Origin of the sequence: Streptomyces sp. NPDC059371 (assembly GCF_042751995.1) — a bacterium.
In the GTDB taxonomy this organism is placed as follows: domain Bacteria; phylum Actinomycetota; class Actinomycetes; order Streptomycetales; family Streptomycetaceae; genus Streptomyces.
Genome location: NZ_JBHYXD010000042.1, coordinates 21806 through 73486, shown reverse-complemented (window position 1 = coordinate 73486; position 51681 = coordinate 21806). Strand labels below are relative to the sequence as shown.

The 51681-nt window shown below is 72.3% G+C and carries 43 protein-coding genes; 23 read left to right on the top strand and 20 right to left on the bottom strand.

Annotation, left to right across the window (positions count from 1 at the left end; all coding sequences use genetic code 11):
• Window positions 1-90 precede the first annotated feature (90 nt).
• Window positions 91-1290: a flavin-containing monooxygenase gene (locus tag ACFXGX_RS23365; protein ID WP_384794495.1), complete on the bottom strand. Its 1200-nt coding sequence runs from the start codon at window positions 1288-1290 to the stop codon at window positions 91-93.
• 364 nt (window positions 1291-1654) lie between these two features.
• Here ACFXGX_RS23365 and ACFXGX_RS23360 point away from each other — a divergent pair, with 364 nt between their 5' ends.
• Entirely contained in the window at window positions 1655-2107 is a 453-nt protein-coding gene (locus tag ACFXGX_RS23360; RefSeq protein WP_384794493.1) for a DoxX family protein, read from the top strand.
• 62 nt (window positions 2108-2169) lie between these two features.
• A complete protein-coding gene (locus ACFXGX_RS23355) occupies window positions 2170-2547 on the top strand; it encodes a Zn-ribbon domain-containing OB-fold protein (protein WP_384794491.1) in 378 nt (125 codons plus the stop codon).
• On the opposite strand, the gene ACFXGX_RS23350 is transcribed toward ACFXGX_RS23355, so the two are convergent.
• Window positions 2530-3156, bottom strand: coding sequence for a GNAT family N-acetyltransferase (locus ACFXGX_RS23350; protein WP_384794489.1), 627 nt, complete (start codon window positions 3154-3156; stop codon window positions 2530-2532). The two genes, ACFXGX_RS23355 and ACFXGX_RS23350, sit on opposite strands and share 18 nt — an antisense overlap.
• An 88-nt stretch (window positions 3157-3244) precedes the next feature.
• On the opposite strand from ACFXGX_RS23350, the gene ACFXGX_RS23345 reads away from it, so the two are divergent.
• Entirely contained in the window at window positions 3245-4117 is an 873-nt protein-coding gene (locus ACFXGX_RS23345) for a GNAT family N-acetyltransferase (protein ID WP_384794486.1), read from the top strand.
• A gap of 45 nt (window positions 4118-4162) precedes the next feature.
• Here the strand turns inward: ACFXGX_RS23345 and ACFXGX_RS23340 are convergent, their stop codons facing one another.
• Both ACFXGX_RS23340 and ACFXGX_RS23335 read right to left on the bottom strand, forming a co-directional pair.
• The gene (locus ACFXGX_RS23340; RefSeq protein WP_384794484.1) at window positions 4163-4825 is read right to left on the bottom strand and encodes a pyridoxal 5'-phosphate synthase; all 663 of its coding nucleotides are present in this window, start codon (window positions 4823-4825) and stop codon (window positions 4163-4165) included.
• A 116-nt stretch (window positions 4826-4941) separates the two neighbouring features.
• A complete protein-coding gene (locus ACFXGX_RS23335; protein ID WP_384794482.1) occupies window positions 4942-6135 on the bottom strand; it encodes an acetyl-CoA acetyltransferase in 1194 nt (397 codons plus the stop codon).
• Window positions 6136-6271: 136 nt separating this feature from the next.
• On the opposite strand from ACFXGX_RS23335, the gene ACFXGX_RS23330 reads away from it, so the two are divergent.
• Both ACFXGX_RS23330 and ACFXGX_RS23325 read left to right on the top strand, forming a co-directional pair.
• The gene (locus tag ACFXGX_RS23330) at window positions 6272-7459 is read left to right on the top strand and encodes an acyl-CoA dehydrogenase family protein (protein WP_384794480.1); all 1188 of its coding nucleotides are present in this window, start codon (window positions 6272-6274) and stop codon (window positions 7457-7459) included.
• A gap of 98 nt (window positions 7460-7557) precedes the next feature.
• Complete coding sequence (locus tag ACFXGX_RS23325; protein ID WP_384794478.1) at window positions 7558-8151, top strand: nitroreductase family deazaflavin-dependent oxidoreductase; 594 nt, start codon at window positions 7558-7560, stop codon at window positions 8149-8151.
• Window positions 8152-8340: 189 nt separating this feature from the next.
• Here ACFXGX_RS23325 and ACFXGX_RS23320 read toward each other — a convergent pair whose 3' ends face one another.
• Complete coding sequence (locus ACFXGX_RS23320) at window positions 8341-8988, bottom strand: TetR family transcriptional regulator (protein WP_384794476.1); 648 nt, start codon at window positions 8986-8988, stop codon at window positions 8341-8343.
• A gap of 403 nt (window positions 8989-9391) precedes the next feature.
• Here ACFXGX_RS23320 and ACFXGX_RS23315 point away from each other — a divergent pair, with 403 nt between their 5' ends.
• Together ACFXGX_RS23315 and ACFXGX_RS23310 are read left to right on the top strand one after the other, a co-directional pair.
• The gene (locus tag ACFXGX_RS23315) at window positions 9392-10126 is read left to right on the top strand and encodes a VOC family protein (RefSeq protein WP_384794474.1); all 735 of its coding nucleotides are present in this window, start codon (window positions 9392-9394) and stop codon (window positions 10124-10126) included.
• Between the two features lie 392 nt (window positions 10127-10518).
• Window positions 10519-12846 carry a PQQ-binding-like beta-propeller repeat protein gene (locus ACFXGX_RS23310; RefSeq protein WP_384794472.1) on the top strand — a complete coding sequence of 776 codons (2328 nt, stop codon included), beginning with the start codon at window positions 10519-10521 and terminating at the stop codon, window positions 12844-12846.
• A gap of 350 nt (window positions 12847-13196) precedes the next feature.
• Here the strand turns inward: ACFXGX_RS23310 and ACFXGX_RS23305 are convergent, their stop codons facing one another.
• The 3 genes from ACFXGX_RS23305 to ACFXGX_RS23295 all read right to left on the bottom strand — a co-directional run bounded on the left by ACFXGX_RS23305 (window position 13197) and on the right by ACFXGX_RS23295 (window position 15694).
• Complete coding sequence (locus tag ACFXGX_RS23305) at window positions 13197-13988, bottom strand: enoyl-CoA hydratase/isomerase family protein (protein ID WP_384794470.1); 792 nt, start codon at window positions 13986-13988, stop codon at window positions 13197-13199.
• Window positions 13985-14410: a Zn-ribbon domain-containing OB-fold protein gene (locus ACFXGX_RS23300; protein WP_384794499.1), complete on the bottom strand. Its 426-nt coding sequence runs from the start codon at window positions 14408-14410 to the stop codon at window positions 13985-13987. Before ACFXGX_RS23300 ends, ACFXGX_RS23305 begins: the two co-directional genes overlap by 4 nt.
• A gap of 135 nt (window positions 14411-14545) precedes the next feature.
• The gene (locus ACFXGX_RS23295; RefSeq protein WP_384794468.1) at window positions 14546-15694 is read right to left on the bottom strand and encodes a lipid-transfer protein; all 1149 of its coding nucleotides are present in this window, start codon (window positions 15692-15694) and stop codon (window positions 14546-14548) included.
• Window positions 15695-15792: 98 nt separating this feature from the next.
• Between ACFXGX_RS23295 and ACFXGX_RS23290 the strand changes: the two genes are divergently transcribed.
• Window positions 15793-17421, top strand: a complete 1629-nt coding sequence (locus ACFXGX_RS23290; protein ID WP_384794466.1) for a fatty acid--CoA ligase family protein — start codon at window positions 15793-15795, stop codon at window positions 17419-17421.
• A gap of 102 nt (window positions 17422-17523) precedes the next feature.
• Here ACFXGX_RS23290 and ACFXGX_RS23285 read toward each other — a convergent pair whose 3' ends face one another.
• Together ACFXGX_RS23285 and ACFXGX_RS23280 are read right to left on the bottom strand one after the other, a co-directional pair.
• A complete protein-coding gene (locus ACFXGX_RS23285) occupies window positions 17524-17703 on the bottom strand; it encodes a hypothetical protein (protein WP_384794464.1) in 180 nt (59 codons plus the stop codon).
• A 217-nt stretch (window positions 17704-17920) separates the two neighbouring features.
• Window positions 17921-20875, bottom strand: coding sequence for a BTAD domain-containing putative transcriptional regulator (locus ACFXGX_RS23280; protein WP_384794462.1), 2955 nt, complete (start codon window positions 20873-20875; stop codon window positions 17921-17923).
• Between the two features lie 304 nt (window positions 20876-21179).
• Here ACFXGX_RS23280 and ACFXGX_RS23275 point away from each other — a divergent pair, with 304 nt between their 5' ends.
• The 8 genes from ACFXGX_RS23275 to ACFXGX_RS23240 all read left to right on the top strand — a co-directional run bounded on the left by ACFXGX_RS23275 (window position 21180) and on the right by ACFXGX_RS23240 (window position 30440).
• Entirely contained in the window at window positions 21180-22439 is a 1260-nt protein-coding gene (locus ACFXGX_RS23275; protein ID WP_384794460.1) for an amidohydrolase family protein, read from the top strand.
• 146 nt (window positions 22440-22585) lie between these two features.
• Window positions 22586-23527: an LLM class F420-dependent oxidoreductase gene (locus ACFXGX_RS23270; RefSeq protein WP_384794458.1), complete on the top strand. Its 942-nt coding sequence runs from the start codon at window positions 22586-22588 to the stop codon at window positions 23525-23527.
• 11 nt (window positions 23528-23538) lie between these two features.
• Window positions 23539-24315: an SDR family NAD(P)-dependent oxidoreductase gene (locus ACFXGX_RS23265; RefSeq protein ID WP_384794456.1), complete on the top strand. Its 777-nt coding sequence runs from the start codon at window positions 23539-23541 to the stop codon at window positions 24313-24315.
• A 98-nt stretch (window positions 24316-24413) separates the two neighbouring features.
• Window positions 24414-25532 carry an LLM class flavin-dependent oxidoreductase gene (locus ACFXGX_RS23260; RefSeq protein WP_384794454.1) on the top strand — a complete coding sequence of 373 codons (1119 nt, stop codon included), beginning with the start codon at window positions 24414-24416 and terminating at the stop codon, window positions 25530-25532.
• A gap of 14 nt (window positions 25533-25546) precedes the next feature.
• Window positions 25547-27277: an amidohydrolase family protein gene (locus ACFXGX_RS23255; protein ID WP_384794452.1), complete on the top strand. Its 1731-nt coding sequence runs from the start codon at window positions 25547-25549 to the stop codon at window positions 27275-27277.
• The gene (locus ACFXGX_RS23250; protein WP_384794450.1) at window positions 27274-28737 is read left to right on the top strand and encodes an aldehyde dehydrogenase family protein; all 1464 of its coding nucleotides are present in this window, start codon (window positions 27274-27276) and stop codon (window positions 28735-28737) included. The genes ACFXGX_RS23255 and ACFXGX_RS23250 overlap by 4 nt, the downstream gene beginning before the upstream one ends.
• 166 nt (window positions 28738-28903) lie before the next feature.
• Window positions 28904-29653: an SDR family oxidoreductase gene (locus ACFXGX_RS23245; RefSeq protein ID WP_384794448.1), complete on the top strand. Its 750-nt coding sequence runs from the start codon at window positions 28904-28906 to the stop codon at window positions 29651-29653.
• Window positions 29654-29699: 46 nt separating this feature from the next.
• Entirely contained in the window at window positions 29700-30440 is a 741-nt protein-coding gene (locus tag ACFXGX_RS23240; protein ID WP_384794446.1) for a TetR/AcrR family transcriptional regulator, read from the top strand.
• A 24-nt stretch (window positions 30441-30464) separates the two neighbouring features.
• Here ACFXGX_RS23240 and ACFXGX_RS23235 read toward each other — a convergent pair whose 3' ends face one another.
• Both ACFXGX_RS23235 and ACFXGX_RS23230 read right to left on the bottom strand, forming a co-directional pair.
• Entirely contained in the window at window positions 30465-31292 is an 828-nt protein-coding gene (locus ACFXGX_RS23235) for a DUF4232 domain-containing protein (protein WP_384794444.1), read from the bottom strand.
• A gap of 339 nt (window positions 31293-31631) precedes the next feature.
• A complete protein-coding gene (locus ACFXGX_RS23230) occupies window positions 31632-32027 on the bottom strand; it encodes a nitroreductase/quinone reductase family protein (RefSeq protein ID WP_384794442.1) in 396 nt (131 codons plus the stop codon).
• 92 nt (window positions 32028-32119) lie between these two features.
• On the opposite strand from ACFXGX_RS23230, the gene ACFXGX_RS23225 reads away from it, so the two are divergent.
• Complete coding sequence (locus ACFXGX_RS23225) at window positions 32120-32956, top strand: endonuclease/exonuclease/phosphatase family protein (RefSeq protein ID WP_384794440.1); 837 nt, start codon at window positions 32120-32122, stop codon at window positions 32954-32956.
• A 20-nt stretch (window positions 32957-32976) separates the two neighbouring features.
• On the opposite strand, the gene ACFXGX_RS23220 is transcribed toward ACFXGX_RS23225, so the two are convergent.
• On the bottom strand, window positions 32977-33297 hold the full coding sequence (locus ACFXGX_RS23220) for a DUF397 domain-containing protein (protein WP_384794439.1): 321 nt from the start codon (window positions 33295-33297) through the stop codon (window positions 32977-32979).
• Window positions 33294-34145 carry a helix-turn-helix domain-containing protein gene (locus ACFXGX_RS23215; protein WP_384794437.1) on the bottom strand — a complete coding sequence of 284 codons (852 nt, stop codon included), beginning with the start codon at window positions 34143-34145 and terminating at the stop codon, window positions 33294-33296. Before ACFXGX_RS23215 ends, ACFXGX_RS23220 begins: the two co-directional genes overlap by 4 nt.
• 213 nt (window positions 34146-34358) lie before the next feature.
• Between ACFXGX_RS23215 and ACFXGX_RS23210 the strand changes: the two genes are divergently transcribed.
• Together ACFXGX_RS23210 and ACFXGX_RS23205 are read left to right on the top strand one after the other, a co-directional pair.
• Window positions 34359-34799 (top strand): ATP-binding protein, encoded by a 441-nt coding sequence (locus ACFXGX_RS23210; protein ID WP_384794435.1) that lies wholly within the window; start codon window positions 34359-34361, stop codon window positions 34797-34799.
• Window positions 34800-35080: 281 nt separating this feature from the next.
• Window positions 35081-35917, top strand: coding sequence for a calcium-binding protein (locus ACFXGX_RS23205; RefSeq protein WP_384794433.1), 837 nt, complete (start codon window positions 35081-35083; stop codon window positions 35915-35917).
• Window positions 35918-35997: 80 nt separating this feature from the next.
• Here ACFXGX_RS23205 and ACFXGX_RS23200 read toward each other — a convergent pair whose 3' ends face one another.
• Entirely contained in the window at window positions 35998-37512 is a 1515-nt protein-coding gene (locus tag ACFXGX_RS23200) for a CehA/McbA family metallohydrolase (protein WP_384794431.1), read from the bottom strand.
• A 195-nt stretch (window positions 37513-37707) separates the two neighbouring features.
• On the opposite strand from ACFXGX_RS23200, the gene ACFXGX_RS23195 reads away from it, so the two are divergent.
• From ACFXGX_RS23195 to ACFXGX_RS23185, 3 genes are all read left to right on the top strand, one after another.
• On the top strand, window positions 37708-40302 hold the full coding sequence (locus tag ACFXGX_RS23195) for a bifunctional FO biosynthesis protein CofGH (RefSeq protein ID WP_384794428.1): 2595 nt from the start codon (window positions 37708-37710) through the stop codon (window positions 40300-40302).
• Between the two features lie 106 nt (window positions 40303-40408).
• Window positions 40409-43747: a tetratricopeptide repeat protein gene (locus ACFXGX_RS23190; protein WP_384794426.1), complete on the top strand. Its 3339-nt coding sequence runs from the start codon at window positions 40409-40411 to the stop codon at window positions 43745-43747.
• Window positions 43748-43864: 117 nt separating this feature from the next.
• On the top strand, window positions 43865-44980 hold the full coding sequence (locus ACFXGX_RS23185; protein ID WP_384794425.1) for an ADP-ribosylglycohydrolase family protein: 1116 nt from the start codon (window positions 43865-43867) through the stop codon (window positions 44978-44980).
• Window positions 44981-44986: 6 nt separating this feature from the next.
• Here ACFXGX_RS23185 and ACFXGX_RS23180 read toward each other — a convergent pair whose 3' ends face one another.
• Window positions 44987-46564 (bottom strand): sodium:solute symporter family protein, encoded by a 1578-nt coding sequence (locus tag ACFXGX_RS23180; RefSeq protein WP_384794423.1) that lies wholly within the window; start codon window positions 46562-46564, stop codon window positions 44987-44989.
• A gap of 338 nt (window positions 46565-46902) precedes the next feature.
• The gene (locus ACFXGX_RS23175) at window positions 46903-47688 is read right to left on the bottom strand and encodes an SDR family oxidoreductase (RefSeq protein WP_384794421.1); all 786 of its coding nucleotides are present in this window, start codon (window positions 47686-47688) and stop codon (window positions 46903-46905) included.
• 106 nt (window positions 47689-47794) lie between these two features.
• On the opposite strand from ACFXGX_RS23175, the gene ACFXGX_RS23170 reads away from it, so the two are divergent.
• Window positions 47795-48634 (top strand): hypothetical protein, encoded by an 840-nt coding sequence (locus tag ACFXGX_RS23170; RefSeq protein WP_384794419.1) that lies wholly within the window; start codon window positions 47795-47797, stop codon window positions 48632-48634.
• Between the two features lie 86 nt (window positions 48635-48720).
• Here the strand turns inward: ACFXGX_RS23170 and ACFXGX_RS23165 are convergent, their stop codons facing one another.
• The 3 genes from ACFXGX_RS23165 to ACFXGX_RS23155 all read right to left on the bottom strand — a co-directional run bounded on the left by ACFXGX_RS23165 (window position 48721) and on the right by ACFXGX_RS23155 (window position 51264).
• The gene (locus ACFXGX_RS23165) at window positions 48721-48930 is read right to left on the bottom strand and encodes a DUF397 domain-containing protein (protein WP_384794417.1); all 210 of its coding nucleotides are present in this window, start codon (window positions 48928-48930) and stop codon (window positions 48721-48723) included.
• 281 nt (window positions 48931-49211) lie between these two features.
• Complete coding sequence (locus ACFXGX_RS23160) at window positions 49212-50069, bottom strand: helix-turn-helix domain-containing protein (protein WP_384794415.1); 858 nt, start codon at window positions 50067-50069, stop codon at window positions 49212-49214.
• A gap of 439 nt (window positions 50070-50508) precedes the next feature.
• A complete protein-coding gene (locus tag ACFXGX_RS23155; RefSeq protein ID WP_384794413.1) occupies window positions 50509-51264 on the bottom strand; it encodes a GPP34 family phosphoprotein in 756 nt (251 codons plus the stop codon).
• Between the last annotated feature and the right edge of the window lie 417 nt (window positions 51265-51681).

The following is a 51681-nucleotide window of genomic DNA, read 5'->3' as shown; positions in this document are numbered from 1 at the left end:
GCCCGGGCCGCCCGCGCCGGGGGGGGGGGGCCCCCCCCCCCCCCGGCGGGGGGGGGGGGGGGGGGGGGGGGGCGAAGGGCCGTCGGTGCTTCAGCGGGTGGGCTGGGGGGTCGTCGTGTGGTGGGATACGGCCTTCGCGATCTTCTCCGCGTCCAGGGCGAGTTCGCGGAACATGCCGCTGATGGGGTTGGTGAACCCGGTGAAGTACAGGCCGGGCGCGTTCCGCGGAGCGTGCCCGCCGTGGACGACCGGATGCCCGCGCCCGTCGAGCACGTCGAGATGTCCGACCATGCCCTCCAGCGCCCGCGAGTACCCGGTCGCGGCGATCACCACGTCGGGATCGATCCGGCTCCCGTCGGCGAGGACGGCCTTGTCGTCCTCGAACCCCTCCACCGCGGCCACGATCTCGACCTTCCCCTTGCGGACGGCGTCGATGAGCCCGACGTCCTGGACGGGGATGGAGCCTTCGTTGACGCGGGAGTAGAGCCCGGTGTCGGGGCGGGGCAGGCCCCGGGCCGCCAGGTCGGGCACGCTCAGCTTCGCCATCGGCCCGGCCAGCGCGTCCACGAGCCGCACCGGCAGCCGTCGTACGGCGATGCCCGTGAACTGCGCGGCCCAGCCCGCCGTCGAGCGGCGCACGATGTGCGGCGCGGTGCGGACGGACAGCCGTACGCGCCGGGCGCCGCCCTCGACCAGGTCCACGGCGATCTCGGCGCCGGTGTTGCCGATGCCGACGACGAGGACGTCCCGGCCCGCGTAGGGGGCGGGATTGCGGTACTGGCCGGCGTGCAGGAGCTCGCCGGTGTAGGTGTCGCGGCCGGGCCAGTCGGGAACGCGCGGGGTGTGGTTGTAGCCGGTCGCGACGACCACCGCGCTGCCGGTCAGCTCGCGTCCGCCGGTGGCGTGCAGCAGCCAGCCGTCGCCGCCGGGGGCGGGCTCGACGCGGGAGACCTCGACGCCCGTGACGATCTCCAGACCGTGGTGCTCGGCGTACTTCTCCAGGTAGCGCACCACGTTGTCCCGCGACACCCACCGGCCGAACGAGCGCGGCATCGAGAGCCCCGGCAGCGCGGACAGGCGTCGGGTGGTGTGCAGGTGCAGCCGGTCGTAGTGGCCCCGCCAGGACGCGCCGACCTCGTCCGACCTCTCCAGCACGACAGCTCGTACGCCCCGGGCGCGCAGCGCGTACGCCGCCGCGAGCCCCCCGGGTCCGCCCCCGATCACGTACACGGGGCGGTCCTCGTGGGAGGGCACCGTGCGGGGGGTCGCGGAAGCAGTCGAGTCGGCCATAGCGCGAGCGTAATCACGGCTCAGCTTGATAGGTCTCGGTCAAGACCGGAATCGGTTGCGAAGTGGTCACGACTGTGGGAGGGGTGGGTGGGCTCGGTGGCGTAGGTCACTTCGATGGGGTGGGCGTGTGCGAAAAGTGCGCTGTTGTCGCAGGTGGGCGGTGGGGTGTACGTCTTTCGCCGGAGCGCGGGATCGGCTCCGTGCGCCCCCTGGGAGGGGTGGAGTGGGAAGGGTGGAGCGGGAGGAGTGGGGGCGGGTGGTCGCGCACCTCGCCGGTGGGTGGGTGTCGGGCTCTTGCGCGGGCGTCCGGGGACGTCGAAACTGACGTTCCGTCAGATGTGGTGCCTTCGCGGGAGGTTCGGCCATGGACACGATCTGGCTCGGCGGAGCGGAGTGGCTGGCCGTGCTCCGTATCGGGCTCGGCCTCTGGTGGCTCGAGAGCTGGCGGCACAAGGACAAGAAGGGCTGGTTCGAGCGCGGCACCGGCATCGCGTGGGCCGGGGAGGTGGCGGCCAAGCATCGCTGGAACGTCGTGCGCTCCGGGTTCGACACGATCGTCGCGCCGCGCCCCCGGACGATGGCGTACGTCGTGGTGTACGCGGAGCTGGCTCTCGGTCTCGGGCTGGTGGCCGGGCTGCTGACCCCCGTCGCGCTGGTCGCGGGGCTGCTCCTCAACGTCTTCTACTTCACCCTCATGATCCACGACTGGGCGGAGCAGGGGCAGAACGCGATGATGGCGCTGGTCTCGGCCGTCGGCCTGTTCGCGATGTGCTGGCAGACGTGGTCCCTGGACGACGCCCTGGGACTGTTCCGGTGAGCGGGACGTCGCGGGGGCCTGTGGGGGCGGGGGGCCCCGCGGCCGGGTTCGACGTTCCCGAGGTGGACGCGTTCACCCGGCCGTACTGGGACGCGGCGGCGGAGGGGCGGCTGCTGATCCGGCACTGCGCGGCCTGCGACCGCGTTCACCACTACCCCAGGGAGTTCTGCCCGCACTGCTGGTCCGAGGACGTGAGTTGGCGCCCCGCGAGCGGACGCGCCACGCTCTACACCTGGTCCGTCGTCCACCGCAACGACCTGCCCCCGTTCGGTGAGCGCGTGCCCTATGCGGCCGCCGTCGTCGACCTGGCGGAGGGCCCCCGGATGATGACCGAGGTGATCGGCTGCGAGGAGGCGGCGCTGCGGATCGGGATGGAACTGGAGGTGGCCTTCCGGGCTGGGATCCCCGTGTTCCGGCCCGCCTCACGTGCCGGTGGGTGACGGGTTCCGGGCGGGTGCCGGCTCGGGGTCCGTCGCGAGGCGGCCGTGGAGGTGCACGTCGCGGAACGCGTCATGGCGGCCCGCCTCGAACATCGCGTCGCGCAGCGTCCCCTCGTGCCGGAATCCGCAGCGCTCGGCGACCCGGCAGGACACCTCGTGGCCCACGGCGTGCCCCAGTTCGAGGCGGTGCAGGGCGAGCTCGGTGAAACCGTAGCGGGCCGCGAGGGTGAGGGCACGGGTGGCGACCCGGCCGCCGCGGGCCTCCGGGAGGACCCAGTAGCCGATGCGGGCGCAGCTCATGACGTGGTCGATCTCGTTGACGCCGATGTGGCCCAGCGTCTCGCCGGTCTCGGCCCCGGTGACGCAGAAGGAGATCCCGGTGCCGCCGACCGCCGCCGCCACGCGGGTCCGCAGCGACTCACGGGCGGTGCCGATGTCCCGGACGAACCTGAGCGGGGTGTTCCAGCGCTGGAGTTCGGGATCGGAGAGCCCGCGCAGATACGCGGACACGTCGGCGTCGGACTCCGGGTCCCAGGGGCGCAGCCGCAGACCGAGGCCCGTCAGCTCGGGGGCGGGCTGCACGGAGAACTGCACATGGCCATCGGTCATCCAGCCATTCAAGCCCCTCCGGTCCCACGGGTCACTCCCCGGAGGAAATTCGGAGGCACGGCTCCGTGGCTTCAAGGGACCATCGGACATGACCTCCCTGACGTACGACTGGCAGCTCACCCACGACCTCGACGCGTTTCTCGCGCGGGCCGGAGACTTCCTGCGGTCGCGGCCCGCGCGGCACACCGTCGCGCTTACCGTGACGGAAGCGCTGCGCAGGCAGGGGGTGAGCCGGTACGGCAAGGACGCGCCGGTCTTCGGAGCCCTGGAGCGGGACGGGGCGGTCCAGGCGGCCTTCTTCCGAACGCCGCCGTACCGGCTGAACCTCACCCCGCTGGACGAGCGGGGCGCCGAGACCCTCGCCGCGCTGCTGGCGGACGCGGAGATCGAGGTGCCCGGGGTCTCCTCCGACACGGACACCGTCGCCGCCTTCGCCGGGGCCTGGGAGCGGCGGACCGGGGCGAGGAGGGTGCCGCTCCGGAGCGAGCGGCTCTACCGGCTGGGCGACCTTGCGGTGCCCGAGCCCGCACCGCCCGGCCGTCCCAGGGTCGCGGACGCGGGCGACCGGGACCTGCTCGCCCGCTGGTACTCGGAGTTCGCCGAGGCCATCGGCGAGGGTGCCCACCGCGACGGCGGCGCCTGGGCCGACGACCGGATCTCGTACGGCGGCATCACCCTCTGGGAGGACCCCGAGGGCACCCCCGTCGCCATGGCGGGCGCGACACCGCCCGTCGCCGGACAGCTCCGGGTCGCCCCCGTCTACACCCCGGCGCATCTGCGCGGCCGGGGGTACGCCGGTGCCGTCACCGCCGAGGTGAGCCGCGCCGCGGTCGCCTCCGGGGTCCGGGAGGTGCTGCTCTTCACCGACCTGGCCAACCCGACCAGCAACGGCCTGTACCAGCGCATCGGCTACCGCCCCGTCTCCGACTTCGCGGCGTACGACTTCACCTACGAGGGGTAGGACGGGGAGCGCGGGGCCGGGGCCGGGCGTGCGGGGCCGGGCGGATCACGGCCACAGCAGCTCGGTGGCCCAGCCGGTCTCGGTCTCCGTGCGGCGGTAGGCGAGCCGGGCGTGGCGCCGGCGGGCGTCACCCTGGAAGAACTCGACCTCGTCCGGACGGAGCCGGTAGAGCGTCCAGGTGGGGGCGGGGGACTCCGGGGCGCTCTCGGCCCGTTCCCAGGCCGCGTCCGAGGCCCGGTCCAACTCGGCGCGTGAGGGCAGGACTTCGCTCTGCCGGCCCACCAGGGCCGCGGCCAGTGCTCCCGTGGAACGGGCGTGCAGGTCCGCCTGGCTCTCCTCGGGCGCGGCGGCCGTGACCGGGCCGCGGAGCCGGATCTGGCGGCCCTGCGCGGGCCAGTAGAAGCCGAGGGCCGCGTACGGCCGCGCGGCGAGCTGGCGTCCCTTGCGGCTCGTCACGTGCGAGGCGAACGCCCAGCCGTCGTCGTCCGCGCCGTGCAGCATCACCGTCCGGACGTCGGGCGAACCGTCCTCGTCGGCCGTCGCGAGCGTCATCGTGTGCGGTTCGGCCTGCCCGGCCGCCACCGCTTCCGCGAACCACCGGGTGAACAGGGTCAGCGGGTCCGCCGGAGCGTCCTCCGGGGCGAAGCCGGGCAGCTCCGTGTCCCACACCCGCAGCGATCTCAGCAGCTCATGAAGGTCCGGTTCCATGGCTCCGAGTATCACCCGGGGCGCGCCGATGCCCCACGGCAGCACCCGCGACCCGGGGCGCGCAGGCCGGCAGGCCGGTAGGCCTGGGCCCCCACCCGGGTCCCGCCCCCAGCCCCTCACCCCCGCCCCAGCACCACCGTCCCCGACGAGCAGAACCAGCCCCCCGTCCCGGACGCCACCGCCAGCTCGGGCAGGGAGCCGTCCGGGCGCCGTACCTGGCGCTCCTCCGGAAGGCCGCCGCGCAACTGCCGTACGGCCTCCACGAGCAGGAACAGGCCGCGCATGCCCGGATGCTGGGCCGAAAGACCGCCCCCGTCCGTGTTCACCGGCAGTTCCCCGTCCACCAGCAGCCGCCCCTTCGCCGCGTCCACGAAGGCGCCGCCCTCGCCCTTGGCGCAGAAGCCGAGGTCCTCCAGGGTCACGAGGGTCATGTAGGTGAAGGCGTCGTAGATCTCGGCGAAGTCGATCTCGGCCGGGCGGACTCCGGCGCGCTCGAAGGCGAGCCGGCCGCTCACCGCCGCCGGGGAGACGGTGAAGTCCGCCCACTCGGACATGGTGGTGTGGGAGACGTGTTCGCCGGTTCCGAGCACCCACACCGGCGCCGTACGGCAGTCGCGCACGTACTCCTCGGCCGCCAGCAGCACAGCGGCGCCGCCGTCGGAGCGGATACAACAGTGCAGCTTGGTGAACGGGTCCGCGATCATCGGCCCCGACAGGACGTCGTCGACGGTGACCGGGTCGCGGAACATCGCCTCCGGGTTGCGGGCCGCGTTCGCGCGGGCCTGGACGGCCACCGAGGCGAGCTGTTCGAGCGTGGTGCCGTACGTGTGCATGTGGCGGCGCGCGGCCATCGCGTACTTGGCGATCAGGGTGTGGCCGTACGGGACCTCGAACTGGAGCGGGCCCCGCGCGCCGAACGAGAGGTTGCCGGTGCGGCGGCCCGCCCTGATGTCGGCGCGGGCGGTGGAGCCGTAGACGAGCAGGACGGCGTTCGCGTGGCCCGCCGCGACGGCGTCGGCCGCGTGGGCCGCCATGACCTCCCAGGTGGACCCTCCGACGGAGGTCGAGTCGACCCAGGTGGGGCGCAGTCCCAGGTATTCCGCCACTTCGGCGGGCGCGAGGGTGCCGAGCCCCGCCGACGCGAAACCGTCGATCACCGAGCGGTCCAGGCCGGAGTCCGCCAGTGCGCGGCGCGCGGCCTGCGCGTGCAGCGCGTACGGGGTCGCCTCGTCCACGCGGCCGCAGTCGGACAGGGATATGCCGACGACGGCGACCTTCCGACGGCTTTGGCCCGGGGTGGCATGCGTCATGAATCTGACGGTACATCAGATAAGTGGCTCGCCGGGAGGCGTCGCACCCCTGTGCTTCTGGGACCCTCCGCCCTAACATGACGGCCCGTCAGATCGACGTGCCGGATCAGCCCCCCGACGAGGGAGGAGCCCGCCCATGGACGCCCGTCTCACCGCGGAGCAGGAGGAGATCCGCCGTACCCTGCGGGAGGTGCTGGCGAAGCGGTGCGGACCGCGGGAGCTGCGGGCCGCCGAGCGAACCCCCGCCGGCTACGACCCGGCTCTCTGGGACACCCTCGCGCGCCGGCTCGGGCTGCCGGGACTGGCCCTCCCCGAGGCGTACGGCGGTGCCGGCTGTTCGGCGACCGAACTCGCCCTGGCCTGCGAGGAGTCGGGACGCGCCCTCGCCCCCTCGCCCCTGCTGTCCACCGCCGTCCTCGCCGCCCCGCTGATCCTGGCCCTCGGCACCGAGGCGCAGCGCACCGCCCTGCTGCCGTCGCTGGCCTCGGGCGCGCTGACCGCCGCCCTCGCCGTCCCCGGCGCGGGCCTGGCCGCCGCCCTCGCCCTGACCGGCGACAACCACGGCGAGTGGGCCGGCGGCGGTCGCGCCGGGGGCGTCCAGGCCCGCCGGGCGGACGGAGCGTGGCGGCTCTACGGGCAGGCGGCGCAGGTGCTCGACGGGCACAGCGCCGGGCTGCTGCTGGTCGCCGCGCACACCGGCGGGTTCGCGCGGTCGCGGACGCTGCTGTTCCTGGTGAGGGACGACGCCGACGGGCTCGTACGCGCGCGGCAGACCTCCCTGGACGCGACCCGGCCGCAGGCCAGGCTCGAACTCCGCGACGTCGAGGCCGCGTTGCTGGGTGACGACCAGGCGGACGTGCCCGGGGCGCTGGCCGCCGTCGGGGACACCGCCGCCGCCGTCCTGGCCGTGGAGGCCGTGGGCGCCGCCGACCGCGTCCTGGAACGCACCGTCGAACACGTGGGCAGGCGTGAGCAGTTCGGCCGGGCGATCGGCTCCTTCCAGGCGGTCAAGCACCGGCTCGCGGACGTGTACGTGGGCGTGCAGTCGGCCCGTTCGGCGGCCTACTACGCGGCGTGGGCCGCCGGGACGGGCGGCGAGCGGGTGGGCGGGCTCGCCCTGGCCCAGGCGCTGGAGGCGCTGCGCACCGCCGCCTCCGAGGGCGTCCAGCTCCACGGCGGCATCGGCTTCACCTGGGAGCACGACGTCCATCTCTACTTCAAGCGCGCCTCGGGCGACGAACTGCTCTTCGGCCCCGTCCACCGGCTGCGCGCGCACGCGGCCGACGCGGCGCGGCTCTTCGACGGCGGAGAGGTGACGGTGTGATGGCGGCGGCCGGGCGTTCGCGCAAGGGCAGCGGTACGGGAGACGGAGCGGACGGGAGGACGGGGACGGGGACGGGCACGGGGACCGGGGCGAGAAGGATGCCCGGCGTGCGGCTGGTGCAGAGGGTGTCCTCCACCCGGGTGTTCGCCAAGGCGGCCCCGCACCTCATCCCGGCCCTCGACCGCGCCGTGCACCGGCTCACACGGGGGAAGGTGCTGCTCAGCGCCCAGATGCTGCCGGGGGTCGTCCTGACCGCGCGCGGCGCCAAGAGCGGTCTGGAGCGCCGTACCCCGCTGGCCTGCATGCCGGAGGCGGGGGCGGGAGCGGGAGCGGGAGCGTCGGGTTCGGGTTCGGGTTCGGGTTCGAGTTCGGGCTCGGGTTCGGTGGGCGGTGCGGGTGAGACCGGGTGGATTCTCATCGGGTCCAACTTCGGCCGCACGGACCATCCCGCCTGGACGGCGAACCTGCTCGCCCGGCCCGACGCCGTCATCAACTGGAAGGGCGAGGACATTCCCGTGACCGCCCGGCTCCTCATGGGTGCGGAGAGGGACGCGGTCTGGAAGACCGTGCTGGCGTTCTGGCCGCCGTACGCCACCTATCAGGCCCGGGTGGACCGGGAGATACGGCTCTTCAGGATCGTGCGCCGCGCCGTGCCGGCCGAACCGGCGGAGGGTGAAGGCCGGGCGGACTGAGCGGGCGGCCGGGCCGAGAAGCCGGCCGGGCCGAGAAGCCGGCCGGGCTGAGCGGGCGGTCCGGTGGGGTCGCGGGGCCGGCGGGTCCTCGGTGTCCGCACAGCGCAGCGGGCGGCAGTCCACCGGAGTGTTCCTCCGGAACGAACTGCCGCCCGCATGACAGGAGCTGGGGCGTTCAGACGCGGGAAGCTACTTCGTCGGCTTCTTCCCGGTCACACCCAGATACACCAACAGCGCGAGGTTCGGCTTGAGTTCGGCCTGCTTGACGCCCCAGGTCTGGAAGCCCTTCTGGTGCGAGGCGACCGCCGCGAGCATGGCGACGAGGGAACCGGCCATCGCGGCCGGGTTCACTTCCTTGTCGACCTTGCCCTTGGCCTGGAGCTCGGAGACCGAATCCGTAAGGGAGTTGTTGACGGAGTTCAGGATCTTCATGCGGATCTTGTAGAACCGCTTGTCTCCCTCTGCGGCGCCCAGATCGACGACGCGCAGAATCGCGTCGTTCTTCCGCCAGAACTCCAGGAAGCCGTCGACGAGTTCCTGCGCGGTCTGCCAGCCGGCCTTGCCGACCCAGGAACGGCCTTCGAGCAACTGGGTCAACGCGGCGCCCTCGGCGGCCATTTGCTCGGCGATCTCCAGGACGGCGCCTTCGACGTCCGGGAAGTACTGGTAGAAGGTCGCGGGTGAAGTGCCTGCCTTCCGGGCGACGTCAATGACTTTGACATCCCGGTAGGGCGATGAGCTGAGCATCTCGCTGAGGCAGTCGAGCAGCTTCTGCCGGGTCGCCTGCCCGCGCCGTCCGGCCACGCGGCCGTCGACGGTACGCACTTGTCCTGTCATGCCGTCAGCTTACCGAGGGGTGATCGGAGCGCGATTCGGCCGACTGCAAATGGGGTGCGGCCGTACATCGCCGGGGTTCGGAGAGGGTTCGGAGCGGGTTCGGAGCGGGTTCGGACCGGTTTCGACGAGGGGCTCGGCAGGGCTTCCGCAGATTTACGGACACCTTCGCCGAAGGCGCCCGGGAACGCCCGGAGAACAGCGCCGGGCAGGCGGCGGGGAACGCCCCGGGCAGGCCGCCGGGAACGCGCCGGGAACTGTAAACGGCGGGCTGCCGGGAACGCCCCGGGAACAGCGCCGGGCAGGCCCCCGGATCCCCGCGCGGGGCCCCTGAGCAGGGACGGGGCGTCACCGGGGCAGGTGCGTACGCTCTGCGGGATGCCGGAAGGGCCGTTAGCTTGGCCGCATGGCCGAATCAGCCGCTGTCGCAGGGTTCTCCGAGGGTGTGCCCTGCTGGGTCGACGCCCAGCTCCCCGACGTGGAGGCGGGCAAGCGCTTCTACGGCGAGCTCTTCGGCTGGACGTTCCCCGAGGAGTCAGGCCCGGAGGGCTGGGCGGAGCTGGACGGTGAGCCGGTCGCGGCGCTCACGCCCAAACTCGACGGGCGGATGCCCACCGTGTGGACGGTGTACTTCGCGACGCCGGACGCGGAGGCGCTCACCCGGCGGATCGTGGCGGCGGAGGGCCGGATCATCGCCGTGCCCACGGCGGTGGGCCTGTCCGGCGAGCTGGGCGTCTCCGCCCTCGCCACCGACCCCGAGGGCGCCGTCTTCGGCCTCTGGCAGCCCGGCACGCACGCCGGCTTCGCCAAGCGGCACGAGAGCCGCGCGTTCTGCTGGGCCGAGCTGTACGCGCGCGACACCGCGACGGTCGACCGCTTCTACGGCGCCCTGTTCCACGACGCGCTGTTCGGGCCCGACGCGACCCCCGATTTCGGCCGGGTTCCCGTGACGGGCGTCTTCCCGGCCGAGATGCCGCCCCATTTCCTCGTCCATTTCGGAGTCGAGGACTGCGAGGAGACACTCGGGACGGTGAACAGGCTCGGCGGCCGTGTTCAGGTGACACCCTTCGACACGTCGTACGGGCGGGTCGCCGTCGTCAGCGACAATCAGGGTGCGTCGTTCGCGGTGCTCGAACGGTGAAGGTGCCTCGACCAGCCGTGACGCCGCGTCGGGGGTGAGGGTCCTTCAACGTTGAAGGATTCCGGGGGTACTTCACCCGCAAAGGCCGAAACGCTTCTGCGGGGAGGGGCACGCCTTTTCGACGTGAGGGACGGCACTTCCGGGGCCCGGAGCGGGGTACTTCTGGGGTGAGGGGCGCATTTCGGCCCTGAACCATGGAGCCCTGGCGGCCGTACTTCTGCCGGGGCGGTTGTTTTGTCACAAGACACCCCGATCCGCCCCCGGGTTCGCAACCGGCGGCTCGGCCAGGAAGAATCGGGGTGCGTGCCGCCATGGCGGTGCGGTGGTGAGACGCTGCACTGGGCCGCGTTCATACGTGGATGACGTGACCCGTACGGGGAGGTGGCAGGCAAGTGGTGGATCAGCTGACGCAGCACGATCCGCGCCGGATCGGGCCGTTCGAGGTGCTGGGACGGCTGGGTGCCGGCGGCATGGGGCTGGTCTATCTCGCGCGCTCGGCCTCGGGCCGGCGCGTGGCGATCAAGACGGTCAGGACCGAACTCGCCGAGGACCAGTTGTTCCGGGTCCGCTTCTCGCGCGAGGTCGAGGCGGCCCGTGCCGTGTCGGGCTTCTACACGGCGGCCGTCGTCGACGCCGACGCCCGCGCCGCCGTTCCGTGGCTGGCCACCGCCTATGTGCCCGCTCCCTCGCTCGAAGAGATAGTGAACGAGTGCGGGCCGCTCCCGGCCCAGGCCGTGCGCTGGCTGGCGGCGGGTGTCGCGGAGGCGCTGCAGTCGATCCACGGCGCCGGACTCGTCCACCGCGACCTGAAGCCGTCGAACGTCCTCGTGGTCGAGGACGGGCCGCGCGTGATCGACTTCGGCATCGCGTCCGGCGTCTCGAACACCCGTCTGACCATGACCAACGTCGCCGTCGGCACCCCCGCCTACATGTCTCCCGAGCAGGCGAAGGACTCGCGCAGCGTCACCGGCGCGAGCGACGTCTTCTCGCTCGGCTCGATGCTCGTCTTCGCCGCCACCGGACACGCCCCCTTCCACGGCGCCAACCCCGTCGAGACGGTCTTCATGCTGCTCCGTGAGGGTCCGGACCTCGAAGGCCTGCCCGACGAGCTGCGCCCGCTCATCGAGTCCTGCATGCAGATGGACGCCACGGCCCGCCCCAACCCCGCCGACCTCCAGGCCCAGCTCGCACCCCACCTCTTCGGCTCCGGCTCCGACGACAGCGGTACGGCCTCGGCCTGGCTGCCCGAGCGCGCGGTGGGTCTGATCGAGACGCGCCGCGGCGGCCGTCCGCCGGTCAAGCAGCCGGCCGGGGGAAGCGGTCGCAGCGGCGGGGGGCGTCCCGTGCCCCCGCCTCCGTCGCACGCCCCGGTGCCCGTGGGGGCGCCCGACACCGGTCCCGTGCGCCTCGCGGGCGGCAAGGTGCCCATCGGTCCCGGCCCCCGGGTCCTCGACGCCCGTGCGGCGGCCGTGAAGGCGCCCCCGCCGGAAGCCGGGCTCGCGGCGTCCTGGTCCCGGCCGCGCATCGGCGTGAACGGCGCCGAACCGGCGCCCGTGCCCACGGTCGCACCCCCGGCGCCCGACGCGCCGGCGGGCTGGCGTCCCTGGCGCTTCCGCATGTCGAACGACGTATGGGGCACTCCTTCCGTCGCCGACGACCTCGTCTACGTCACCTCCTTCGAGGTCCACGCCCTCGACGTGGCGACCGGCCGGCGCCGTTTCAAGACGCGTGACGTGGCCTGGTCGATGGCGGTGGCGGACGGCCGCATCCACGCCTCCGACGGGCCGACGCTGTACGCGCTCGAAGCCAGGGAGGGCGCGGACCTGTGGCGCCTGTCCACGGACGCCTGGGTCTACTCCCTCCAGGCCGACCGCGGAACGGTTCTCACCGGCACCCGCGGCGGCGGCGTCCAGGCGTGGGAGGCCGCGAACGGACAGAAGCTCTGGGAGATCAGCGGCGCCCAGACGGACTTCGAGTCCCCGGAGTCCGGTCCGTCGATCCACGACGGCACGGTGTACGTCTGGAAGGACGCCCGGCTGCGCGCCCTGGAGGCCCGTACGGGCGAGGAGCGCTGGTCGTACCCGATCGGCGACGCGGCCTCCTGCAGCGGCGTCCCGGTCCGTATCACCCATGCCCCCGACGGCTACGTCTACATCTCCGCGGGCACCCGCGTCCTCGCCATCGACGTGGCCAGCGGTCACGTCCGCTGGCACTTCGAGGCTCCGGCGGTCTTCCTCTGCCCGCCCACCTTCGCCCCGGGCCCGGCGGTGACGGGCGGCGGCGTCTACCTCGCCGACTACCTCGGCACGGTGTACGCCCTCGACGCGACCGACGGCCGCGACCGCTGGCGCATCGCCACCGAGTCCCGCGCCTCCACCGAGCCGGTCCTGGTGGCCGCCGGACACGTCCATGTGGGCAGCGGCAAGGGCCTGTACACGCTGGACGCCGTCACCGGCACCCCGAAGTGGAGATTCCAGGCCGGGGGCGACCTGGTGGGCGCTCCGGCGGTGGCCGACGGGCGTATCCACTTCGGCTCCACGGACCATCTCCTGTACACGCTGAAGGCCGACGACGGGCGCCTGCGCTGGAAGCTGGCCACCGGCGGCGAGATCACCGGGGCGCCCGTGGTCAAGGACGGTGTCGTGTACGCGTGCAGCAAGGACCGCTGCGTGTACGCGCTGGACGCGGAGAAGGGCACCGGGACCGCTCGCACCACGTGAGGTGCGCTCGCACCACGTGAGGTGCGCTCGCACCACGTGAGGCGCCCGGGCGTCGTGACGGGCTGACACCGTCCGCCGCGGCACCGGGCCCGAACTCCGTGACGCCACCGTGCCCGAGCCTCTGTGACGGCCGCCGTACCGGGCACGGAAGGGTCTCCGGACGGCGGCCGTCGTACACGCGGACGGCCTGCGGAAGCCGTTCCGGCTGCCGAGGCTACGCCCCGCGTGACCGGCCCGCCACAGGGAGCGAGCGCCGGTCCGGCCCGCTCCGGTGCGGTTCGAGGGTTCCTCCGGTCCGGTTCCTCCGGTCCGGCGGGAGCGGCGTTCGGCCGGCCGCCGTCGACGGGCCCTCAGCGCAGCCGGAATCCCGGCCTGCGTGCCGAGAACAGTTCCGCCTGCCGCTCGGCGGGCAGGTTCCCCAGGGAGACGAGCTGCGGAGCGTGCGCCAGGGCCGCCGCCCGGGTCGCCTCCTGCGCCGACCACAGTGCCCGCACCGTCCCCTGGACGGCTTCGGACGGGTAGGACGCGATGACCGCCGCGCACGCGACGGCCGCCGCCAACGCCTCGCCCGGCGCCGTGAGTTCGGACACCAGCCCCACCTCGTACGCACGGCGCGCTGAGACCCGCTCGGCGGTCCCCATCAGCGCCATCCGCGCCACCTCCCCGAACGGCATCCGCTGCGCGAGATAGACCGACTCGTACGCGCTGACCATGCCGTACGTCGTGTGCGGGTCGAAGAAGGTGGCCTCCTCGTCGGCGACGACGAACTCCGCCTCGCCCAGCAGGTAGAAGGCGCCGCCGCAGGCGATCCCGTTCACGGCGGCGATCGCCGGCTTCCACAGCCCGTTGGCCTTCGGCCCGATCGCGGCGAGCGGATCGTCCACCATGTACGGGGAGCCCGGCTGCGGCACCTCGGCGCCGCGGTCGATCCCGGTGCAGAAGGCCCGTCGTCCCGCGCCGGTCACGACGAGCGCCCGTACGGTGTCATCGAACCGGAACTCGTGCCAGGCGGCGACCAGTTCGGCGGCCGTCGGGAGGTCGATGGCGTTGAGCCGGTCCTGCCGGTCGAGCGTGAGGACGGCGACCCCGGCGTCCTTGTCGACGCTCACCACGAGCCCGCCGCCTCCCGCCTCCCCGCTCACGCCCGCTCCAGGACCCAGCGCGGCACGGTCACGCCGTTCACCTCGGTGAACACCGCCTGCACCCGGGCCCCGATCCGGAGCCGCCCCGCCGGAACGGAGCCGATGGGCGCGTCCGGCCCGCTGACCAGATTCCCGGCCAGCCGTATCCGCGGCGCCTCGTCCAGCTCCACCACGATCGCGTTGTACGGGGCCAGCGCGGCGTAGGCGGGCAGGAGCGGCGGATGCGGGACGACGTACGACCAGATCCGGCCCCGCCCGCTCATCCTGCGCCACTCGTCGGCGAAGGAGTGGCAGTGCGGGCAGCAGGGGCGCGGCGGGAAGCGGAGTTCACCGCAGTCGGCGCAGGCCTGGACGCGGAGTTCGCCCCGGGCGGCGTACTCCCAGAAGGGCGCCCCGTCGTCGTCGGGGACGGGGGACAGCAGGGGCTCCTCGGTTCCGTCCCCGCCGTCCCTCCCGTCGGCCCCGGTACGCACGCCTTCGCCGGCCGTGCCGATCGTGCCGGCCCGGATGCTCACGCCTGCCTCGGTCGTCTCTGTCATGTCGGCCATCCCGGCTCCTCAGCTCCTCAGCAGGAGTGCGGAGGTCGGGACCCCTTCCCCCGCTGTGACCAGACAGGTCGCCGCTCCCGGCACCTGTGCCGTGCTCGTGCCCCGCAACTGCTTCACGCCCTCGTTGATGAGATTGAAGCCGTGAACGTAGGCCTCGCTGAGCCCGCCGCCCCCGGTGTTGACCGGCAGCCGTCCGCCGATCTCCAGCGCGCCGCCCTCCGTGAAGGCCGCGCCCTCCCCGCGCCCGCAGAAGCCGTATCCCTCCAGCGAGAGGGGTATCAGGGGCGTGAACGCGTCATAGATCTGTGCCACGTCCACGTCCTCGGGGGTGAGGTCGGCGTGCTTCCACAGATGCCGCGCGGCGGTCCAGGCGGGCCCGGTGAGCGGGTCGTCGTTCCAGTAGTTGACCATCCCGTGGTGCTGGGCGGGCAGGCCCTGCGCGGCGGAGTGGACGTACACAGGCCGCTGCCGGCAGTCGCGGGCCCGCTCGGCTGACACGATCACGCAGGCGAGCGCGCCGTCCGTCTCCAGACAGTTGTCGAAGAGGCAGAGCGGCTCGCTGATCCAGCGGGCGGTCATGTACATCTCGCGGGTCAGCGGGCGTTCGTACATCATCGCGGCCGGGTTCTGGTTGGCGCGGTTGCGGCAGGCCAGGGCCACGTTGAAGAGGTGGTCGCGGGTGGCCCCGTACTCGTGCATGTACCGGCGCGCGAGCATCCCGATCTCGTCGGCGGGCCGCAGCAGTCCGAAGGGCCGGGTCCACTGGGCCGGGGTGGGGAGCTGGACGGCCGTGTTCTTCCAGGGGCGCGGGCCGCTGCCCCGCTTGCGCGAGCGCCAGGCCACCCCCACCGTCGCCTGGCCGGCGGTGATGGCGGCGGCCAGGTGCGCGACGGTGGCGCAGGAACCGCCGCCGCCGTAGCCGACCTTGCTGAAGAAGGTGAGGTCGCCGAGCCCGACGGCCTTGCCGACCTCCACCTCGTCGGTCTCCTCCATGGTGTAGGAGGCGAGGGCGTCGACCTCCGCGGGCGCGATGCCGGCGTCGTCGAGGGCGGCGAGGACCGCCCGGCAGGCCAGCGTCTTCTCGGACTCCGGGAGTCGTTTCGCGAAGGCGGTCTGCCCTATTCCGACGACGGCTGTGGCGTCCTTGAGCCCTGGCATGGGTGACCTCCGCACACGGTCCCGGCTGCTGACAGTCCGTCAGGCTACAGCTAATCTGACGGTCAGTCAGCTAGTGGTGTTCCAGCGGGAGGTACACGATGCGCGGTGACCTGGAGTGGGGCGGCGTCCCCGGTCTCGTTCGGTCGGCGGCGGCCCGCTTCGCGGACCGCGAGGCCGTCGTCGAGGGCCGGACACGCGTCTCCTACGCGGAGTTGGGCGCACGGGTGGAACGCGCCGCGGCCGCCTGCATGGCGAGCGGCGTCCGGGCCGGCGACCGAGTCGCGATCTGGGCCCCGAACACCCTCGACTGGATCGTCTCCGCCCTCGGCGCGGTGTCCGCGGGGGCGGTCCTGGTCCCCCTCAACACCCGCTTCAAGGGCGCCGAGGCGGTGTACGTCCTGGCCAGGAGCCGGGCAAGGCTGCTCTTCGTGACGGGCACGTTCCTCGGCACGTCGTACGTGGCCTCGCTGCGCCGGGCGGCGGGGGAGCCCGGGGAAGCGGCCGGGGGAGCGGTCCCCGGACCCGGCGCCGGCCCGCTCCCCGGCCTTCCGCACCTGGAGCGGGTGGTGGTCCTCGCGGACGACGCCCCCGCCGACTTCCGTACGTTCAAGGACTTCCTCGCGGACGGGGAGGGTGTCGGCCGCGACGAGGTGCGCCGTCGCGGGGAGGCCGTGTCGGGCGGCTCCCCCTCGGACATCGTCTTCACCTCGGGCACCACGGGCCGGCCGAAGGGCGCCCTGATCACGCACGCGCAGACCCTGCGCGGCTACGAGATCTGGAGCGACCTCGCCGGTCTGCGCGAGGGCGACCGCTATCTGATCGTGAACCCCTTCTTCCACACCTTCGGCTACAAGGCGGGGATCATCGCCTGTCTGATGCGCGGGGCGACGATGGTGCCGCTGCCGGTGTTCGACGTGGACACGGTGCTCGCGAACGTGGCCGCGGAACGCATATCCGTCCTTCCCGGCCCGCCCACCCTGCACCAGTCCCTTCTCGACCACCCCGCCCGGGACACGTACGACCTCTCCGCGCTGCGGCTGGTGGTCACCGGCGCCGCCGTGGTCCCGCTGCGGCTGGTCGAGCGCCTGCGCACGGAACTCGGCGTGGACACCGTCCTGACGGCGTACGGCCTCTCCGAGGCGAGCGGCATCGTCACCATGTGCCGCAGGGGGGACCGGCCGGAGGTGATCGCCTCGACCTCGGGCCGGGCGATCCCGGACACCGAGGTGCGGGTCGTGGACGCCTCGGGCGCCCCGGCGGCCCCCGGAGCCCCCGGCGAGGTCCTGGTCCGCGGCTTCAACGTGATGAGCGGCTACTTCGAGGACGCGGCCGCAACGGCGGAGGTCCTGACGCCGGACGGCTGGCTGCGCACCGGCGACGTGGGCGTCCTCGATCCCGGGGGCAACCTCCGCATCACCGACCGGATCAAGGACATGTTCATCGTCGGCGGCTTCAACGCCTACCCCGCGGAGATCGAGCAGCTCCTCGGCCTGCATCCCGATGTCGCCGACGTGGCGGTCGTCGGCGTCCCGGACAGCCGCCTCGGCGAGGTCGGCAGGGCCTACGTCGTCCGCCGCCCGCACTCCACCCTCACGGCGGACGACCTGATCACCTGGTCCCGCCGCGAAATGGCCAACTACAAGGTCCCGCGCACGGTCACCTTCGTCCCCGAACTGCCACGCAACGCGAGCGGGAAGGTGGTGAAGGGGGAGCTGCGAAGGCGGTGAGCCGGGCGCCCGGCCCCGGACACACGGCGACCGCGGGGCCCCCCCCTCCGCGCCGCCGCGGTCGATCCCCGTGTGGTGTAAGTCCGCCCCCCCAGGTGGGACTTAGACCGGCTCGTCCGTCGCGTGGATGTTGTCCGTCGAGGCGTCGCCGGTGCCGTCGTCCTTGGTGATCGGGTTCTTGCCGGTGAGCGGCTCGCTCGTGGCGTGGATGTTGTCTGTGGAGGTCCCGCCGGTCGGCTCGTCCGTGGCGTGGATGTTGTCGGTGCTGTTGGTGTCGCTCATGGTGGCTGTCCCCCTGACAGTCTTGGTGCGTTGTTTGGAGCAGCCCGTCCGGCAGCTCCCCCGTGGGCCGCCGGACGGGCACTCGGGGCCGATTACCTTAGTGCTACGGCCTCAGGTCGTCCCGTCTGCCCCCCGACGCGACGGATCGACAACACAGAGACTGCCGGGTGGCGATAAACGAACGATGAACGCCCCGGTGTGCGAACGCCAATGAGCCCTAGGCAACCGCCATCGGGTTCAGGAGCGCCCTGACCGTGGCGGCCTCCGGAGACCCCAACGCCTGGAAGATGTCGAGGGATTCGCGCCAGCAGACCTGGGCCCGGCCGGAGTGGCCGATCGCGTTCAGCGCCTGGCCGAGCACGATGAGGACATTACCCCTGCGCCACTCGCCGCCGATGCCCCGCAGCACCGTCAGGGCCGTCTCGGCGTTCGTCGCCGCGGCAGCCGGACGCTGGGCGGCGAGATCGGCCTCCGCGAGGCGGAACAGCGACATGCCCTCCCACAGCCGCTGGCGGCTGTTGCGGAACACCGCGAGTGCCTCGCCGAGGACGTCGGTCGCCTCCGCCAGGCGGCCGCTCTGGGTGAGGGCGAGGCCCAGCGCGTAACGGCCGTTGGCGCCCTTCAGGGCGTGACCCATGTCGTCGTACATGTCGGTGCCCTGCTGGGCCAGCGAGACGGCGCTGCCGGTGCGCCCGGTGGCGAGGTGGATGCGCGAGAGGTTGCACAGCGCGCTGGCTTCGCCGGCCCGGTCGTGGCAGGCCCGGAAGCTCTCGATCGCCCGGGTCAGATGCGCCTCGCCGTCCTCGTACTGGTTCTGCAAGAGGGCGATCACCCCCAGGGTGTTGGAGGCCCAGCAGCTCGTCAGGTGGTCCGTCTCGGCGGCCAGTTCGAGGGCCTGCGCGGCGGCCTCGCGGGCGGGTTCGAAGCGTCCGGTGTAGTAGTGGACGTAGGCCAGCGTGACCAGGGCCCGCGCCTCGGCGTGCGCGTCGGCGGCCTCCTGGGCCGCTTCCCGCAGCGCGGCGGCGACCCCCTCGTACGCCTTGGAGTTCGTGCCGGACTCCGCCAGGTCCACGGAGGCCCACAGCGCGTCGACGGAGCGCCGGAGGAATCCGTCCTGGGTGGACTGCCGGACACACGCCAGCAGCGAGATCGCCTCCGAGTACAGCCAGTCCTGCGCCCGGTGCCGGTCCTCGAACGTCAGGCCCGTGTGTGCCGTCGGCTCCAGGTGGTCCACCAGGCGGTCTCCGGGGCGTTCGATCGCGTACACCCCCGCCGCCGTGCTCAGGTAGAAGTCCAGCAACCGCGACATGGCCGCGGCCCGCTCGCTCGGGGGCTGTTCGTCGCGTTCGGCGCACGCACGCGCGTAGAGGCGGACCAGGTCGTGGTAGCGGTAGCGGCCGGGGGCGGCCGACTCCAGGAGGGAGGTGTCGACGAGGGACTCCAAGAGGTCCTCGGTGGCCTCGGCCGGGAGGTCGAGCACCGCCGCCGCGGCCGCGAGCGAGATGTCCGGGCCGTCGGCGAGACCCAGCAGCCGGAAGGCGCGCGCCTGGGCCGGCTCCAGCTGGCCGTAGCCGAGTTCGAAGGTGGCCTTGACGGCCAGGTCGCCGGCCTGGAGCTCGTCCAGCCGCCGGCGCTCGTCGCCGAGCTTCGCCGCGAGCACCGACACCGTCCAGGTGCGGCGGGCGGCGAGCCGGGACGCGGCGATGCGGATGGCCAGGGGCAGGAAGCCGCAGGCGGCGACCACGTCGAGCGCGGCCTCCCGCTCGGAGGCGACCCGCTCCTGCCCCACGATCTTCGTGAAGAGCTGCAGCGCCTCCTCGGGGGACATCACGTCGAGGTCGACGAGATGGGCGCCCGCCAGGTCCACCATCCGGATGCGCGAGGTCACCAGGGCGGCGCAGCCCTCCATGCCGGGCAGCAGCGGCCGCACCTGGGCGGCGTCGCGGGCGTTGTCCAGCAGGACCAGGACGCGGCGGCCGTCGAGGACGGAGCGGTAGAGGGCCGAGCGTTCCTCCAGCGAGTCCGGGATCGCGGAGTCCGCCGTTCCGAGGGCCCGCAGGAAGGCGCCGAGGACCGTCTCGGGTTCGGCCGCCCGTGATCCGGCGCCCTGGAGGTCGACGTAGAGCTGTCCGTCGGGGAAGGCCCCGCGGGCCTGGTGGGCCACATGCACCGCGAGGGTGGTCTTGCCGACGCCGCCGATGCCCGCGAGCGCCGAGACGGCCATGACGCGGCCCTCCTCGGAGGACGCCGCGGCGAGGACGTCGCTCAGTTCCTGAACGAAGGACGCCCGGCCGGTGAAGTCGGTGACGGTCGCCGGCAGCTGGGCCGGGCGGACGAGGGCGACGACGGGTTCCGCCTTCGGGGCGGAGGGTTCCGCGAGGCCCGGGTCCGCCTGGAGTATGCGCTGCTGGAGTTCCTTCAGCCCCTGCCTCGGGTCCACCCCCAGCTCGTCGGCGAGCAGCCGCCGGGTGTCCGCGAACACGGCGAGGGCCTCCGCCTGGCGGCCGGAGCGGTACAGCGCCAGCATCAGCAGTTCCCGCAGGCGTTCGCGCAGCGGGTGCGCGGCGGTGAGCGCGGTGAGCTCGGAGACCGCCTCCGCGTGGAAGCCCTGTTCCAGGTCCATGTCGAGGCAGGATTCGAGGAGTTGCAGGCGCCACTCCTCCAGGCGGGCCCGCTGGGTCTCCGCGTGGGGGCCGGGGATGCTCGCGAGCGGTTCGCCGTCCCACAGGGCGAGGGCGTCCCTGAGCAGGTCGCGGGCGCGGGAGAGGTCGCCCCCCGCGCGCGCCTTCTCGGCGTCGGCGGCGAGTTCCTGGGCGTTCACATGGTCGAGCGCGCCCTCGCGCAGGGAGCGGATGGCGTAGCCGCCGGACTCGCTCACCAGCACCTCGGCGCCGAGCGTCTTGCGCAGGCGGGAGGCGTACGTCCGCAGGGCGGCCAGCGCCTGGGACGGGGGCTCGTCGCCCCACAGGGCGTCGATGAGCTCGGAGGCCGTGGCGGTGCGGCCGTCGCGCAGCAGCAGCGCGGCCAGCAGGGCGCGTTGCTGCGGTGACCCGGCCGGCAGCGGATCGTCGCCGAGCCAGGCGCGCACCGGGCCGAGCACGCTGAAGCGCAACGCCGCGGGCTCCTCGGGGCCCGGATGCCACTGCTTCGGTACGCGCGGCACACCGTCCATCGCTGTCCCCCTGCCGAACTGTCAGTACAACGAGGCCAGTTTGCCTTGTTCATGGCGGATGCGTCAGCCGTGCGAGACAGCGATCACAAGGTGTGGTGCGGCAGTCCACACGGTCCCCACACAGGCTCCCCACAGGGGCTCCCCATGCTTCCGCGCCCATTCATCTCCGCGCCGCTCCCGGCCGCGTCCTTCGGCGGGTGGCGGCACGGGCCGGCGGCGGTGGTCCGACGGGTGCCCGTCGGTGAGTCGACGGGTCTCCACCAGGGAGCTGACGGGCCGTCAGATCAGCGCTACCGTGGCCGGTATGGAGACCACGGAAACCGCGCAGAGCCCCTCGGCGGACGCTCGGGCCGCCTTCCCGAGGATCATCTCGGTGGACGACCACACGGTCGAACCGCCCCACGTCTGGCGGGACCGGCTGCCCGCGAAGTACCAGGACACCGGGCCCCGCATCGTCCGCGCGCCCCTGAAGGAAATGACCTTCCTGGGCGGGAAGTTCGCTCCCGTGATGGGCGCTCCGGGCGACGAGGGTCCCGTCGGCGACTGGTGGGTCTACGAAGATCTGCACCGGCCCCTCACCCGCCTCGACACGGCGGTCGGCTACGACCGCGACGAGATCCGGCTCGAAGTCATCACGTACGAGCAGATGCGCCCCGGCTCGTACGACGTGCCGCGGCGGCTGGCCGACATGGACGTCAACCACGTCCAGTCCGCCCTCTGCTTCCCCACCTTCCCCCGGTTCTGCGGGCAGACGTTCACCGAGGCGGCCGACCGCGAGCTCGGCCTTCTCTCGGTGCGGGCCTACAACGACTGGATGGTGGAGGAGTGGTGCGGGCCGGACGCCCGCGGGCGTCTGATACCGCTGACGCTCGTACCGCTGTGGGACGCCCGTCTCGCGGCGGACGAGGTACGGCGCAACGCCGCCCGCGGGGTGCGCGCGGTGGCCTTCTCCGAGATCCCGCCGCACCTCGGGCTCCCCTCCGTGCACACCGACGACTGGGACCCCTTCCTCGCCGCGTGCGACGAGACGGGCACCGTCATCGCCATGCACATCGGCTCCAGCAGCCGGATGCCGTCGACCTCCGCCGACGCGCCGCCCGCGGTCGGCTCCACGATCACCTTCGCCAACTGCTGCTTCTCGATGGTCGACTGGCTGATGAGCGGCAAGTTCGAGCGCTTCCCGAACCTCAAGGTGATGTACGCGGAGGGCCAGATCGGCTGGATCCCCTACATCCTCGAACGCGCCGACGTGGTGTGGCATGAGAACCGAGGCTGGGGCGGGGTGGCCGACAAGGTCCACCGGCCGCCGTCCGAGCTCTTCACCGAGCACGTGTACGGCTGCTTCTTCGACGACGCCTTCGGGCTGCGGAACCTCGACGCGATCGGTGTCGGCAACGTCCTCTACGAGACCGACTACCCGCACTCCGACTCCACCTGGCCGAAGTCGAAGGAGGTCGGCGAGGCCCAGATGGGGCACCTGGCCCCGGACGTCGTCGAGCGGATCGTACGGGGGAACGCGATCGACCTGCTGGGGCTGACGGCGGAGGGTCTCTGGGCGGGCTGAGGGGCCGTGCGCCCCGCGGGTGCCCCGGCCCCCTGCGGGACCGCGCGCCCGGACATCCGTCCGGCTCCTGCCCGACGACACGTCGGCAACGAACATGGCAGCGCTGCACGAGAAATGACGAACCGTCAGATGAGAGGTGCGAGCCCATGCAGATCCTGCCCGGAGGGCGGCTGGCGTACGGCATCCAGCTCCCCGTCCAGTCGCAGAGCACGATCTACGCGGAACCCTGGGAAGCCGCCGCCGGTCCCGCCGACCTCGTGGAGATCGCCCGCGCCGCCGACCGCGCCGGATTCGCCTACATCGCGAGCTGCGACCACGTCGCCATACCGCGCCGGCTCGCGGACGCCATGAGCACGATCTGGTACGACCCCGTCGCCACCCTCGCCTTCCTCGCGGCCGTGACCGAGCGCGTCCGGCTGCTCAGCCATGTCGCGGTCGTCGGGCTCCGGCACCCGCTCGTCACGGCCAAGCAGTACGCGACCCTCGACCACCTCTCGGGCGGCCGGCTGGTCCTCGGGGTCGGCGCCGGGCACGTACGGGAGGAGTTCGAGGCGGTCGGGGCCGACTTCGAGCGCCGGGGGACGGTCCTCGACGAGACGATCGACGCCCTGCGCGCCGCGCTCGGGCCGGAGGAGTTCCCCGTCCACCACGGCAAGACGTACGACTTCGAAGGCCTCGGCCAGCGGCCCAGGCCCGTCCAGCAGCGGGTGCCCGTGTGGGTGGGCGGCTCCTCGCCCGCCGCCGTACGCCGGGCCGCGCTGCGCGGCGACGGCTGGCTGCCGCAGGGCGATCCGCGCGACCGGCTGCCGGGGCAGATCGCCCGGCTGCGGGAACTGCGTGCCGAGGCCGGGGTCGCGGAGCCCCTGACGATCGGCGCCATCACCGAGCCGCTGTACGTCGGCGAGCCCGGCTGGGAGACCGGGCGGCGCACGCTGAGCGGACCACCCGAGGAGCTGGCGGCGTCGCTGCGGGAGTACGGCGCGATGGGCGTGCACCAGATCCAGGTGCGGTTCCGCAGCAGGAGCCGCGCCGAACTCACGGACCAGATCGCGGCGTTCGGCGCGGACGTCGCACCCCACCTCGGCTAGGGAGTCATGGCATGGGCAAGCTGGACGGACGGGTCGTCCTCATCACCGGCGCGGCGCGCGGGCAGGGCGAACAGGAGGCCCGGCTCTTCGCCGCGGAGGGCGCGCGCGTGGTCGTCGCGGACGTGCTCGACGACCCGGGCCGGGAACTCGCCGAGGAGATCGGCGCGCACTACGTGCACCTGGACGTGGGCCGGGAGGAGGACTGGACGGCGGCGGTCGCCTCCGCGAAGGCCGCGTACGGGCGGATCGACGGGCTGGTGAACAACGCCGGCATTCTGCGCTTCAACGCGCTCGTCGACACCCCGCTGGCCGAGTTCATGCAGATCGTGCAGGTCAACCAGGTCGGGGTGTTCCTCGGGATCAAGGCGCTCGCGCCCGAGATCGCCGAGGCCGGCGGCGGCACGATCGTGAACACGGCGTCCTTCACCGGGCTCACGGGGATGGCGTACGTGGGCGCGTACGCGGCGACCAAGCACGCCATCGTCGGCCTCACCCGCGTGGCCGCGCTCGAACTCGCGGACAAGGGGATCCGGGTCAACGCCGTCTGCCCGGGAGCCGTCGACACCGCCATGAGCAACCCGGCGCAGCTCGCCGGCGGCGCGGCCGGCGAGGAGGCATCGCAGGCGCTCGACGCGTTCTACGGCAAGCTCGTGCCGCTCGGCCGGATCGGGCGCCCCGAGGACGTGGCCAGGCTGGCCCTGTTCCTGACCGGCGAGGACTCCTCGTACATCACCGGGCAGCCCTTCGTGATCGACGGCGGCTGGCTCGCGGGCGTGAGCGTTCTCTGACGACGCGTCAGCTATTGACGGTCCCCGCGCACGGTGGAACAGTCGGCTCAATGAATCTGACGGTATGTCAGATAACTGGATGGGGACGGTGAACCTCCTTGGAATTCGGGCTCTTTGTACAGGGATACGTGGGCAAGCGGGCCGAGACCGACCCGCTCGCGGAGCACAAGGCGCTGATGGAGGAGACCGAGTACGTCATCCAGGCGGACAGGTCCGGCTTCAAGTACGCCTGGGCCTCCGAGCATCACTTCCTGGAGGAGTACTCGCACCTCTCGGCCAACGACGTCTACCTCGGCTACCTCGCGCACGCCACCGACCGCATCCACCTCGGCTCCGGCATCTTCAACCCGCTCGCCCAGGTCAACCACCCGGTCAAGGTCGCCGAGAAGGTCGCCATGCTCGACCATCTCAGTGGCAACCGCTTCGAGTTCGGGTCCGGCCGCGGCGCCGGCTCGCACGAGATCCTCGGCTTCCTCCCCGGCATCACCGACATGAACTTCACCAAGGAGATCTGGGAAGAGACCATCGCCGAGTTCCCGAAGATGTGGCTCCAGGACGAGTACGTCGGCTTCCAGGGCAAGCACTGGTCGCTGCCGCCGCGCAAGATCCTGCCCAAGCCGTACGGGAAGTCCCACCCCGCCATGTGGTACGCCGCCGGGTCGCCGCCCTCGTACGCCATGGCCGCCCGCAAGGGTCTCGGCGTGCTCGGCTTCAGCGTGCAGAAGGTCGCCGACATGGAGTGGGTCCTGGAGCAGTACAAGACCGCCGTCGTGAACGCCGAGCCCATCGGCGACTTCGTCAACGACAACGTGATGGTGACCACCACCGCCATCTGCGCGCCCACCCACGACGAGGCGATCCGGATCGCGGTCGGCGGCGGGCTGCACTACCTGCCCTCCCTCGTCTTCCGCTACCACGACACCTTCCCGCGCCCCGAGGGCTTCCCCGTCTGGCCCGAGACCCTCCCCGAGTACACCCCCGAGTTCGTCGAGCTCCTCATCGAGGAGGAACTGCTGATCTGCGGCGACCCCGACGAGGTGCTCACCCAGTGCAAGCGCTGGGAGCAGGCCGGTGCCGACCAGCTCAGCTTCGGACTGCCCGTCGGCGTCCCCAAGGAGGAGACCCTCCAGACGATCCGGCTGATCGGCGAGCACGTCATTCCGAAGATCGACACGGACCCGGTGCACCGCACGACCCGGTTCCGCCAAGCCGCCTAGGGGGTACTTCCGCGATGCTCGACCATCTGATCAAGGGCGCGACCGTCGTGGACGGGACGGGAGCGCCCGCCCGCACCGCGGACGTGGGCCTGCGCGGCGGCCGGATCGCCGTGATCGGCACGGTCACCGAGCCGGCCCGGACCGGCGAGGACGCGCACGGGCTCGTCCTCGCCCCCGGCTTCGTGGACCCGCACACGCACTACGACGCCCAGCTCTTCTGGGACCCGTACGCGACCCCGTCCCTCAACCACGGCGTCACCACGGTCGCGGGCGGCAACTGCGGGTTCACCCTCGCCCCGCTGAACCCCGACCGCCCCGAGGACGCCGACTACACGCGCCGCATGCTGTCCAGGGTCGAGGGCATGTCCCTGGTCGCCCTGGAGGAGGGCGCACCCTGGAACTGGCACACCTTCGGGGACTACCTCGACGCCCTGGAGGGCCGGATCGCGGTCAACGTGGGCTTCATGGTGGGCCATTGCGCGTTGAGGCGTTACGTCATGGGGCGCGAGGCCGTGGGTGGACAGCCGACGTCGGAGCAACTCGACGCCATGCTGCGGCTGTTCCACGAGGCCATGGACGCCGGGGCCTGGGGCCTGTCCACCACCCAGTCCTCCACCCACTCCGACGGCGACGGCGCTCCGGTCGCCTCCCGGCACGCCCGGCCCGCCGAACTGCTCGCCCTCGCGCGGGCCGTGGGCGAGCACGAGGGCACCCAGATCGAGGCGATCACGGCCGGCTGCCTCGACCAGTTCAGCGACGCCGAGATCGATCTGTTCGTGGAGATGAGCGCGGTCGCGGGCCGCCCGCTCAACTGGAACGTCCTGACGATCGACGCCGCCGTCCCCGAGCGCGTCCCGCGCCAGTTGGAGGCGAGCGAACGCGCCCGCAAGTCCGGCGGCCGGGTCGTCGCGCTCACCATGCCGATCCTCACCCCGATGAACATGTCGCTCGGCACCTTCTGCGCCCTGAACCTGATCCCCGGCTGGGGACCGGTCCTCGCGCTGCCCGTGCCCGAACGCATCGCGAAGCTCCGCGACCCCGGGGTCCGCGCCGAGATGCTCGGGCGCGCGCAGAGCAAGGAGGCGGGCGTCTTCCGGCGGCTCGCCGACTTCGGCCGGTACGTCGTCGGCGACACCTACAGCGCCGCGAACGAGGGCCTGACCGGGCGCGTGGTGCGGGACATCGCCGCCGAGCGAGGCCAGGAGCCGTTCGCGTGCCTGGTGGAGATCTGCGCGGCCGACGAGCTGCGTACGGTCCTGTGGCCCATGCCCACCGACAACGACCCGGACTCCTGGGCCCTGCGCGCCGAGACCTGGCGGCACGAGGACGTCCTGCTCGGCGGCTCCGACGCGGGCGCCCATCTGGACCGCATGTGCGGGGCCCCGTACACCACCCGGTTCCTCGGCGACTGTCTGCGCGGCCGCGGGCTCGCCTCCCTGGAACAGGCCGTGAAGATGCTGACGGACGATCCGGCACGGCTGTTCGGGCTGCGCGGCCGCGGGCGCGTCGAGGTGGGATTCCACGCCGACCTGGTGCTCTTCGACCCGGAGCGGATCGACGCCGGAAAGGCCACCCTGGTGCACGACCTGCCGGGTGACAGCCCGCGTCTCGACTCCCGGGCGATCGGGGTGCGGGCCGTGTGGGTCAACGGGGTCGAGGCGATCCGCGACGACGTGGTGACGGGCGCGGTGCCGGGGAAGGTGCTGCGGTCGGGCCGCGACACCCGGACGGTGGGCACCCGGTGACGGCCTCCGGGAGCACCGGGCAGCGGCTGTTCATCGGCGGGGCGTGGGTGCCGCCCGAGCACGGCTTCTACGAGGTCCTGGACCCGGCGACCGAGCAGGTGGTCGGGCTCGCGCCCGAGGCCTCCCGGGCCCAGGTGCACGAGGCGGCGGCGGCGGCCCGCGAGGCGTTCGGGCCCTGGTCGCGCACGCCCGCCGAGGAGCGGGCCGGCGTTCTCGCGCGGGCGGCGGACGTCATCCAGCGCAACTTCGTGCCGTACGCCGATCTCGCGCAGGCGGAGAGCGGTGCCACCACCGGGACGGCGCGCGGCATGCAGGTCGGGGTCGGAGCGGCCCGGTTCCGGCGCTACGCGCGGCCCGAGCCGGTCGAGAGCGCGCTGCCGCCGCAGATCAACGAGGCGGGACCGTTCGGCGGGGCCGCCGTGATGGGCGCGCTGGCCGTGCGCCAGCCGGTCGGCGTGGTCACCTGCATCACCTCGTACAACAATCCGTGGGCCAACCCGGCGGGCAAGATCGCCCCGGCGCTGGCGATGGGCAACACCGTGGTGGTGAAGCCGGCCCCGCAGGACCCGCTGTCGGTGTACCGGATGGCCGAGGCGCTGGAAGCCGCGGGTGTGCCGCCGGGCGTGGTGAACGTGGTCGGCGGTTCGACGGCGGAGTCCGGCGAGGCGGCGGTCGACTCCGGGGACGTCGACATGGTCAGCTTCACCGGCTCGACGGCGGTCGGGCAACGGATCGCCGAGGTGTGCGGGCGCGGTATGAAGCGCCAGCTCATGGAACTGGGCGGCAAGGGCGCGGCGATCGTCTTCGACGACGCGGACCTGGGTTCGGCGGTGTCGGGCATCGGCACGACCTTCTCGTTCTACAGCGGGCAGATCTGCACGGCGCCGACGCGGGTGCTGGTGCAGCGCGGTGTGCACGATCTCCTCGTCCGGCAACTGGCCGCCTACGCGGGCCACTTGAGGGTGGGTGATCCGCGCGAGCGGGGCACGGTGGTCGGCCCGGTCATCTCGGCGGCCCACCGCGACCGCGTCGAGTCCTACGTCGAACTCGGCCGCAAGGAAGGCGCGCGGGTCGTGTCGGGCGGCGAACGCCCCTCCCTCCCCAGCGGTTTCTACGTCGCCCCCACCCTTCTCGCCGACTGCACACCGGACATGAGGGTCGTCCGCGAGGAGATCTTCGGCCCGGTCGTCGTCGTCCTGCCCTTCGACGACGAGGAGGAGGCGATCGCCCTGGCCAACGACTCCGACTACGGCCTGATCGACTACGTCTGGTCCGGGGACGTGGCCCGCGCCTTCCGCGTCGCTCGAGGGCTGCGCGCGGGCGGAGTCGGCGTCAACACCGTCGGCCGCAACATGGAGGCCCCCTTCGGCGGCTTCAAGAAGAGCGGAGTGGGCCGCGACGTGGGCTCGTACGCCCTGCACGCGTACAGCGAGACCCAGGCGATCGTGTGGCCGGGGTGAGGTGGCGGGCCCAGTAGCGGCGCTACGGCGTGAGGTGGCGGGCTCCGATAGCGGTGTTACCGCGGGAGGCAGCCGACTCGGGTAGCGGCGCTACGGCGCCAGTGTTAGCGTTGCTCTCATCGGGATGGTGAACGCCGCCACCCCGGCCGAGACAAGGAGCAACGCCATGAGTGAGCAGTCGAGCACCTCCCCGCGCGTCGCGATCGTCACCGGGGGGTCCCGCGGCATCGGCCGCGAGAGTGCCGAGCGGCTGGCCCGTGAGGGATACGCCGTCGTCGTGAACTACGCGGGCAACGCCGCCGAGGCCGACAAGGCGGTCGCGGCGATCGCCGAGGCGGGCGGGCAGGCCGTCGCCTTCCGTGCCGACGTCGCCGAGGAGGCGGAGGTCGCCGCCCTCTTCGACACGGCCGAGAAGACCTTCGGCGGCGTCGACGTCGTCGTCCACGCCGCCGGTGTCATGACCCTGGCCCCGCTCGTCGACCTCGGCCTCGACGCCCTGGACCGGATGCACCGCACCAACATCCGCGGCACTTTCGTCGTGGACCAGCAGGCCGCGCGCCGGCTGCGCGCGGGCGGCGCGATCATCAACTTCTCCAGCTCCGTGCTGGCCCTCGCCATCCCCGGCTACACCGCGTACGCCGCCACCAAGGGCGCCGTCGAGGCCATGACCCTGATCCTCGCCCGCGAGATGCGCGGCCGGGACATCACGGTCAACGCCGTGGCCCCCGGCCCGACCGCCACCGCCCTCTTCCTCGACGGCAAGGACGAGGAGACCATCGCGCGGATGGCCGCCCAGCCGCCCCTGGAGCGGCTCGGCACCCCCGAGGACATCGCCTCCGTCGTCGCCTTCCTCGCGGGCCCCTCGGGCCGCTGGGTCAACGGCCAGGTCCTGCGCGCCAACGGCGGCATCGCCTGACACCGCCCGTTCCGCCCGCAGAGCCGAAGATGTCAGGATCACCGCCATGAGCGACAGTACGAACCCCGGCGCGGCCCCCGTGACCACCCGGGCGCGCATCCTCGCCGTGGCCGCCGAACTGGTCGCGAAGTCCCCGGACGGCGACGTCTCGACCCGGGCCGTGTGCGAGGCCGCCGGAGTCGGCGCACCCGCGCTCTACCGCCACTTCGGCGACAAGGAGGGCCTGCTGTCGGCCGTCGTCGACCACGGCTGGGAGCGCTACCTGGCGGCGAAGCGGGAGCGGCACCCCGGCACGGATCCGGTCCAGGACCTGCGCGACGGCTGGGACGGTCACACCGAGTTCGCCCTGCGGAACCCGAACCTCTACCGCCTGATGCACTCCCCGGCGATGCGCACCCCGCCCGCCGCGGCGCTGGAGGCCCACCGGATCCTCACCGGCGACCTGCGTCGCGCCGCCGAACAGGGCAAGCTGCGGCTCGCCCCCGAACTCGCCGCGCAGATGATCATGTCCGCCAATGTCGGCGTCTGTCTGATGCTGGTCTCCCGCCCGGCGACCTTCACGGACGAGACCCTGTCGCGCCGCGTACGGGACGCGGTGCACGTCTCCGTCTTCACCCCGGACGCCACCGCTCCCGAGCCGCGGACGGCCGGCTCCGGGACCTCCGCCGTCCCGGCCACCGCGACCCGCCTCGGCGCACAGCTCCGCCAGGACCCGAGCCCCGCCTTCACCCCCGCGGAGGCGACCCTGCTCACCGAATGGCTGGACCGCCTGTCCAACACGGGCTGAGGCCCCGGTCCGGTTCCGGCTCCGTCACTTCGACATGATGAAGTCCAGGGCGAAGCCGGAAGCGGTCGTCCAGTAGGTGACGAGCTGGCTCTTGTCCGCGTACAGCGTGCTGACGGGCATGGGGACGTCGATCGGGTTGCCCGCGCTGCTGCCGGGCGTGCTGCCCTGGAGGCCGAGGGTGATGCTCTTCGCCTCGTACTCGCCGGTGTTGCCGCTGCTGACGAGCAGAGCGGCGTAGGCCTCCTGGCCCGGGGAGAGAGTGACGGGCACTCCCGGGGTCCCGTCGCTGTCCTTGATCACGGGGGTCGTGAACCGGGCCTCGGCGCCGAGCTTCACGATGGGGTAGCGGTAGAGGTTGCACTTCTTGTCGCTCGCGTTCTGCACGGTGAGGACAAGGTGTCTGAAGTCCCTCTCCTTCACGGCGGACACCCCGAGCTCCTTCTGGGAGCAGGTGGCGATCGTCGCCTTCCCGCCACCGCCGCCGCCCGCGGTGCCACCACTGCGGCCGGTGCCCGTGCTGCCCGTCGTGCCCTTGCCGCCCGTGGTGCCGGCGCTGCTCGTGGTGCCACCGCTGCCGGCGCTGCTCGTGCCCCCGCCGCTGTCCGTGCCGCCACCGTTCCCCGCGCTGCTGCCGCCGCCGCTGCCGGCCCCGTCGCCGCCGTTCGAAACACCGCCCGGCTTCGCCGAAGCCGTCGCACTCGGCTGGGCCGAGGGCTCGGAGCCGTCCGAACCCTCGGCCGCGCCCGGGTCGCACGCCGTGGCCGCGAGCAGCGCCACTGCCGCCGCGGCCCCGAAGGCGTAGGACTTCCAGCCCCTGGGGCTCTTGTGGTTCCTGCGGGCAGGCGTCTTCATGGTGTCCCGTTCCCTCGTCGATCCGTAGAAGAGGTCGCATGCGCCGGCGGCCGGCACTCCGGACCGACGGACATGGGTGTCCCCCGTGGACGGGCGGGCCGGGTTGTCGTGGCGCCGCCGAGCGGACGATCTGCTCGGCCGGTGCGACAGCCACAGCATGGGATTCCTCGTGGGCCTGGGACAACAGAAGCCCGTCAACCTGAGACGGTGGAACCATCCCACCCGCGATGACCTGCGGAAACACGGAGGCCTGGGATGCCTGACAGGGATGCGAGGACGCCTCCGGCGGTACCCCCGGACCTGGATGCGAGGACCCCGGCGGTGGTACCCCCGGCGGCCTCACCCCCGCAGATCTACCCGCACCGTCAGCAGCCCCGTCCCGATGAGCCGTACCGCCGCGCTGTTGCCCCGGGGCAGGGTGCGCAGCCGGGCCACCGGGTCGTCGTCCGGGAGGACGTGCGCCGTGCCCTCGTGCCAGCGGCCGCGGAGCCGCACCCGCACCCTCGGGTCCGCCTGGATGTTGCGTATGTACTGCGAGCGTTCCCCGAACTCCGAGACCAGCCAGAAGGCGTCGCCGACGCGGCGGCCACCGAGCGGGGTGCGCCGGGGCAGGCCTGAGACACGGCCGGTGGTCTCCAGGAGCGTCTGGAACGGCATCCGGCGTGCGAGCGGGTTGACGAGGTGCCGCTGGAAGGCGGTCGTGGTGCGGAACCTGAGGTCGGTGAGGCGGGCCATGGTCGGTGGGTCTCCTGTCCGGGCTGGTGTGTGGCACAAGGAAGTTGTTTCAATGGTCCCCGATGTCGCGCGACGGGAGCAGGTGGCTGAGGATGCGGGTCGTGACCTGGAACCTCTGGTGGCGGTTCGGGCCATGGGAGGAGCGGCAGAAAGCCATTCTGGCCGTGCTGCGCGAACTGCGGCCCGACGTGGTCGGGTTGCAGGAGGTGTGGGAGTGCGGCGGGCAGAACCTCGCCGGATGGCTCGCGGACGAGCTCGGGATGCACTGGACCTGGGCCGCCTCCGACGCCTCGGACCGCTGGCAGCGGCGGATCGGGGATCCCACGGTGGACGTCGGCAACGCCGTGCTGAGCCGCTGGCCGGTGGTGGCGCAGGAGGTGCTGCGGCTGCCCGCCCCCGAGGAGCTGTACGACGGACGGCTCGCCCTGCACGCCCGCCTGGCCACGCCCACCCACGAGGTGCCCTTCTTCACCACCCACCTCACCTCGGCCATCCACGCCTCGGGCGTGCGCCGCGAACAGGTCACCGCCCTCGCGGAGTTCGTCGCCGCGCACCGGGGCGGCACCGACTTCCCCCCGGTCGTCACGGGTGACTTCAACGCCTGGCCGGACTCCGACGAGATCCGTCTGTTCGGGGGGTACAAGACGTCCCCCGTGGTGCCCGGACAGGTCTTCCTCGACGCCTGGGAGTACGCCGACCCGACGGCACCCCGGGCCACCTGGGACCCGGCGAACGCCCATGTCGGCCCGCACAGCCCCGCCGCACGCATCGACTACGTCCACGTCGGGCCGCCCGGCCCCGGCGGCCTCGGGCACGTCCGGTCCGTACGGCGGGCCGGGGACGGCCCGGTCGGCGGGGTGTGGCCCTCGGACCACGCGGCCGTCGTGGCCGACCTGTACCTCCCGTCGGGTGCTCAGGACACGCCGTGACGCCATGAAGCCCCTTTGGTTCAGCCGCGGTTGTCGCCCTTGAGCACGCGGAGAAGGGCACCGAAGGCGGCGGGGGTGGTCGAGAGTATGGAGTGGGCGGGGTCGGCGCTCTCGGTCAGGTGGACCGTTTCTGCTTTGGTGACGCCGGCGACGTGGAGGCAGGCGTCGCCCTCCTGGCAATGGGAGGACTTCTGCCATGTGCCGGCGACGTGGAGGCAGGCCTCGCCTTCCTGGCAATGGGAGGACTTCTGCCATGTGCCGGCGACGTGGAGGCAGGCCTCGCCCTGGGCGCAGTAGGACGACTTCTGCCAGGCGGTGGCGGGCATTTCGGGTCCCTTCACAGATGCTGGGCGATGTTGTGGATGAAGTCCTGTGAGTCCGAGTGGCTGAGGGACGCGGACTCCAGGCGGTCGAGGAGCAGCCGGTACTGGGCCAGTTGTGCTTCGGCATCGATGAATACCGGTCCGTGGGACTGGTCCAGTTGGGCTGTGTCGAGTGCTGGTACAGGGCCGGACACGAAGTACACCGACTGGCCCGAACCGGGGTAGGAGCCCGCGTCGAACGGAATGACCCGGATCGACACGTGATCGCGGTCGCTCACCTTGAGCAGGTGGTGAAGCTGGGCGCGCGTCACGTCCCGGCCGCCGAACTTCATGCGCAGGGCCGCTTCGTGAATCACCGCCCGGTACGGGGCCGGCTGGTCCCGGTAGAGCGTCGCTTGACGCTTCACCCGGAAGGAGACCCGATGCTCGATCTCCGGAGGGGACATCTCGGGGACGGCTTGTCGGTAGATCTCACGTGCGTGGTCGACGGTCTGGAGCAGTCCGGGGACGTGCATGCTGTGCGCGGCGTAGAGCCTCGTGCCGTGGTGTTCGATCTCGGCGAGGTCGAGCAGCTTGGACGGCAGGATCTCGCGGTACTCCTCCCACCAGCCGCGCTTGCGTTCACCGATCATGGCTACCAGGGACTCGACCAGTGCCGGTTCCGTGCAGGAGTACGTTCGCGCCATCACCCGGACGCGGTCCGCGCTCACTCCGAACCGAGCCACCTCGATATTGCTCAGCTGTCCAGAGCTTGTGCCCAGCAGGGCGGCTGCCTGTGTGGTGGTCATACCTGCGCGCTCGCGCAGCTTGCGCAGCTCGACACCGAGCCGTGTGCGCCGGGCGGTTGGAGCAGACCTGCCTGCCATGTCCTAACTCTCCCTGTAGAACACCAGGTTGGGGTGTCACTCACGAGAGTGGAGCCCTAAGGAATCCGGTCAACGAGTGAAAACAATCCTTGCGCGCCCCCTAATCTGGTTGCGAGGCGCCCCGCCCAGAAGCACCCCGCTCGACGGAGCGGCCAGGTCACTGGGCACCGGAGACGAAGAGATCAACCTCCCTCTCGTGATCGGAGACTTCCGATGGCCACCGTATCGCCGCCGTGGGCCTACACCCTCCAACTCCCGCACGATCCCCGCGCCCCCGGTATCGCCCGAGCCACCCTCCGTACCGTCCTCGCCGCGCACGACCTCACCGAACTCGCCCCCACCGCCGAACTTCTGGCCTCCGAACTGCTCACCAACGCCCATCTGCACACCCGGGGCCCGTACGCCCTCCGTGTCCTGTCGACGGAGCCGCACCGGCTGACGGTCGCCGTCTGGGACACCGACCCGAGAGTCCCGCCCGGTTACGGGAAGCCCCACACCTCCGTACCCCCGGCGGGCGCCGAACACGGTCGCGGCCTGCACCTCGTACGGGCCTGCGCCGACGCGTGGGGTGTGTCCGTGCTGCGTGAGATGGGCGCGTCGAGGGGCGGGAAACTGCTGTGGGCGGAGTGCGGGGGCGGGGCCGAGGCCCGATAAACCGAAGGGAAGGCCGCAGGCCGGTGTCCGGCCGGTTAATGGCGGGGAAATCAAGGTCGCCCGCGAGAACTGAGCGGAATTCCGCTACAACCCCCGCCCGGGGTGCGGTGTCCGAACGTGTGAACCAGAAACAACAGCAGCCCCGCACGTGGGTGCGGGCTCACGACTCGATCGCCGACCGCTGACCGCCGTGACGACGTCGGCAGCGGTGACGGCGAATTCACCGGCGCTTTTCTTCGTCGGGCCCGATCGTCACTGATTCCGCGAAGGGTTATTTCCGCATGCGCACGTTAAGGGCAATTTCCGCCACTGCCGCTCTCGGTCTCGCTCTCGGCGGAGGCCTGTTCTCGGTGTCCACCGCCCAGGCGGCCACGGCGAGTTCAGCCACGCTCACCCGCGCTACCTACGGCACATTCTCGTACAAAGCCGCCGCCGGACAGACCAACAACCTCAGAGTCACCACGAAGGAGGTCGACGCCGGCTCCGAGGATTACCACTACCTCCGCATCACCTTCCGCGACAATTACAACATCACCTTCTCCACGGACAAGTGCACCTACCCGTCGGCGACCGATCACAAGGTCGTCGATTGCACGGCGGTGATCGGCGTGGGCGGCACCGGCGACATGGACCACTACAACGCCGACCTCGGTGACGGCAACGACACCGTGACCGCCACCGGCGCGTTGGCCACGATCTCCGGCGGCAAGGGCGACGACGTCATCAAGGGCGATGGCGGCACCGTTCTGTTCGGGGGCGACGGCAACGACCACCTCGACGGCGGCGGGGGCGTCTACGGCGAGGGTGCGGACGGCGGCGCGGGCAACGACACGCTCACCAACTGCGACTCCACGTGCCATGGAGGGCCCGGAAACGACAGTCTCACCGGCACCTCCACCGGGCACCAGAACGACTTGTACGGTGACGACGGCAACGACGTCGTCCACGCCGGCGCCGGTGCCGACTTCGTCCACGGCGGCAGGGGCGACGACAAGCTGTACGGCGACAGCGGCAACGACACGATCTACGGCAACACCGGCAACGACCTGCTGCACGGCGGCACGGGCACGGACAGGCTCTCCGGCGGCGCGGGCACCGACAAGGTCTACCAGAACTAGAGGCAGAGCCGGAGCCGGAGAACTCAGGGCCGCCAGGGGTGGGCGTGAGGGAACAGGGTCTCCCTCACGCTCCCCTTGGGCTACGCCCCCAGGAAGATCGGGTTCGTGAACGCCGCCAGAGCCCCCGGGACCGGGCCCGCCGCCGTCTCGTGGCGCAGCTCCGCGCGTACGTACGCCGCGTAGGACGCCGTCGTACGCCACTCGACCGTTCCGGAGCCCGCGACCGGCAGCGGGTCGCTGGTGAACAGCGTGCCCTGGTCGGTGACGAGGCGGACCGTGCAGCGCGGGGCGCCGGCGGCCTCCAGACGGACGGTGACCGGAGTGTCCGGGGCGACCCTCAACCGCTCGCCGATGCCCGCGTGTTCGCCCTTGGCGCCGGACGCCGAGAAGGAGAGGGAGACCAGCTTCGACTCGGCGACGTAGGAACGGCCCGCGCGGATGCCCTCCTGGATGGCCTCGCGGGTCAGGTCGTCGGCGAGGACGACCGTCTGCGGGGAGCCGACCGGGTCGGGGGCGCGGTGCGCGTCGCTGTTGCCCATCGCCGGGAGCCAGCCGTGGCCCCCGCGCACGGAGGCGACCAGCATGTTGTCCCAGTCGGCGAGGGCGACTTCGTCGTCGGGGGTGTACGGGCCGTTCCACACCTCGACCGCGTCCGCCTCGCCGAAGCCGAACTTCCAGCCGCAGCCGACACACGTGGCGTGCGGGTGAGCGGGCACCACGAGCCCGCCGGCCCCACGGATCCGGCGCGCGAACCGGCCGAAGCGGTTGTCGCGGGCCCGGTAGCGCCAGTCGACGAAGGTCCCCGGCTCCGTGCCGAGCGCCAGCACGTGCCCGTTGCGGGTGGTGACCTCCTCGCCGAGCATGATCAGCAGGTCGTCGCCGGCCTGGTCCGCCCAGTGCGGATGCGCGGCATGCGTGTTGTGGTCCGAGGAGTTGATGAAGTCCAGGCCCGCCGCCCGCGCCAGCGCCGCGATCTCCGCGGGCGTGCGGCGGCCGTCCGAGTACCAGGAGTGCAGATGGCAGTCACCGCGGTACCAGGCACGGCCGCGGCCCTTGGCGCGCGAGGGCGGGTACACCGGAGCCGGCGCCGGAGCCGGCTTCCCGTACGTCAGGGTGATCGTGACCTCGTACGCCAGCCCCTGGGGCGCCACCGTGTACGGGCCGAGCGCGATGTGCCAGGTGCCGGGGCGGACCGGCCCGGGGATGTATCCGGGGGTCGCGTCGTCCGAGCGGATGAAGAACTCCGTGCGCGCGCCGCCCGACCAGCCCCGGAAGCCCCGGCCGCCCAGCTCCGTGCCGTGCTCGTCGAAGATGCCGATGTCCAGGGCGTTGCCCGCGGTACCGGCCGGGACGGACGGCCGCTCGTAGCTGTAGGAGACCCTGATCTCCGCGACCCCGGCCGGTACCTCGACCGGGAGATACACGAAGTCGGGGGAGCCGGTGGGGAGGGTGCCCCGCACCGTCCGCGTCTCCTGGTCGTCCGCCGCTTCCGCGTGCGCACCGCTGGGGAAGGTCACGCTCCCCAACGTAAGCGCGGCCGCCGCTCCCGTCACGAACAGAGCGCGTCTGCCGATGCCGTGGTCGTCCTCGCACATACTGCTGCTCCCCTGGAGTCGGGTGTGACAGTGACATGAGTGATGCGAAGTGCCACGGACCACTGTGCGAGCGGGCAGTGAACGAGAGTGCACACCAGGGGAATCGACGGCTTGCGGGGAGACCGACAGATGCCGCGCGGCCGGAATGCCCTCGCGTCCCGCTGTCCCCGGTGACCTCGACCGTATGCTCGAAGGATGACGACCTCCGCGACGGGCGCGACTCCCGGATCCGGGCCGACGGCGAACTCCATGCGGCGAGCGCTGCGGCGCGCGCGGGACGGCGTCGCGCTCGACGTGACCGAGGCCGCGGTGCTGCTCCAGGCACGCGGCGCGGACCTGGACGACCTGGCCGCCTCCGCCGCACGGGTGCGGGACGCGGGCCTGGACGCGGCCGGCCGGTCCGGAGTCATCACGTACTCCAAGAGCGTCTTCATCCCGCTGACCCGGCTGTGCCGCGACAAGTGCCACTACTGCACCTTCGTCACCGTCCCCGGCAAGCTGCGCCGGGCCGGCCACGGCATGTTCATGTCCCCGGACGAGGTCCTCGACATCGCCCGCCGGGGCGCCGAACTCGGCTGCAAGGAAGCCCTGATCACCCTCGGCGACAAGCCGGAGGACCGCTGGCCCGAGGCCCGCGAATGGCTGGACGCGCACGGCTACGACGACACGATCGCCTACGTACGGGCGATCTCGATCCGCATCCTGGAGGAGACGGGCCTGCTGCCGCACCTGAACCCGGGTGTGATGTCGTGGACCGACTTCCAGCGGCTGAAGCCGGTCGCCCCGTCGATGGGCATGATGCTGGAGACCACCGCGACCCGTCTGTGGTCCGAGCCCGGCGGCCCCCACCACGGCTCCCCCGACAAGGAGCCCGCCGTCCGGCTGCGGGTCCTGGAGGACGCCGGACGCTCCTCCGTCCCCTTCACCAGCGGGCTGCTGATCGGCATCGGCGAGACGTACGAGGAGCGCGCCGACTCCCTGTTCGCGCTGCGCCGGATCTCCCGCGCCCACCACGGCATCCAGGAACTGATCATCCAGAACTTCCGCGCCAAGCCGGACACCGCGATGCGCGGGATGCCGGACGCGGAGCTGGACGAGCTGATCGCCACCGTCGCCGTCGCCCGGCACATCATGGGCCCGGCCGCCTGCCTCCAGGCGCCGCCCAACCTGGTCGCCGGCGAGTACGGGCGGCTCATCGGCGCCGGGATCGACGACTGGGGCGGCGTCTCGCCGCTGACCATCGACCACGTCAACCCGGAGCGGCCCTGGCCGCAGATCGAGCTGCTGCGCGAGCGGTCGGCCGAGGCGGGCTTCGAACTGCGTGAACGCCTCTGTGTCTACCCGGAGTTCGTGCAACGGGGCGAGCCCTGGCTGGACCCGAGGCTGCTGCCCCACGTACGGGCTCTCGCGGACCCGGAGACCGGTCTCGCGCTGTCCGACGCGGTGGTCGAGGGCCGGCCCTGGCAGGAGCCCGAGGAGGCCTTCACGTCCGCGGGGCGCACCGACCTGCACCACACCATCGACACCGAGGGCCGTACGGGCGACCGCCGCGACGACTTCGACACCGTGTACGGCGACTGGGCGGCCCTGAAGGAGGCCGCGGCCCCCGGGATGGTGCCGTCCAGGATCGACACGGACGTCCGCGCCGCCCTCGCGACCGCGGCGGACGACCCGACGAAGCTGACCGACGACGAGGCCCTCGCGCTGCTGCACGCCGACGGCCCGGCGCTCGACGCCCTGTGCGGGATCGCCGACGACGTGCGCAGAGCGGCCGTCGGCGACGACGTCACGTACATCGTCACCCGCAACATCAACTTCACCAACGTCTGTTACACCGGCTGCCGTTTCTGCGCCTTCGCCCAGCGCCGCACGGACGCCGACGCGTACACGCTGTCCCTGGACCAGGTCGCCGACCGCGCCGCCCAGGCCTGGGACGTCGGCGCGGTCGAGGTGTGCATGCAGGGCGGCATCCACCCGGACCTGCCCGGCACGGCGTACTTCGACATCGCGAGGGCCGTGAAGGAACGGGTCCCCGGCATGCACGTCCACGCCTTCTCCCCGATGGAGGTGGTGAACGGCGCGACCCGCACCGGCCTGTCCATCCGCGAATGGCTGATCGCGGCCAAGGAGGCGGGCCTGGACACCATTCCCGGCACGGCCGCCGAGATCCTGGACGACGAGGTGCGCTGGGTCCTGACCAAGGGCAAGCTGCCCGCGGCCACCTGGATCGAGGTCGTCACCACGGCCCACGAGCTCGGCATCCGCTCCTCCTCCACCATGATGTACGGCCATGTCGACCAGCCCCGCCACTGGCTCGGCCACTTCCGCACGCTCTCCCGCATCCAGCAGCGGACGGGCGGCTTCACGGAGTTCGTGACCCTCCCCTTCATCCACACCAACGCCCCCGTCTACCTGGCCGGCATCGCCCGCCCCGGCCCGACGACCCGCGACAACCGCGCGGTCATGGCGATGGCCCGCCTCCTGCTCCACCCGCACATCCCCAACATCCAGACGAGCTGGGTCAAACTGGGCACCGAGGGCGCCGCCGAAATGCTCCGCTCCGGCGCCAACGACCTGGGCGGCACCCTGATGGAGGAGACCATCTCCCGCATGGCGGGCTCCAGTTACGGCTCCTACAAGTCGGTCAAGGAACTGATCGCGGTGGCCGAGGCGGCGGGCCGCCCCGCCAGGCCCCGCACCACCCTCTACGGCGAGGTCCCCCAGGAACGCCGGCGCGCGGCGGCCGCCTCGGACGGACACCTGCCGGAACTGCTGCCGGTGCTGGACTGAGGCGATTCCGGCCGCCGTACGCGTTCGGCCGGCACCGTTCGATCCGGGACAGGGTGCGTCAGACTGGGGGACGGCCAGGGCGGACCACGGGGGAGGGGGCGGGGCCATGGTGCGGGCGCGGCCGTCCATGCAGGAGCTGATCGAGGAGCGGCGGCGGCACGGGTTCGTCGGGCGCGGGGCCGAACGCGCCCTGTTCCGCGCCAACTTCGAACTGCCCCCGGAGGACGAGCGGCACCGGTTCCTGTTCCACGTGCACGGCGACGCGGGCGTCGGGAAGACGTTCCTCGTCCGTGAGATGGAACAACTGGCGGCCGAGCACGGGGCGTTGACGGCATATGTCGACGAGAACGTCACCGGGCTGCCCGAGGCGATGGAGGCGATGAGCCGCCAGTTCGCCGCGCGGGGGCACCGGTTCAAGGAACTCGACCGCCTGCTGGCGGCGTACCACGAGCGGCGTCACGAGGCGCAGACCGCCGTCCTCGCCCCGCAGGACGCGGAGCGGCCCGGCCCCTCGGCGGCCGGTCTGACGGTGGCGCGGGCCGGCCTGCTGGGGCTCGGGATGGTGCCGGGCGTCGGGGCCCTCGCCGGGATCATGGACCCCGCCCAACTGGCACAGGGCGCCGACCGGCTGCACGCCAGGGTCAGCGCCCGGCTGCGCAGCCAGGAGGACGTACGGCTGGTCCTCGCGCCGCAGGCCGTGCTCACCCCGGTCCTCGTCGCGGAACTCTCCGAGGCGGCCCCGGCCGTGCCGTGGATCGTCCTGTTCTTCGACACGTACGAGAGGACCGGCCCCTTCCTCGACGGCTGGCTCCACACGATGATGACCACCCGCGAGTACGGCGCCCTGCCCGCCACGGTCGTCGTGGTGACCGCCGGACAGCGCCCCCTCGACACCGCCCGCTGGGGCGGCTTCGGCGACTTCGTCAGCGACCTGCCCCTCGGACCGTTCACGGAGACCGAGGCGCGGGGGCTCCTCGCTGGCAAGGGCGTCGTCTCGGAGCCGGTGGTCGCCGAGGTCCTGCGGCTCACCGGCGGACTGCCCCTGCTGGTCTCGACCCTGGCCGAGCAGCGCCCCGCGGATCCCGAGGACGTCGGAGACCCCTCGGCCACGGCCGTCGAACGCTTCCTGAAGTGGGAAGCCGATCCGCTGCGCCGGGCGGTGGCGCTCGCGGGCGCCCTGCCCCGGAGCCTGGACCTGGACGTGTTCCGGGCGGCCGTCGAGCGCACGGACGAGGAGCACGTGGACGAGGCGAGCGGCGCGCTGTTCGACTGGCTGCGCGCGCTGCCCTTCGTGGACGGCCGCGGCGACCGGGTCCGCTACCACGACCTCGTCCGCGAGGCGATGCTCCGGCTCCAGCGGCGTCATTCCCCGCGCGGCTGGACCGAACGCCACGAGCGGCTCGCGGAGTTCTTCCGCCGGTGGCGCGACGAGGCGGGCAGGGGGCCGGCGGATCCCGACGAGGTGTGGCGGCACGAACCGTGGCTGCGGCTTCGTCTCGAGGAGTCGTACCACCGGCTGTGCGCGCGCCCCGTCGCCGCACTGGGCGACGCGCTGCACACCCTGGTCGAGGCCTGCCGTGCCGACCCGGTGGCCGGGCGCTCCTGGGCCAGGATGCTCCAGGAGGCCGGCGACGCGGCCGGAGCCCCGGTCCCGGGCGAGCTGGGCAGATCGCTGAGCGAGGCCCTCGCCGACGACGAGGACGGGGTCGGCCGGGCGATGGAACTGCTGCTCGCCCGCCCCGAACTCCAGGGTCCTGCACGGGCCCTCGCACACGGGGTGCGGGCCAGGGAACTGCGCATCGCCGGGGAGTACACGCGGGCCCTGACCGAGTACGGCAGGGCGCTGGAACTCGATCCGGACGAGCCACGGGTGCACTACGGCCACGGCCTCACCCACCAGTTGCGGGGCGACTTCCCCGCGGCGCTCGCGGCCTTCGACCGCGCGGACGAACTGCGGCCCGGCACGGCCTGGATCATCGCCGAACGCGCGGAGACCCGCCGCATGGCAGGCCGCACGGAGGAAGCGGCGGCCGACTTCGACCGGGCCGTCGCCCTGGACCCGACGAACGCCGACGTGGTGGCCTCCCGGGCGGTGTGCCGGCACGCCCTCGGCCGGTTCGAGGAGGCGGCCGCGGACTTCGACCGGGCGCTGAGCATCGACGGGGACCTCCTGTGGCCGCTCGTGCGCAGAGCCCGGCTGCGCCGGGACACGGACGAGTGGGAGAAGGCGTTCGCCGACCTGGACCGGGCGGCCCGCCTGGAACCCGGGAACGCCTGGGTCGCGTCGGAACGGGGCGACGCCTACCGGCTCGCGGGCCGCTTCGAGGACGCCGTCGCGGAACTAGGCCGGGCCGTCACCCTGGAGCCCGGCTATGCCTCGGCCCTGGCGGGCCGCGGGGTGTCGCACCACGAACTGGGTCACGGAGCGGAGGCACTGGCCGACCTCGACCGCGCCGTCGAACTGGCCCCGGAGTACTCCTGGGCGCTGGTGATGCGGGCGCGGGCGAGGCGCCGCCTCGGGGACCCGCCCGGCGCGTACGAGGACCTGCGGCGCGCGCTCGCGGCGGACCCGGACGCCGACTGGATCGAGATCGAGCTCGGCAACACCTACTACCTGGAGGACCGCCACCAGGAGGCGATGGCCGTCTTCCGGGGCCTCCTGGAACGGGACCCGCGCAACGCCTCGGCGATGGGCCGCCTGGGAGCGGTCCACCGCGACCTCGGAGAGCACGCGGAGGCGTTGGTCTGGCTGGACCGGGCCCTCGCGGTCGACCCGGACTACTTCCACGCCCGCGACGAGCGGGCCCGCGTCCTCCGGGCGACCGGCCGGACCGAGCGGGCGCTGGCCGACTGGGAGCGGCTGATCGCCCTGGGCGGGGACGCGGACACGGCCACGGCACGCCACGAGATCGTGGAGCTGCTGATCCACTGCGGCCGGTGGGAGGAGGCGGCGGCCCGGCTGGCCGAGGACCCGGCGCCGGGCCCGGACGACGGCCTCGTCCCGGACCGCGACCAGCTCCACGTCGAGGTCTTCCGGCACACGGGCCGGTGGGAGGAGGCCAGGGACCTCGCCGAGCGGCTGCGCGGGGAGGCCCCGTTGTCGGGCACCTTCGAGCTGGCGATGACGGAGCGGCGCTTCCGGGGCCGGGCGGCCGCGGAGCCCTGGTGGCGGGAGCTGGCGCGGCTGCTGGACACGGAACCGGAGGACGGGCTCCGCGCGTCGGGCCGGTGCATCGTCGGCTGGGCCCTCGCGGACTGGACCGCCGCCGACCGGGAACTGACCGGTCTCCTGGCCCTGGACCCGGGCTGGGACGAGCTGGCGAACCTCGTGGACGTCCTCGCCGAACTCCTGCGCTGCCCCGGCGCCGAGACCGCTGAGCTGACCCCGCGCCTCGCGGAGGTCACGGCGGCCCGCGACGCCGTCCGGGAGCGCCACACCGGCTGATCACGCCCGTCGTGGATCCGACCGGGCCTTTATGGATCCGTGGCCTCAACCGACCGTTCGCGTTCGATTACAGTGCTTTGCTGTCGGACGTAGGGACAGGTGCCTCAGGAGGTCTCGGTGGGTGCGACAACCGGTGCCGTCTGGGGCCGTGGGGAGCAGCAGGACTTCCGGAGCCGGGTCCGCGGGACACTGCTGGGCGCCGCCGTCGGCGACGCGCTGGGTGCCCCGGTCGACCGGCTCTCGCTGGAGGCGATCCTGGAGACGTACGGGGCGGAGGGTCTCGTCGGTCCCGCCCCCGCGTACGGGCGGCGCGGCGCCGTCACCCACCTCACCCAGCTCACCCTGTTCGGCGTCGACGGACTCGTCCGCGCCCAGGTGCGCCGTGACACCGGCGCCTGGCATCCGCCCTCCGACCTGCACCGCGCCTACCGCCGCTGGGCGGCCACCCAGAGCGACTGGGGGCCCGACGAACGCCGCAAGGACGACGGCTGGCTGGCCCGCGAGGAGTGGCTCTACGCCCGCCGCGACCCCGCCAAGGCCTGCCTCCTCGGCCTCGCCGACGAGATCATGGGGACGCTGGACGCCCCCAAGAACCCCGGCGAGCAGGGTCCCGAGGCCGCCGGCCGTTCCGCGCCCTTCGGGCTGCTCGTCGGCTGGGAGCCACAGCTCGTGATGCAGCTCGCCGTCGAGTGCTCCGCGCACACGCACGGCCACCCCTCGGCGTACCTGACGGCGGGGGCGTACGCCGTGATCGTGCACGCCCTCGCCCGCGGTGAGAACCTCGACGCGGCCGTACAGCAGGCCCTCGCGCTGCTCGCGACCCGGCCCGGGCACCAGCCGGTCGCCGCCGCGCTCCAGCACGCGCTGGGCGCCGTACGGCAGGGCATGCCCTCTCCCGCGCGGGTCCAGGAGCTCGCCGTGAGCGGCATCTCCGAGGGGCCCCTCGCCGCCGCGGTGTACTGCGCGCTGGTCGGCGAGGACGTCCGGCACGGCCTGTGCCTCTCGGTGAACCACGGCGGGCCCTCCGCCGTCGCCGGCGCCCTCACGGGGGGTCTGCTGGGCGCCCTGCACGGCGAGACGGCCCTCCCGCCGGCCTGGCTGGCCGAACTGGAGGGCCGTCCCACGGTGCTGGTCCTCGCGGACGACTTCGCGATGGAGATGACCCAGGGGCCCGCGCTGCACGGCCCCGCCGGATCGTCCCCTGGCTGGCTCGCCCGCTACCCCCGCGCCTGAGCCGCCCTAGTCCTTCACCGGCGTGCCGACCGCGCCGTCCGCCGCCCCCGCACCCGCCGGTGCCGGGATCGCCGCCGCGGCCGAGCCGTCGTCGTCCGTGTTGATCAGCTCGATGACGGCGTCCCGCTCCGGGGTGTCCTCGGGCCGCAGGAAGCCGATGAGGACGTACAGGACGAGGGAGATGATCATCGGGAGGGCGACCTGGTACTCCAGCTTCACGTCCGTGCGCTGCGAGAAGTCCAGGTGGTAGTTGACGAAGAAGAAGGCGAGCAGACCGCACGCCCAGCTCGTCAGGGCCGCCGTCGGTCCCGACCTGCGGAACGGCCGCAGCAGACCGAGGATGAACGGGATCGCGATCGGCCCCATCAGCCCCGCCACCCACTTGATGACGACGGTGATGATGTCCTTGAACGCGGGGGAGTTGACCTGGGTCGCCACGGCCATGGACAGGCCGAGGAAGGCGACGGTGGTCACGCGGCCCGCGATGAGCCCCGCACGGGTGTCCCAGGCGCGCGCGGCCCGGGAGAACACCGGCATCACGTCGCGGGTGAACACGGCCGAGATGGCGTTCGCGTCCGAGGAGCACATGGCCATCGTGTGCGAGAAGAACCCGACGACGACCAGGCCCAGCAGCCCGTGCGGCAGGAGCTGTTCGGTCATCAGGCCGTACGCGTCCGAGCCGTCCGGCTTCTGCGCGGTGACGAGAAGCGGCGAGAGCCACATCGGGATGAACAGGACGACCGGCCACACGAACCACAGTCCGGCGGACAGGAACGCGGACCGTGTGGCCTCCCTGGAGTTCTTGGTGGCCATGTAGCGCTGGGCCTGGTTCCACATGCCGCCGTTGTACTCGAACAGCTTGATGAACAGGTACGCGATGAAGAACACCGTCAGATACGGGCCCGCGAAACCGTCCCCGTGACCGTGCAGCTTCGGCGAGTCCAGCGCCTTGGAGAGCCCGCCCTGGTCGGAGATCTTGTTCAGCACGATGACCAGCATCGACAGACCGGCCAGCAACTGGATGACGAACTGGCCGAGTTCGGTCAGCGCGTCGGCCCACAGACCGCCGATCGTGCAGTAGACGGCCGTGATGCCGCCGGTGATGAAGATGCCCTGGGTGAGCGTGACGCCGGTGAAGACGCTGAGCAGGGTGGCGATGGCCGCCCACTTCGCGCCGACGTCCACGATCTTCAGCAGGATGCCGGACCACGCCAGCGCCTGCTGGGTCTGCACGTTGTAGCGGTCCTTGAGGTATTCGAGGGGTGAGGCGACGTGCAGTCGTGAGCGCAGCCGGTTGAGCCGGGGCGCGAAGGCCTTGGCGCCGATGGCGACGCCGATGGCGATGGGCAGGGCCCAGGTGACGTACGAGGTGATGCCGTAGGTGTACGCGATGCCGGCGTAGCCGGTGAACATCACCGCGCTGTAGCCCGACATGTGATGGGAGATGCCGGACAGCCACCACGGCATCTTGCCGCCCGCGGTGAAGAAGTCGCTGACATCGTCCACACGCTTGTGGGACCAGACACCGATCGCGGTCATCACGCCGAAGTACGCGACCAGGACGGCCCAGTCGAGACCGTTCATGTGCCCCCTCCAGGGGTCCGCCTTGTGAACTTGCAGATACCGGACGGCACTTCGCCGGTAGGTGCATGGGCGGGCGCCCCGTGCGGGAGCGGGGACTTCGGGGATTGAACCGCCGTTCGGAGGGAGCGGTCAAGACCCTCCACGGTCACAGATATGAACACAGATCAGAAAGCAGAACGATTTTGCCTCCACTTTACCCACCGGGCTGTTGTCGTGTTCGTGACGGGGGCCACACCATGAGCGGGCACTTCGTCGGACCCACAACAGCAATGACAAGTCGACAGCCGTACGGGATGCGGGTCCCGTGCGCCTGGGAGAGGGGTCGCCGGCCGTATCGGCTACCGCATGAGTTCGCCCGCGTTCACGAGCAGCGACTGCCCCGTGATCGCCCGCGCCCGGTCGGAGGCCAGGAACACCGCGGCGTCCGCGACGTCCCCGTCCGTGGCCAGCTCGGGCAGGGCCATCCGCTCGGTGAGCCGCTTCAGGACGTCCGCCTCGGGCACCTGCTCGGTGTAGGCCGTGAACTGCACGTACGCCTCGACCGGCGGGCCCCACATCCAGCCGGGCAGCACGGTGTTGACCCGAATCCGGTACGGGCCGAGCTCGCGCGCCAGGGAGTACATCGCGCTCGTCAGCGCGCCCTTCGAGGCCGCGTACGCCGCCTGCCGCACCTGGCTCGGCGCGGCGACCGACGACTGCGTCCCGATGACGACGACCGAACCGCCGCGCTCCTTCAGCGCGGGCAGGCAGGCGCGGGTCATCCGCAGCGTGCCGAGCAGGTTCACGTCGATGACCGACTGCCAGGTCGCGAAGTCGGCGTCCTCCAGGCCGCCGAAGTAGCTGTCCCAGGCGGCGACGTGGACCACCGCGTCGATCCGCCCGAAGCGCTCGGCCGCGAGTGCCGCGAGCGCGTCGCACTGCCCCTCGTCGGTGATGTCCGTCGCGCGGAACGCCGTGTGCGCGCCGTCCGGGTCCAGTTCGGCCGCCGACTTGGCGAGATTGGCCTCGGTGCGGGCCCCGAGCACGGCGTTGCCGCCGTCGCGCACCACGGCCGCCGCGACCTGATGGCCGAGCCCGGCTCCGACACCCGACACCACGACGGTCCTGCCGGCGAGCAAAGACATCCGGGGCCTCCTCGGCTCTGGCGCATTGTCTGACGGGGCGTCAGAGTATGGGCGTCCGGCGGAGGAAGGAAGTCCCGCGCACGTTCCACCGAGGAAGGGGTTCGTCATGCCGGAGGAGACCCGCAGCGAGACCTACGCGGAACTGGCCGCCCTCGGCCCGTACGGCGTCCACCCGGGCCACGCCCTGATCACCCTGGTCGAACCGCACCCGGGCCACGAGTACGCCTACAACCGCTGGTACGAGGACGACCACTACTACGCGGGCGCGATGGCCATGCCCTGGATGTACGCGGGACGCCGCTGGGTGGCCACCCGCGACCTCCAGCTCCTGCGCTACCCCGAGAAGTCGGCGGTGGCCCAGCCGGTCACCGCGGGCTGCTACATCTCCACCTACTGGGTCACCGAGGGCCGCTACGACGACCACATGAAGTGGACCGTCGGCATCAACAGGCGGCTGAACCGCGACGGCCGCGTCTACCAGGACCGTACGCACGTCTTCACGGCCTTCCAGGACCACGAGGCCACCGTCTACCGCGACGGCGCCGCGGGCCCTCGCGACTTCCACGCCCTCGACCACCCCTACGCGGGCCTCGTGGTCGAGGTCGTCGACGCCGAATCCGCCGGGCAGCGGGCGGAGTTGCTGGAGTGGCTGCGCTCCCGCCATCTGCCCAGGCGGCTGACGGGCTCACCCGCCGCCCTCGTCACCGTCTTCCGTCCGACTCCGCTCCCGGGCGACCGGATGACCTATGTCAAGCAGGTCGAGGGCGTGGACACCCGGCTGACCCTGCTGTGGTTCCTTCAGGAGGACCCGCGCGACTGCTGGGAGGCGCACTTCACGGGCCTGGACGAGGCCGTGGCCGAATCGGGCCTGGGCCGCGTGGAGTTGGTGGCCCCGTTCATCCCCACGATCCCGGGAACGGACACCTACGTGGACCGGCTTCGCTGACACGCACCCGCCCTCTCGGCCAGGACGGCGGGCCGGACGAGAGGGCTCTGTCGGTGCAGCGTGTGAAGTTGTCCCGGCCACAGGGGTCAGACGAGGCCGGACGCTCCGCGGCTCACCTCGGTGACGAAGGCGTTCCAGGCGTCCGCGGGAAACGCGAGCGTGGGGCCGGCGGTGACCTTGGAGTCCCGGACCGCCAGGGCCGAGATGACCGGGGACTTGACCTCGACGCAGGCGCCGTTGCCGGTGGAGTAGGAAGACTTGGTCCAGGTGTCGAGGGCGCCCTGCTGAATTGCCATGATCGCTCCAGAAAGCTGTCGTTCGTCGATGAGTTGCCGCCATGAAGCCGTCGGCGCACTGTCACCGGACTGCGGATCCGTCAGGAGTCCAGCGGTCCGGATTGCGCCAACGTCGTTGCTCGATGGCGTGATCGACGCTACTCGCCAACATCGGCTGACGAAGCGACTATTCACTCGACTGGATGGCATATTCCATAGGGGTCTTCCGCATCGGGGCGGCGACAGTGTAGGGTCCGGCCGCTCATCGGCGGGGGCGCCCTCGGAGGCCGCCCCCGTGCCGATCAGCGGGCGTAGTCCTTCGCGAGGTCCGCGATGAACTGCCGTGACTGCTCCACGTTCAGGGCCTGGGCCCGAAGGTGCTCGTACATCACGCTGTACTTCTGGACGTCGTTCGCCTTCTCCAGGTACAGGTCGCTGGTCACGCCCTCGATGTAGACGACGCTGGAGTCGGCCGCGTCGGGGAACTCCAGGATCGCGTACTGGCCGTTCAGGCCCGGGTGCGCGCCCATGTCGAAGGGGATCACCTGGACGGTGACGTGCGGCAACTGGGACTGCTCCACGAGGTATTCGAGCTGCTCGCGCATGAGCGGGCGGTTGCCGACGGCGCGGCGCAGGGCCGCCTCGTCGAGGACGGTCCACAGGCGCAGCGGGTTGTCGGGGGCGGAGATTCGTTCCTGCCGCTTCATCCGCACCTGGACGCGCTTGTCGATGTCGGCCGGCGCGGTCTCCGGCAGTGCCCCCGCGATCAGGGCCTCGGCGTACTGCCGGGTCTGCAGCAGGCCCGGGACGACCTGCGGGTCGTACACGCGCAGGCTCGCGGCGTCGGTCTCCAGACCGATGTAGACGCTGTACGGGATGTCGCCGAAGGAGTGCCACCAGCCCTGCTGGCGCGAGTCCTTGGCCATCTGCATCAGCGAGTCGACGATCCGGTGGTCCTCGACCTCGTAGACTCCGCACAGATCGCGGACGTCGCGCTGGCTGATACTGCGCCTGCCGTTCTCCAGCCGGCTGATCTTCGACTGGGACACCAGCAGGCGCTCGGCGACCTCTTCGGCCGTCATGCCCTTGAGCTCGCGGAGCCGCCGAAGCTCCTGGCCCAGCCGGCGCCGCCGGACGGTGGGATTGACACTTGACGCCACGGGACGTGCACCTCCGGCTGCGGGCCTGTACTTTGCGTATCTGCTGTTGAGCAGATTGCCACCAAGGTGCTTTCTACCGCTGGGAAACGGCGTATATGCGCCTGGTGGGCGCAAGTTCGCAGATTCGGCGTGTATACGCGGCCCTGCGCCATGCCCGACAGCCCCGCCGAACTCCCCGCCGAACTCCACTGACGGGTCGGCGAGATCGCGCCGGACCCCGGAGACGGGCTTCCCCGCGATGCGGTCGCGCGGGGCGGTGGGACCGTGTCGTCGTCCGGACGTACGGTCTCAGCCACCCCGCGCGAGCCGGCGGCTCCCGAACCGGATCATGGGGACTGCGGTGCGGCGCTGGTGTCTTGCGGCGGTGCGGGCGGTGCGGGTGCTGTGTGCCGCCGATGGTGCCGGCGGTGCGGGACGCGGGCCGTCGTGGGCCCGCGGCTCAGTGCGCCACGGCGCGCGCCATCGAACCATGGCGCGGTTGCATCGGAACCCCGCGTGCGGGCTCCGGTGCGGACCTGACTCCGGCGGTGGCGGGACGGCCCACCGGTGCCGGGTTGCGGCGAGGCTGTGCGGCCACACCGCTCTGAACGTCCATCACGGCGTGCGCCACGAGGCCGCCCATGGGGTCGTGCCTGATCAGATCCCGCAGCCGGGAGCGGGACGAGCGTCCCTCGTTCCCCGGATACAGGTGCTTGCCGAGACCGACCGCATGGGCCAGCGCGGCGAGCGCCGCGGTCCGCGGGTCCGGCGGTACGCCGGTGCGGATCGCGTTGTCCAGCCGGGTTCGGATCTCCCGGCTGATCTCCGTGTCCGTCGCTTGGTAGCGAGTCGTCGGAAGGACCCCGCACATCTGGCCGGCCACGGCATGGACCATGCCGCACCTCTCCAGATGCGAGAGGTAGGTCTGGCGGAGCCCCAGGCGGGGTCCGCCGATCCAGTTGACCGCGCGTACGGGTGTTCCGCGTCGGCGAAGGAGTTCCAACGCACAGTCCAGTGTTGGATCTCCGGTCGGCCGTGGCACCACCACGGCGATACGATCCCCGTCTGGGGCTATCCGTCCGGCCAGCGCCAGCTCCACTAGCTGTGCTCCGGCCAGACCGAGGTCGAGCGACTGCGGCTGCGCGGTGGTACCCGTGGTCGGGTCCAACGCCAACAGCAGAAGCTCCTCCGGAATTGTTCTGCGGCTCTTGCCCATCCATGCCTCCCCGCGTGGATGAATGACAGGGTGACCCCTCTCACATTGGTCTGTCGAGAGCACGTGACCGGAATATGAGGGAACCGGCAGGTATGTCGTTCTCGTCTACCGCAAGGGTCGAGCCCTGGCACAGGACACTGGTACATGGTTCGGGCAGCGGTGTCCGGGCGGCGGTTCAAGGGTTTGACGGTTCGTTTTCGGCGCGCGGAGGGCGCGCGCCGCATGGAGGAGGCATCGGTGGCGGGCGAGTCCCCCGACAGGTCGAAGCAGCACGAGTCGTCGGCGTCGTCGGCAGAAGCGGGGGCCGGGGGGCCCCCCGGGGGGGGGGGGGGGGGGCGGGGGGGGGGGGGGGCGGGCCCCCCCGCCCCCCCCCCCCGCGCCCCCCCCCCCCCCCCGCCGCGCGGGCGCGCGGGCGGC

What these genes read in the sequence shown, in the direction of transcription:
- ACFXGX_RS23365 (WP_384794495.1), bottom strand. Translation starts at nt 1,290, where the DNA reads ATGGCCGACTCGACTGCTTCCGCGACCCCCCGCACGGTGCCCTCCCAC.
- ACFXGX_RS23360 (WP_384794493.1), top strand. Translation starts at nt 1,655, where the DNA reads ATGGACACGATCTGGCTCGGCGGAGCGGAGTGGCTGGCCGTGCTCCGT.
- ACFXGX_RS23350 (WP_384794489.1), bottom strand. Translation starts at nt 3,156, where the DNA reads ATGACCGATGGCCATGTGCAGTTCTCCGTGCAGCCCGCCCCCGAGCTG.
- ACFXGX_RS23345 (WP_384794486.1), top strand. Translation starts at nt 3,245, where the DNA reads ATGACCTCCCTGACGTACGACTGGCAGCTCACCCACGACCTCGACGCG.
- ACFXGX_RS23340 (WP_384794484.1), bottom strand. Translation starts at nt 4,825, where the DNA reads ATGGAACCGGACCTTCATGAGCTGCTGAGATCGCTGCGGGTGTGGGAC.
- ACFXGX_RS23335 (WP_384794482.1), bottom strand. Translation starts at nt 6,135, where the DNA reads ATGACGCATGCCACCCCGGGCCAAAGCCGTCGGAAGGTCGCCGTCGTC.
- ACFXGX_RS23330 (WP_384794480.1), top strand. Translation starts at nt 6,272, where the DNA reads ATGGACGCCCGTCTCACCGCGGAGCAGGAGGAGATCCGCCGTACCCTG.
- ACFXGX_RS23325 (WP_384794478.1), top strand. Translation starts at nt 7,558, where the DNA reads ATGCCCGGCGTGCGGCTGGTGCAGAGGGTGTCCTCCACCCGGGTGTTC.
- ACFXGX_RS23320 (WP_384794476.1), bottom strand. Translation starts at nt 8,988, where the DNA reads ATGACAGGACAAGTGCGTACCGTCGACGGCCGCGTGGCCGGACGGCGC.
- ACFXGX_RS23315 (WP_384794474.1), top strand. Translation starts at nt 9,392, where the DNA reads ATGGCCGAATCAGCCGCTGTCGCAGGGTTCTCCGAGGGTGTGCCCTGC.
- ACFXGX_RS23295 (WP_384794468.1), bottom strand. Translation starts at nt 15,694, where the DNA reads ATGCCAGGGCTCAAGGACGCCACAGCCGTCGTCGGAATAGGGCAGACC.
- ACFXGX_RS23290 (WP_384794466.1), top strand. Translation starts at nt 15,793, where the DNA reads ATGCGCGGTGACCTGGAGTGGGGCGGCGTCCCCGGTCTCGTTCGGTCG.
- ACFXGX_RS23285 (WP_384794464.1), bottom strand. Translation starts at nt 17,703, where the DNA reads ATGAGCGACACCAACAGCACCGACAACATCCACGCCACGGACGAGCCG.
- ACFXGX_RS23280 (WP_384794462.1), bottom strand. Translation starts at nt 20,875, where the DNA reads ATGGACGGTGTGCCGCGCGTACCGAAGCAGTGGCATCCGGGCCCCGAG.
- ACFXGX_RS23275 (WP_384794460.1), top strand. Translation starts at nt 21,180, where the DNA reads ATGGAGACCACGGAAACCGCGCAGAGCCCCTCGGCGGACGCTCGGGCC.
- ACFXGX_RS23270 (WP_384794458.1), top strand. Translation starts at nt 22,586, where the DNA reads ATGCAGATCCTGCCCGGAGGGCGGCTGGCGTACGGCATCCAGCTCCCC.
- ACFXGX_RS23265 (WP_384794456.1), top strand. Translation starts at nt 23,539, where the DNA reads ATGGGCAAGCTGGACGGACGGGTCGTCCTCATCACCGGCGCGGCGCGC.
- ACFXGX_RS23255 (WP_384794452.1), top strand. Translation starts at nt 25,547, where the DNA reads ATGCTCGACCATCTGATCAAGGGCGCGACCGTCGTGGACGGGACGGGA.
- ACFXGX_RS23245 (WP_384794448.1), top strand. Translation starts at nt 28,904, where the DNA reads ATGAGTGAGCAGTCGAGCACCTCCCCGCGCGTCGCGATCGTCACCGGG.
- ACFXGX_RS23240 (WP_384794446.1), top strand. Translation starts at nt 29,700, where the DNA reads ATGAGCGACAGTACGAACCCCGGCGCGGCCCCCGTGACCACCCGGGCG.
- ACFXGX_RS23235 (WP_384794444.1), bottom strand. Translation starts at nt 31,292, where the DNA reads ATGAAGACGCCTGCCCGCAGGAACCACAAGAGCCCCAGGGGCTGGAAG.
- ACFXGX_RS23230 (WP_384794442.1), bottom strand. Translation starts at nt 32,027, where the DNA reads ATGGCCCGCCTCACCGACCTCAGGTTCCGCACCACGACCGCCTTCCAG.
- ACFXGX_RS23225 (WP_384794440.1), top strand. Translation starts at nt 32,120, where the DNA reads ATGCGGGTCGTGACCTGGAACCTCTGGTGGCGGTTCGGGCCATGGGAG.
- ACFXGX_RS23215 (WP_384794437.1), bottom strand. Translation starts at nt 34,145, where the DNA reads ATGGCAGGCAGGTCTGCTCCAACCGCCCGGCGCACACGGCTCGGTGTC.
- ACFXGX_RS23210 (WP_384794435.1), top strand. Translation starts at nt 34,359, where the DNA reads ATGGCCACCGTATCGCCGCCGTGGGCCTACACCCTCCAACTCCCGCAC.
- ACFXGX_RS23205 (WP_384794433.1), top strand. Translation starts at nt 35,081, where the DNA reads ATGCGCACGTTAAGGGCAATTTCCGCCACTGCCGCTCTCGGTCTCGCT.
- ACFXGX_RS23200 (WP_384794431.1), bottom strand. Translation starts at nt 37,512, where the DNA reads ATGTGCGAGGACGACCACGGCATCGGCAGACGCGCTCTGTTCGTGACG.
- ACFXGX_RS23195 (WP_384794428.1), top strand. Translation starts at nt 37,708, where the DNA reads ATGACGACCTCCGCGACGGGCGCGACTCCCGGATCCGGGCCGACGGCG.
- ACFXGX_RS23190 (WP_384794426.1), top strand. Translation starts at nt 40,409, where the DNA reads ATGGTGCGGGCGCGGCCGTCCATGCAGGAGCTGATCGAGGAGCGGCGG.
- ACFXGX_RS23180 (WP_384794423.1), bottom strand. Translation starts at nt 46,564, where the DNA reads ATGAACGGTCTCGACTGGGCCGTCCTGGTCGCGTACTTCGGCGTGATG.
- ACFXGX_RS23175 (WP_384794421.1), bottom strand. Translation starts at nt 47,688, where the DNA reads ATGTCTTTGCTCGCCGGCAGGACCGTCGTGGTGTCGGGTGTCGGAGCC.
- ACFXGX_RS23170 (WP_384794419.1), top strand. Translation starts at nt 47,795, where the DNA reads ATGCCGGAGGAGACCCGCAGCGAGACCTACGCGGAACTGGCCGCCCTC.
- ACFXGX_RS23165 (WP_384794417.1), bottom strand. Translation starts at nt 48,930, where the DNA reads ATGGCAATTCAGCAGGGCGCCCTCGACACCTGGACCAAGTCTTCCTAC.
- ACFXGX_RS23155 (WP_384794413.1), bottom strand. Translation starts at nt 51,264, where the DNA reads ATGGGCAAGAGCCGCAGAACAATTCCGGAGGAGCTTCTGCTGTTGGCG.